Source organism: Flavobacterium sp. (assembly GCF_027483985.1).
Taxonomy (GTDB): domain Bacteria; phylum Bacteroidota; class Bacteroidia; order Flavobacteriales; family Flavobacteriaceae; genus Flavobacterium.
Genome location: NZ_JAIXTJ010000009.1, coordinates 1 through 57,671 on the forward strand (window position 1 = coordinate 1; position 57,671 = coordinate 57,671).

58 protein-coding genes and 1 tRNA gene (1 of these 59 running past the window's edge) are annotated in these 57,671 nt (G+C 32.8%); 30 read left to right on the plus strand and 29 right to left on the minus strand.

From position 1 onward, the window contains the following. Nucleotides 1-316: 316 nt before the first annotated feature. The 5 genes from thrS (at nt 317) to Q0050_RS01285 (ending at nt 4,588) form a co-directional block, all read left to right on the plus strand. A complete protein-coding gene (gene thrS / locus Q0050_RS01265; protein WP_298391874.1) occupies nt 317-2,263 on the plus strand; it encodes a threonine--tRNA ligase in 1,947 nt (648 codons plus the stop codon). 42 nt (nt 2,264-2,305) lie between these two features. Further along, nucleotides 2,306-2,854 (plus strand): translation initiation factor IF-3, encoded by a 549-nt coding sequence (gene infC / locus Q0050_RS01270; protein WP_298392075.1) that lies wholly within the window; start codon nt 2,306-2,308, stop codon nt 2,852-2,854. Nucleotides 2,855-2,997: 143 nt separating this feature from the next. Beyond that, the gene (gene rpmI, locus Q0050_RS01275) at nt 2,998-3,195 is read left to right on the plus strand and encodes a 50S ribosomal protein L35 (protein WP_298120276.1); all 198 of its coding nucleotides are present in this window, start codon (nt 2,998-3,000) and stop codon (nt 3,193-3,195) included. A 149-nt stretch (nt 3,196-3,344) separates the two neighbouring features. Continuing rightward, nucleotides 3,345-3,689: a 50S ribosomal protein L20 gene (gene rplT / locus Q0050_RS01280; protein ID WP_298120274.1), complete on the plus strand. Its 345-nt coding sequence runs from the start codon at nt 3,345-3,347 to the stop codon at nt 3,687-3,689. 146 nt (nt 3,690-3,835) lie between these two features. After that, nucleotides 3,836-4,588 (plus strand): hypothetical protein, encoded by a 753-nt coding sequence (locus tag Q0050_RS01285; protein WP_298391876.1) that lies wholly within the window; start codon nt 3,836-3,838, stop codon nt 4,586-4,588. 3 nt (nt 4,589-4,591) lie between these two features. Here Q0050_RS01285 and Q0050_RS01290 read toward each other — a convergent pair whose 3' ends face one another. Together Q0050_RS01290 and Q0050_RS01295 are read right to left on the minus strand one after the other, a co-directional pair. Further along, the gene (locus Q0050_RS01290) at nt 4,592-5,434 is read right to left on the minus strand and encodes an isoaspartyl peptidase/L-asparaginase (RefSeq protein ID WP_298391878.1); all 843 of its coding nucleotides are present in this window, start codon (nt 5,432-5,434) and stop codon (nt 4,592-4,594) included. Nucleotides 5,435-5,512: 78 nt separating this feature from the next. Continuing rightward, a complete protein-coding gene (locus Q0050_RS01295) occupies nt 5,513-6,385 on the minus strand; it encodes a cyanophycinase (RefSeq protein ID WP_298391880.1) in 873 nt (290 codons plus the stop codon). A 349-nt stretch (nt 6,386-6,734) separates the two neighbouring features. Between Q0050_RS01295 and cphA the strand changes: the two genes are divergently transcribed. The 5 genes from cphA (at nt 6,735) to Q0050_RS01320 (ending at nt 14,542) form a co-directional block, all read left to right on the plus strand. Further along, nucleotides 6,735-9,356, plus strand: coding sequence for a cyanophycin synthetase (cphA, locus tag Q0050_RS01300; protein WP_298391882.1), 2,622 nt, complete (start codon nt 6,735-6,737; stop codon nt 9,354-9,356). A 67-nt stretch (nt 9,357-9,423) separates the two neighbouring features. Continuing rightward, nucleotides 9,424-9,882, plus strand: coding sequence for a DUF1569 domain-containing protein (locus Q0050_RS01305; protein ID WP_298391884.1), 459 nt, complete (start codon nt 9,424-9,426; stop codon nt 9,880-9,882). A gap of 93 nt (nt 9,883-9,975) precedes the next feature. After that, nucleotides 9,976-11,838: a U32 family peptidase gene (locus Q0050_RS01310; protein ID WP_298391885.1), complete on the plus strand. Its 1,863-nt coding sequence runs from the start codon at nt 9,976-9,978 to the stop codon at nt 11,836-11,838. A gap of 131 nt (nt 11,839-11,969) precedes the next feature. Then, a complete protein-coding gene (locus tag Q0050_RS01315) occupies nt 11,970-12,320 on the plus strand; it encodes a cation transporter (RefSeq protein WP_298391887.1) in 351 nt (116 codons plus the stop codon). An 89-nt stretch (nt 12,321-12,409) separates the two neighbouring features. Further along, nucleotides 12,410-14,542 carry a DPP IV N-terminal domain-containing protein gene (locus Q0050_RS01320; RefSeq protein WP_298391889.1) on the plus strand — a complete coding sequence of 711 codons (2,133 nt, stop codon included), beginning with the start codon at nt 12,410-12,412 and terminating at the stop codon, nt 14,540-14,542. A 713-nt stretch (nt 14,543-15,255) separates the two neighbouring features. Here Q0050_RS01320 and Q0050_RS01325 read toward each other — a convergent pair. Next, entirely contained in the window at nt 15,256-16,521 is a 1,266-nt protein-coding gene (locus Q0050_RS01325) for an asparagine synthetase B (RefSeq protein ID WP_298391891.1), read from the minus strand. Between the two features lie 308 nt (nt 16,522-16,829). On the opposite strand from Q0050_RS01325, the gene Q0050_RS01330 reads away from it, so the two are divergent. After that, nucleotides 16,830-17,411 (plus strand): ribosome-inactivating family protein, encoded by a 582-nt coding sequence (locus Q0050_RS01330; RefSeq protein ID WP_298391893.1) that lies wholly within the window; start codon nt 16,830-16,832, stop codon nt 17,409-17,411. On the opposite strand, the gene Q0050_RS01335 is transcribed toward Q0050_RS01330, so the two are convergent. The 10 genes from Q0050_RS01335 to Q0050_RS01380 all read right to left on the minus strand — a co-directional run bounded on the left by Q0050_RS01335 (nt 17,408) and on the right by Q0050_RS01380 (nt 26,467). Then, nucleotides 17,408-18,079 (minus strand): response regulator transcription factor, encoded by a 672-nt coding sequence (locus tag Q0050_RS01335; RefSeq protein ID WP_298391894.1) that lies wholly within the window; start codon nt 18,077-18,079, stop codon nt 17,408-17,410. The two genes, Q0050_RS01330 and Q0050_RS01335, sit on opposite strands and share 4 nt — an antisense overlap. Nucleotides 18,080-18,081: 2 nt before the next feature. Beyond that, complete coding sequence (locus Q0050_RS01340; protein WP_298391897.1) at nt 18,082-18,879, minus strand: histidine kinase; 798 nt, start codon at nt 18,877-18,879, stop codon at nt 18,082-18,084. Next, on the minus strand, nt 18,863-19,390 hold the full coding sequence (locus tag Q0050_RS01345) for a hypothetical protein (protein ID WP_298391899.1): 528 nt from the start codon (nt 19,388-19,390) through the stop codon (nt 18,863-18,865). The genes Q0050_RS01340 and Q0050_RS01345 overlap by 17 nt, the downstream gene beginning before the upstream one ends. Before the next feature lie 113 nt (nt 19,391-19,503). Continuing rightward, nucleotides 19,504-19,815 (minus strand): hypothetical protein, encoded by a 312-nt coding sequence (locus Q0050_RS01350; protein ID WP_298391901.1) that lies wholly within the window; start codon nt 19,813-19,815, stop codon nt 19,504-19,506. Between the two features lie 256 nt (nt 19,816-20,071). Beyond that, nucleotides 20,072-21,622, minus strand: a complete 1,551-nt coding sequence (gene dnaB / locus Q0050_RS01355) for a replicative DNA helicase (protein ID WP_298391903.1) — start codon at nt 21,620-21,622, stop codon at nt 20,072-20,074. Between the two features lie 151 nt (nt 21,623-21,773). Beyond that, nucleotides 21,774-22,727 carry an acetyl-CoA carboxylase carboxyltransferase subunit alpha gene (locus tag Q0050_RS01360; protein ID WP_298391905.1) on the minus strand — a complete coding sequence of 318 codons (954 nt, stop codon included), beginning with the start codon at nt 22,725-22,727 and terminating at the stop codon, nt 21,774-21,776. A 94-nt stretch (nt 22,728-22,821) separates the two neighbouring features. Further along, a complete protein-coding gene (locus Q0050_RS01365; protein ID WP_298391907.1) occupies nt 22,822-23,703 on the minus strand; it encodes a DMT family transporter in 882 nt (293 codons plus the stop codon). Continuing rightward, nucleotides 23,690-24,775, minus strand: coding sequence for an LptF/LptG family permease (locus Q0050_RS01370; RefSeq protein WP_298391909.1), 1,086 nt, complete (start codon nt 24,773-24,775; stop codon nt 23,690-23,692). Before Q0050_RS01370 ends, Q0050_RS01365 begins: the two co-directional genes overlap by 14 nt. Nucleotides 24,776-24,802: 27 nt before the next feature. After that, nucleotides 24,803-25,933 carry a tRNA guanosine(34) transglycosylase Tgt gene (gene tgt, locus Q0050_RS01375; protein ID WP_298391911.1) on the minus strand — a complete coding sequence of 377 codons (1,131 nt, stop codon included), beginning with the start codon at nt 25,931-25,933 and terminating at the stop codon, nt 24,803-24,805. A 147-nt stretch (nt 25,934-26,080) separates the two neighbouring features. Then, a complete protein-coding gene (locus Q0050_RS01380) occupies nt 26,081-26,467 on the minus strand; it encodes a PleD family two-component system response regulator (RefSeq protein ID WP_298391913.1) in 387 nt (128 codons plus the stop codon). 168 nt (nt 26,468-26,635) lie between these two features. On the opposite strand from Q0050_RS01380, the gene Q0050_RS01385 reads away from it, so the two are divergent. The 3 genes from Q0050_RS01385 to Q0050_RS01395 all read left to right on the plus strand — a co-directional run bounded on the left by Q0050_RS01385 (nt 26,636) and on the right by Q0050_RS01395 (nt 29,160). Continuing rightward, the gene (locus Q0050_RS01385) at nt 26,636-27,484 is read left to right on the plus strand and encodes a transketolase (protein WP_298392077.1); all 849 of its coding nucleotides are present in this window, start codon (nt 26,636-26,638) and stop codon (nt 27,482-27,484) included. 66 nt (nt 27,485-27,550) lie between these two features. Beyond that, on the plus strand, nt 27,551-28,210 hold the full coding sequence (locus Q0050_RS01390; RefSeq protein WP_298391915.1) for a hypothetical protein: 660 nt from the start codon (nt 27,551-27,553) through the stop codon (nt 28,208-28,210). Continuing rightward, nucleotides 28,207-29,160, plus strand: a complete 954-nt coding sequence (locus Q0050_RS01395; protein WP_298391917.1) for a transketolase C-terminal domain-containing protein — start codon at nt 28,207-28,209, stop codon at nt 29,158-29,160. Before Q0050_RS01390 ends, Q0050_RS01395 begins: the two co-directional genes overlap by 4 nt. A 105-nt stretch (nt 29,161-29,265) precedes the next feature. On the opposite strand, the gene Q0050_RS01400 is transcribed toward Q0050_RS01395, so the two are convergent. The 6 genes from Q0050_RS01400 to idi all read right to left on the minus strand — a co-directional run bounded on the left by Q0050_RS01400 (nt 29,266) and on the right by idi (nt 32,241). Next, a tRNA-Thr gene (locus tag Q0050_RS01400) sits at nt 29,266-29,339 on the minus strand. Nucleotides 29,340-29,418: 79 nt separating this feature from the next. Further along, the gene (locus Q0050_RS01405; protein ID WP_298391919.1) at nt 29,419-29,685 is read right to left on the minus strand and encodes a hypothetical protein; all 267 of its coding nucleotides are present in this window, start codon (nt 29,683-29,685) and stop codon (nt 29,419-29,421) included. A 55-nt stretch (nt 29,686-29,740) separates the two neighbouring features. Next, entirely contained in the window at nt 29,741-30,709 is a 969-nt protein-coding gene (locus Q0050_RS01410) for a type I phosphomannose isomerase catalytic subunit (RefSeq protein WP_298392079.1), read from the minus strand. A gap of 36 nt (nt 30,710-30,745) precedes the next feature. Continuing rightward, nucleotides 30,746-31,201 carry a peroxiredoxin gene (locus tag Q0050_RS01415; protein ID WP_298391921.1) on the minus strand — a complete coding sequence of 152 codons (456 nt, stop codon included), beginning with the start codon at nt 31,199-31,201 and terminating at the stop codon, nt 30,746-30,748. Between the two features lies 1 nt (nt 31,202). Beyond that, nucleotides 31,203-31,613 (minus strand): 6-carboxytetrahydropterin synthase, encoded by a 411-nt coding sequence (locus Q0050_RS01420; protein ID WP_298391923.1) that lies wholly within the window; start codon nt 31,611-31,613, stop codon nt 31,203-31,205. Nucleotides 31,614-31,713: 100 nt separating this feature from the next. After that, nucleotides 31,714-32,241, minus strand: a complete 528-nt coding sequence (idi, locus tag Q0050_RS01425) for an isopentenyl-diphosphate Delta-isomerase (protein WP_298391925.1) — start codon at nt 32,239-32,241, stop codon at nt 31,714-31,716. 162 nt (nt 32,242-32,403) lie between these two features. Here idi and Q0050_RS01430 point away from each other — a divergent pair, with 162 nt between their 5' ends. After that, nucleotides 32,404-33,498, plus strand: coding sequence for a bifunctional methionine sulfoxide reductase B/A protein (locus tag Q0050_RS01430; RefSeq protein ID WP_298391927.1), 1,095 nt, complete (start codon nt 32,404-32,406; stop codon nt 33,496-33,498). A 41-nt stretch (nt 33,499-33,539) separates the two neighbouring features. Here Q0050_RS01430 and Q0050_RS01435 read toward each other — a convergent pair whose 3' ends face one another. Next, on the minus strand, nt 33,540-35,384 hold the full coding sequence (locus Q0050_RS01435; protein WP_298391929.1) for a hypothetical protein: 1,845 nt from the start codon (nt 35,382-35,384) through the stop codon (nt 33,540-33,542). Between the two features lie 332 nt (nt 35,385-35,716). On the opposite strand from Q0050_RS01435, the gene Q0050_RS01440 reads away from it, so the two are divergent. Next, on the plus strand, nt 35,717-36,595 hold the full coding sequence (locus Q0050_RS01440; protein WP_298391930.1) for a hypothetical protein: 879 nt from the start codon (nt 35,717-35,719) through the stop codon (nt 36,593-36,595). A gap of 8 nt (nt 36,596-36,603) precedes the next feature. On the opposite strand, the gene Q0050_RS01445 is transcribed toward Q0050_RS01440, so the two are convergent. After that, entirely contained in the window at nt 36,604-38,172 is a 1,569-nt protein-coding gene (locus Q0050_RS01445; protein WP_298391932.1) for an NAD(P)/FAD-dependent oxidoreductase, read from the minus strand. Nucleotides 38,173-38,330: 158 nt separating this feature from the next. Between Q0050_RS01445 and Q0050_RS01450 the strand changes: the two genes are divergently transcribed. Next, nucleotides 38,331-38,570: a hypothetical protein gene (locus Q0050_RS01450; RefSeq protein ID WP_298391934.1), complete on the plus strand. Its 240-nt coding sequence runs from the start codon at nt 38,331-38,333 to the stop codon at nt 38,568-38,570. Between the two features lie 5 nt (nt 38,571-38,575). Here Q0050_RS01450 and Q0050_RS01455 read toward each other — a convergent pair whose 3' ends face one another. Then, nucleotides 38,576-39,394 (minus strand): purine-nucleoside phosphorylase, encoded by an 819-nt coding sequence (locus tag Q0050_RS01455; protein WP_298391936.1) that lies wholly within the window; start codon nt 39,392-39,394, stop codon nt 38,576-38,578. 149 nt (nt 39,395-39,543) lie between these two features. On the opposite strand from Q0050_RS01455, the gene Q0050_RS01460 reads away from it, so the two are divergent. The 6 genes from Q0050_RS01460 (at nt 39,544) to Q0050_RS01485 (ending at nt 44,330) form a co-directional block, all read left to right on the plus strand. Beyond that, nucleotides 39,544-40,293 (plus strand): DUF547 domain-containing protein, encoded by a 750-nt coding sequence (locus tag Q0050_RS01460; protein WP_298391938.1) that lies wholly within the window; start codon nt 39,544-39,546, stop codon nt 40,291-40,293. A 5-nt stretch (nt 40,294-40,298) separates the two neighbouring features. Beyond that, nucleotides 40,299-40,634 (plus strand): arsenosugar biosynthesis-associated peroxidase-like protein, encoded by a 336-nt coding sequence (locus Q0050_RS01465; protein WP_298391940.1) that lies wholly within the window; start codon nt 40,299-40,301, stop codon nt 40,632-40,634. Beyond that, complete coding sequence (gene arsS, locus Q0050_RS01470; RefSeq protein WP_298391942.1) at nt 40,631-41,698, plus strand: arsenosugar biosynthesis radical SAM (seleno)protein ArsS; 1,068 nt, start codon at nt 40,631-40,633, stop codon at nt 41,696-41,698. Before Q0050_RS01465 ends, arsS begins: the two co-directional genes overlap by 4 nt. A gap of 74 nt (nt 41,699-41,772) precedes the next feature. Next, on the plus strand, nt 41,773-42,744 hold the full coding sequence (arsM, locus tag Q0050_RS01475) for an arsenosugar biosynthesis arsenite methyltransferase ArsM (RefSeq protein ID WP_298391943.1): 972 nt from the start codon (nt 41,773-41,775) through the stop codon (nt 42,742-42,744). Nucleotides 42,745-42,800: 56 nt separating this feature from the next. Continuing rightward, nucleotides 42,801-43,394, plus strand: coding sequence for a TIGR04282 family arsenosugar biosynthesis glycosyltransferase (locus tag Q0050_RS01480; protein WP_298391945.1), 594 nt, complete (start codon nt 42,801-42,803; stop codon nt 43,392-43,394). A 3-nt stretch (nt 43,395-43,397) separates the two neighbouring features. Beyond that, the gene (locus Q0050_RS01485) at nt 43,398-44,330 is read left to right on the plus strand and encodes a 1-acyl-sn-glycerol-3-phosphate acyltransferase (protein WP_298391947.1); all 933 of its coding nucleotides are present in this window, start codon (nt 43,398-43,400) and stop codon (nt 44,328-44,330) included. 2 nt (nt 44,331-44,332) lie between these two features. Here Q0050_RS01485 and Q0050_RS01490 read toward each other — a convergent pair whose 3' ends face one another. Genes Q0050_RS01490 through recQ form a run of 4 tightly spaced genes read right to left on the minus strand, consistent with a single transcriptional unit; the run spans nt 44,333 to nt 49,054 of the window. Further along, on the minus strand, nt 44,333-45,358 hold the full coding sequence (locus tag Q0050_RS01490) for a VOC family protein (protein WP_298391950.1): 1,026 nt from the start codon (nt 45,356-45,358) through the stop codon (nt 44,333-44,335). Nucleotides 45,359-45,372: 14 nt separating this feature from the next. Beyond that, nucleotides 45,373-46,158, minus strand: coding sequence for an SDR family oxidoreductase (locus Q0050_RS01495; protein ID WP_298391952.1), 786 nt, complete (start codon nt 46,156-46,158; stop codon nt 45,373-45,375). Continuing rightward, entirely contained in the window at nt 46,148-46,852 is a 705-nt protein-coding gene (locus tag Q0050_RS01500; protein WP_298391954.1) for a TIGR04283 family arsenosugar biosynthesis glycosyltransferase, read from the minus strand. Before Q0050_RS01500 ends, Q0050_RS01495 begins: the two co-directional genes overlap by 11 nt. Before the next feature lie 6 nt (nt 46,853-46,858). After that, a complete protein-coding gene (gene recQ, locus Q0050_RS01505) occupies nt 46,859-49,054 on the minus strand; it encodes a DNA helicase RecQ (protein WP_298391955.1) in 2,196 nt (731 codons plus the stop codon). 86 nt (nt 49,055-49,140) lie between these two features. Here recQ and Q0050_RS01510 point away from each other — a divergent pair, with 86 nt between their 5' ends. The 5 genes from Q0050_RS01510 (at nt 49,141) to Q0050_RS01530 (ending at nt 52,441) form a co-directional block, all read left to right on the plus strand. Further along, nucleotides 49,141-50,106, plus strand: coding sequence for an SIS domain-containing protein (locus Q0050_RS01510; protein WP_298391957.1), 966 nt, complete (start codon nt 49,141-49,143; stop codon nt 50,104-50,106). Further along, nucleotides 50,106-50,930, plus strand: a complete 825-nt coding sequence (gene tatC / locus Q0050_RS01515) for a twin-arginine translocase subunit TatC (RefSeq protein WP_298391959.1) — start codon at nt 50,106-50,108, stop codon at nt 50,928-50,930. Before Q0050_RS01510 ends, tatC begins: the two co-directional genes overlap by 1 nt. After that, nucleotides 50,914-51,264 carry a carboxymuconolactone decarboxylase family protein gene (locus Q0050_RS01520; protein ID WP_298391961.1) on the plus strand — a complete coding sequence of 117 codons (351 nt, stop codon included), beginning with the start codon at nt 50,914-50,916 and terminating at the stop codon, nt 51,262-51,264. Before tatC ends, Q0050_RS01520 begins: the two co-directional genes overlap by 17 nt. A gap of 178 nt (nt 51,265-51,442) precedes the next feature. After that, nucleotides 51,443-52,210, plus strand: coding sequence for an LPS export ABC transporter ATP-binding protein (lptB, locus tag Q0050_RS01525; protein WP_298391963.1), 768 nt, complete (start codon nt 51,443-51,445; stop codon nt 52,208-52,210). A 3-nt stretch (nt 52,211-52,213) separates the two neighbouring features. Then, a complete protein-coding gene (locus tag Q0050_RS01530; RefSeq protein ID WP_298391965.1) occupies nt 52,214-52,441 on the plus strand; it encodes a DUF5808 domain-containing protein in 228 nt (75 codons plus the stop codon). On the opposite strand, the gene Q0050_RS01535 is transcribed toward Q0050_RS01530, so the two are convergent. Together Q0050_RS01535 and Q0050_RS01540 are read right to left on the minus strand one after the other, a co-directional pair. Then, nucleotides 52,434-53,276 (minus strand): GH25 family lysozyme, encoded by an 843-nt coding sequence (locus Q0050_RS01535; RefSeq protein ID WP_298391967.1) that lies wholly within the window; start codon nt 53,274-53,276, stop codon nt 52,434-52,436. The genes Q0050_RS01530 and Q0050_RS01535 overlap by 8 nt on opposite strands. A gap of 51 nt (nt 53,277-53,327) precedes the next feature. Beyond that, on the minus strand, nt 53,328-54,053 hold the full coding sequence (locus Q0050_RS01540) for a CDP-alcohol phosphatidyltransferase family protein (protein WP_298391969.1): 726 nt from the start codon (nt 54,051-54,053) through the stop codon (nt 53,328-53,330). Between the two features lie 228 nt (nt 54,054-54,281). On the opposite strand from Q0050_RS01540, the gene Q0050_RS01545 reads away from it, so the two are divergent. After that, complete coding sequence (locus Q0050_RS01545; RefSeq protein WP_298392081.1) at nt 54,282-55,265, plus strand: PorV/PorQ family protein; 984 nt, start codon at nt 54,282-54,284, stop codon at nt 55,263-55,265. Between the two features lie 6 nt (nt 55,266-55,271). Continuing rightward, a complete protein-coding gene (locus tag Q0050_RS01550) occupies nt 55,272-56,393 on the plus strand; it encodes a DUF4105 domain-containing protein (RefSeq protein ID WP_298391971.1) in 1,122 nt (373 codons plus the stop codon). Here Q0050_RS01550 and Q0050_RS01555 read toward each other — a convergent pair whose 3' ends face one another. Next, nucleotides 56,394-57,671 carry the 3' portion of an exopolysaccharide biosynthesis polyprenyl glycosylphosphotransferase gene (locus Q0050_RS01555; RefSeq protein ID WP_298391973.1) on the minus strand. Its footprint extends 117 nt past the window's final position, so 1,278 of the gene's 1,395 nt are visible here — the last part of the coding sequence; the start codon falls outside the window, past its right edge — the gene reads right to left on this strand; its stop codon occupies nt 56,394-56,396. It abuts the gene before it with no gap.

Genomic DNA, 57,671 nt, shown 5'->3' on the forward strand with positions numbered 1-57,671 from the left:
AAGAGTTGTTTATTAATCTACTCTCTTTTTATATTCTAACTCTTTTATACAATACAAAGGTACCACAACCATACATCATCTATGAAGTATCTATGGAGTATCCATACACTATCCATACAATATCCATACACTATACCAGTACTAATATAACTAAAAAGATTTATAAACTAATCAAATCTAATTGTTTTAGCAGGTGAAAGGATTACATAAAAACAGCCACACCATTCGCTTCTAAAAAAAATACCTACTAATATACCTTTATATATTGTATGTGTTTTGTTATTCTATTATATTTGCCATTCATAAAATTTAAGGAATGATAAAGATTACACTACCTGACGGTTCAGTTAAGGAGTTTGCAAAAGGTACAACTCCAATGGATGTTGCAAAAAGCATCAGTGAAGGATTAGCGCGAAATGTGATTTCAGCAGCTTTTAATGGTTCAACTGTAGAAACTTCAACGGAATTAACGACCGATGGTTCACTCATATTATATACATGGAATGACAAAGAAGGTAAAAAAGCTTTCTGGCATTCAACCTCTCATGTTATGGCTCAAGTTTTGGAGGAAAAATATAACGGTATTAAATTGACTCTTGGACCAGCTATTGATAATGGATTTTATTATGATGTTGATTTTGGTAGCAACAAAATAACTGACGCTGACTTTAAATCTATTGAGGACCGCATATTAGAAATATCTAAAGAGAAGCATGAATTTAAAATGCGTGCCGTTTCAAAAGCGGAAGCATTAGCAACCTATAAAGATAATGAATATAAAACGGAATTGATTTCAAACTTAGAAGACGGAACAATTACTTTTTGTGATCATGCCAACTTTTTTGACTTGTGTCGTGGTGGACATATTCCAAATACAGGAATTATTAAAGCCATGAAAATTATGAGTGTTGCCGGTGCCTATTGGCGTGGTGATGAAAAAAATAAACAGTTAACTCGTGTCTATGGAATTTCATTTCCGAAGCAAAAAGATTTAACTGAGTATTTAGAACTTTTAGAAGAAGCTAAAAGGCGAGACCACAGAAAACTGGGGAAGGAATTAGAATTATTTGCTTTTTCACAAAAAGTAGGTCAAGGTTTACCTTTGTGGCTTCCGAAAGGAGCCGCTTTGAGAGATAGATTAGAGCAATTCTTAAAGAAAGCACAGAAAAAAGCAGGTTACGAACAGGTGGTTACTCCACATATTGGACAAAAAGAACTTTATGTTACTTCAGGACATTATGCTAAATATGGTGCTGATAGTTTTCAACCAATAACAACTCCTGCTGAAGGCGAAGAGTTTTTATTGAAACCAATGAACTGTCCACATCACTGTGAGATTTATAACACAAAACCATGGTCATATAAAGATTTACCAAAACGCTATGCTGAATTTGGAACTGTATATCGATATGAGCAAAGTGGCGAATTGCACGGACTAACACGCGTAAGAGGTTTTACTCAAGATGATGCACATATATTTTGTACCCCAGACCAATTAGACAGTGAGTTTAAAAAAGTAATTGACCTTGTATTATATGTATTCGGTTCTTTAGGATTTGAAAACTTTACTGCACAGGTTTCTGTTCGTGATTTAAATAATCCCGAAAAATATATTGGTAGTGTTGAAAACTGGGAAAAAGCAGAAAATGCAATTATCAGCGCTGCAAAAGATAAAGGATTAAATTATGTAATTGAAAGTGGTGAAGCTGCATTTTATGGACCAAAATTAGATTTTATGGTTAAAGATGCTTTAGGAAGAAGTTGGCAACTTGGCACGATTCAAGTTGATTACAACCTACCTGAGCGTTTTGAATTGACTTATAAAGGCGCAGATGACAAATTACATCGACCAGTTATGATTCACCGCGCACCTTTTGGATCAATGGAACGTTTTATCGCAATATTACTTGAGCATACTGCAGGAAATTTCCCACTTTGGTTGATGCCTGAACAAGCTATCATCCTCTCTTTAAGCGAGAAATATGAAAATTATGCTAAAAAAGTTTTAGAATTGCTAGAAAATCACGAAATTCGCGCCCTAATTGACAATCGCAACGAGACCATAGGCAAGAAAATTAGAGAAGCTGAAGTCCAAAAAATGCCGTATATGTTAATCGTTGGAGAAGAAGAAGAGAAAAATGGAACTATCTCCGTGCGTAAACATGGTCAAGAAGGTAAAGGTAACATCACTGTAACAATTGAAGAATTTGCGAAAATTGTAAACGAAGAGATTGCCAAAACATTAAAAACATTTGAAGTTTAATCTACCTGTCAGAAGACAGGCTAAAATAATAAAGCCATAGCAATTAGAAACAACAGAGGTTATCAACCTCGAGTAGAAAAAAAAGATGAACACAGAATAAATAATTTTATTCGTGTACCGGAAGTGCGTCTTGTTGGCGAAAATATCGAACCAGGTATTTTTAAAACAGCAGATGCTATGCGTCTTGCAGATGAATTAGAACTGGATTTAGTAGAAATTTCTCCCAATGCAGAACCTCCTGTATGTAAAATTATGGACTATAAAAAGTTCGTATACATGCAGAAAAAGCGTGACAAAGAACTAAAAGCTAAATCAACTCAAATTGTAGTCAAAGAAATTCGCTTCGGACCACAAACAGATGAACACGATTATGAATTCAAAAGAAAAAATGCCGAAAAATTCCTTAAGGAAGGATCGAAATTAAAAGCTTTTGTGTTCTTTAAAGGTCGTTCAATTATTTATAAAGAGCAAGGCCAAATCTTATTATTACGTTTAGCTCAAGATCTAGAAGACCACGGAAAAGTGGAAGCTCTTCCGGTTCTTGAAGGAAAGCGAATGATTATGTATATTGCTCCGAAAAAGAAAAAGTAAGCAGTGTTCAGTCTCTATAAGCAGATTGGAAATTAAAAATAAGTACTGAATAAACTTCAGTAATAATACTTGAATTAGGTTGAGAAACTGAAACAAGTTTAGTTTTAAGTAAGTAAGTTAAATATAAATAAATTAGGGAAATTATGCCTAAAATGAAAACAAAATCTAGTGCTAAGAAACGTTTTAAAGTTACTGGTTCTGGAAAGATTAAAAGAAAACACGCTTTCAAAAGCCACATCTTGACTAAAAAGTCTAAGAAGCGTAAATTAGCTTTAACTCACTCTGCATTAGTTGCTAAAGTAGATGAAAAAAGCATCAAACAACAATTAAGAATTATATAATTAGTATTAAGATTTTAGTATTAAGTATTAAGACTTAAATCTTAAAAAAATAATTCTTTAGGTTAAAACAATTTTAATAACCTTGGAGTATGGCTATAAAGTTCCTTTGATTAAATTCAGGACGCCTGCTACAAAAACACAAGAAAATTATGCCAAGATCAGTAAATTCAGTTGCTAAAAGAGCAAGAAGAAAAAAGATAATGAAGCAAGCCAAAGGTTTCTTTGGTCGTCGTAAAAACGTTTGGACTGTTGCTAAAAACGCAGTTGAAAAAGCGATGGTTTATGCTTATCGCGATAGAAAACAAAACAAGAGAAACTTCCGTTCATTATGGATTCAACGTATCAACGCTGGAGCTCGTTTAGAAGGAATGTCTTACTCTCAATTCATGGGATTAGTTAAGAAAAATGGTATCGAATTGAACCGTAAAGTATTAGCAGATTTAGCAATGAATCACCCAGAAGCTTTCAAAGCTGTTGTGAAAAAAGTGAAATAAAAAACGTTTGTACAACCCGTTTAACTTACTTACCTATAGAAAATCCCAATCAAAAGATTGGGATTTTTTGTTTATTAATAATAAAATCATCTTAGCTTAATTATTAGTTAACTTCATTGTTATAAACTTTGTAATAATTAAACTATATGACAGAAAACGAAAAACTATTATGGGAAAAAATTTCTCAGTTTAAGTTCAATGATGAAGAAAACGATTTCAAATTTTCAGATCGTTTAGCAAGAGAAAACAATTGGTCTGTTGAATATTCTATGAAAGTAATAGAAGAGTATAAAAAGTTCCTATTCTTATGCTGTATTACTTCAACAGGAGTAACTCCTTCCGATCAAGTAGACCAAGTTTGGCACCTTCATTTAACCTACACTAAATCCTATTGGATTGACTTATGCAAAAACACGTTAGGAAAAGAAATTCATCACAATCCTACAAAAGGTGGTGCTACTGAAGCTATAAAATTTGATTCCTATTACTCAAAAACTAAAGAAGACTACAAAACAATTTTCAAAACAGAGCCACCAATAGAAATTTGGCCAAATAACGAAGTAAGATTCACAGATATTGATTTTAAAAGGATAAATATCAACCAAAATTGGATTTTAAGAAAACCTTCTATTCAACAAAAAAGAATTGCTTTAACTGCAGCAATATCGCTAATTTCCTTACCGCTTATACAAGCCTCTAACCAAGATGATTTCTTTATAATTGTATTCCTAATTATAGTAGTATTATTTTTCTTGTTTAACTACTCTAAAAATGGTAAAAACAATAGAAACGATGGTTCGGGTTGCACTTTAGGTTGTGCTACAGATTCAAGCGACAATGGCTGTTCTGGCGATAGCGGTTGCGCAAGTGGTTGTGGCGGTTGTGGTGGTGGAGATTAATTTCTATCCGAAAACTTCCTCGTTCACACCATCAAAACTGGCAAAAACCATACTTGGGTGTGAATCCTGATGAAACATATTACCGTCTTTATCAATAGAAATGGCACCAGCAAATCCATCGTAAGGTTTCAATTCTGAAAAAGTTTTCTCGAAGGCCTTATCTAACGAAAATCCATCTGTAACACGTGTGACAATTTTGGAAGCAGTGGCATTACTCACAATATCTTCACCTACTCCAGTCAAACTTACACCGCAAAATTCATTAACATAATTTCCGGCAACCGTTGCGCTATCAGATATTCGCCCTGGAATTTCGAAACCTTTTCCACCAGTTGACGTTGCTGCAGCAAGTTTACCATCAGCATCCAAAGCTACACAGCCCACAGTTCCTGTTCCGGTTGCAGCTAATTTTGCTTCATATTCGGCTCTTCGCTGCGGAATTTCAGTAGAAAATTGTCCAAATCCGTGTTGTCTAGCAAAATTGGTTGCTCCATTTCCACCCAAAACTCTATCATCCACTTTCATCAATTCTAAAGCCACTTGAATAGGGTTTTTCACTTCTTCAATATTGATAACACCACTGAATTTTTGAGAACTCCCATCCATTAATGATGCACTCATTCTAATCTTTCCATCACTTTGAATCTGCGAACCAATTCCGGCATTAAACAAGGCATCATCTTCTAACAAAGAAACCGCATAAACAACTGTTTCGACTGCCGAATGCGTTTTCAAGTAATCATAAGCATCTTTTACAATTCGAAGCAAAGCATTTTGTTTAGCAACTTTGGTCTCTAAACTTGTTGAAGATTCCGAAAAGAAACCACCGTGAATTATTATTTTCATTTGAAAAGGTTGTAGGTTGTAGGTTGTAGGTAGTATTGTTAAAATCCTAACAACTATTACCTACTACCTATTACCTCATTAAACGTATTGTGAACTACTAATTGTCATTTTAAAAGTATCCAAATCAAACGTATCGTGTTTGCTCATCACGTGCGTCACCAAGTGATTAATTGATATTGGTTTCCCTAAATCTACTTGCGTTAAATTAGTGTCTTTTACTTCTCTTCCATCTACTAAAATTACTAATCCTGATCCAATAGCTTCCATTTGTCGACCATTTAAAATCAACAAACCAGTATCTTCACCAAGACCAATACCTAACACTTTCGGATTTCCAACAACTGCCTGAAACAATCTTCCAATTCTTCCGCGTTGCACAAAATGGGTATCAATTACAACATCATCAATCAATCCTAATCCAGATGTAATCTTAACTTCACCCTTCAACAACGCTTCTTGACTACTTCCTTGATAAATCATACTATTACTTGCAGCTGCTGCTCCAGCACTAGTTCCTGCATAAATAAAATCGGTATTTCTATACTTATCAATTAAGATTTCGTCAAATGGAGTTCCTCCTAAAATAGAAGTCAATCGCAACTGATCGCCACCAGTAAACATTACCACGTCAGCCGCTCTTAATCGTTCTAAAACCTCAGGTTCACTGGCTTGTTCTCTGCGTTCGATATAAAGTACATCTACATTATTTGCACCCAAATAACTAAATGCTTTCACATATTCTGGTCCGATTTCTCTTGGTATTTTAGAAGCTGTAGTAATTACTTCAATCCTAGATAATTCTTTATTTACAGATTCTTTAATGATTCTTTTCAAAATTCCCTCTTCAAAGAAATTCAAATTTTTTGGAGCATCTTTATCCAAATTCGTCTCGGTAAAACTGCCTTTATCAACAGCGCCACCTATTATTATTAGTTTTCCTTGTATTTTCATTTCGTAAAAATAACTATTTCATAATATTTCACAAATGTTTTATGTCTTTTTGAAGCGAAACTTATCGACCACTTATTAACCATATTCCCGCTTTTCATTACAATCTCTTCGAGGATTTTCATTACAATCGGGGCTAAATAGTGTTTGTCGAGCACTTTTGTTACATTTTTAAAAGAAATTTCGTTATTTCTCCTTTCAAAAGACAAAGCAAATCCTTAAAAATCAATACAACCCCAACAAATCAATGAAAAAATAAACTTTTTCTCATAAAAAATGTTTCATAATAATAAATATTTTCTATTTTTAACAAATACATTACAATCATTACAAAACAAAACAACAATAGATTATGAAGATTGATAAAATTCAAGCGTTACGTGGACCAAACATTTGGAGTGTACAACGAAAAAAACTAATCCAAATGCGTTTGGATTTAGAAGATATGGAAGAACGTCCAACCAATAAAATTGAAGGTTTTCGCGAACGAATTGAAGCAATGTTTCCCACAATGATTGAACATCGCTGTTCTGAAGGTTGTCGTGGCGGTTTCTTCTCTCGCGTTGATAGAGGAACTTGGATGGGACACGTTATCGAACACATAGCACTAGAAATACAAACACTTGCCGGAATGGAAACTGGGTTTGGTAGAACACGTGAAACTAAAACTCCTGGAGTTTACAATGTAGTTTTCAGTTATACCGAAGAAAATGTAGGTTTATACGCAGCCGAAGCATCGGTAAGAATTGCCGAAGCATTAATTGCAGGTACAAATTATGATCCTGAAATTGACATCCAAAAAATGCGTGAAATTCGTGAACGAGTGCGTCTCGGACCATCAACAGGAAGTATTGTTGAAGAAGCAGTAGCACGAGATATTCCTTGGATTCGTCTTGGAACAAATTCTTTAGTACAATTAGGATATGGTGTAAATCAAATGCGTTTTCAAGCAACAATTACTTGTAAAACGAGTAGCATCGCAGTTGATATTGCTTGCAATAAAGAACAAACCAAAAAAATGTTAGATGCAGCATCAATTCCGGTTGCTAGTGGTGGCATTTGTGTTGACGAAGAAGATCTTGACGAAGTTATCCGCAAAATTGGATTTCCAATTGTGCTAAAACCTTTAGACGGAAACCACGGAAAAGGTGCTTCAATCAATGTAAAAAACAGAGAAGATGCTGTAGAAGGATTGGCTTATGCTAAAAAATACAGTCATCGAGTAATCGTAGAAAAATTCATCACAGGTTATGACTTTAGGGTTTTAATCATTGATAACAAACTAGTTGCAGCAGCCAAAAGAGAACCTGCTCACGTTAAAGGTGATGGCACACAAACCATTCAGCAACTTATAGATGAAACCAACCTTGATCCAAAACGTGGTTACGGTCACGAAAACGTGCTTACACAAATCGATGTTGATCGAGATACTGAAGATTTATTGATAAAATATGGTTACACACTTGAAACCGTTCCAAGAAAAGATGAAGTAGTTTATTTGAAATCAACGGCTAATTTAAGTACAGGTGGAACATCAATTGACGTTACTGATATGATGCATCCAGAAAACATTTTCCTTTGCGAACGAATTTCTCGTGTCATCGGATTAGATGTTTGTGGCGTAGATATTATGGCCGAAAACTTAACACAACCCTTAAAAGAAAATGGCGGTTGTATTCTAGAAGTTAACGCTGCTCCAGGTTTCAGAATGCACTTAGCTCCAAGTGAAGGATTACCAAGAAACGTTGCTGCTCCAGTAATTGATATGCTTTATCCTCCAGGAAAGCCAAGTCGTATTCCGATTATTGCCGTAACAGGAACTAATGGAAAAACTACTACTACTCGCTTAATAGCTCATATCGTTAAAAATAATGGTTTTCGAGTAGGATTTACAACTTCTGATGGTATTTATGTTCAAAATCATTTGATGGAAAAAGGCGATACTACTGGTCCAATTTCTGCCGAATACATTTTGAAAGATCCAACGGTTGAATTTGCTGTTCTAGAAACTGCTCGTGGCGGAATTCTTCGTGCAGGATTAGGTTTCAGCCGATGCGATATCGGAATTATAACCAATATTCAAGAAGACCATTTAGGATTATCAGATATTCATACGCTTGACGATTTAGCCCGCGTAAAAGCAACTGTTGTTCGCAGCATCAAGAAAGATGGTTGGGCCATTTTAAATGCTGAAGACGCCCAATGTTTAAAAATTGCTAATGAATTAAGTTGCAATATAGCTTATTTCGCTATGGACGAAAACAATCCAAAAGTAGTTCAATTTGCTAAAGAAGGTAAAATTGTAGCCGTTTATGAAAACGGATTCATCACTATCAAAAAAGGCGAATGGAAAATTCGTGTCGAAAGAGCCACTCACGTGCCTTTAACTTTGGGTGGAAAAGCTAAATTTATGATTGCAAATGTTTTAGCAGCCACTTTAGCAGCTTATTTGCAAGGATTTAAAACCGAAGATATTAGTTTGTCACTGCAAACCTTCATTCCAAGTGCAGCACAAACACCAGGAAGAATGAATATTTTCGAATTCAAAAAGTTCAAAGTATTAATTGACTTTGCTCACAATCCAGCAGGATATAAAGGTGTTGAAGAATATTTAAGTAGTGTTGAAGCTACCAAAAAAATAGGAATCATTGCCGGTGTTGGTGATAGACGTGATGAAGATATTAAAGAATGTGCTAAAATCGCTGCTCGAATGTTTGATCACATCATCATTCGTCAAGAAAAATACTTACGCGGAAGAACCGAAGAAGAAATCATAGGATTAATTATGGAAGGTATTGCTGCTTCAGGAAGAACTATAACTCACGAAATTATTTCTAAAGAGGTTGAAGCAATAAAACACGCAATGAACACCGCAGAAGATGGCACTTTTATAACTGCTTTAAGTGATGTAGTTACCAATGCAATTAATATTGTTCAAGAATATTTAGATAAAGAACAAGAAGAAACGGTGTAGAAACCAATTTCTAATTCCTGAATCCCAAATTCCAAAAGGTTTTTGGGATTTTTTAAAATTTTAAAGTATGCAAAAACTACAAAACCTCATTTCGCAACTCGAAGCTAAAATTCCTTTTCACGAAAAAACAAATCCTACGGTTTCAAAATCAACTGTCGGTTGGCAAATTGAGCACAGTTTGAAAACGATTTATCAAATTACAAAGATGGTTAAAAATTCAAATCCACAAGAATACCAACGTAAGTTTAATAAAAGTAAACTATTTATTTCGATTTTGGGTTTTATTCCAAGAGGCAAAGCCAAAGCTCCAAAAGTAGTGTTGCCCGATGATATTATATCGGAAGAATCGTTATTATTAAGTTTACAAAAGGTAAAATTAGCACTTCAAGAATGGGATTCGTTTGATAAAAATTGTTATTTTCCGCATCCTTATTTTGGAAATTTGAATAAAAAATCAACGGAGTGGTTTTTAAATTTGCATACCAACCACCATTTGAAAATTGTAAATGATATTTGTAAAGCATAATTGCAAATCATAAAATGATTAAAAAATCAATTTAATTTAGATTTCTCCAATAAATGTAAGACCTTTGCACACTTTTATTTAAGGACTTATTATATGAAGAAGAAAATAGAAATTCTTGCTCCTGCAAAAGATTTAATTCACGGAATGGCTGCAATCAATGCCGGTGCCGATGCTGTTTATATTGGCGCACCACAATTTGGAGCACGTTCAAACGCACACAACTCTATTGAAGATGTTGCGGAGTTAGTAAAATATGCACACCTTTTTAATGCACAAGTTTTTGTAGTTATCAATACCATATTGTATGATGATGAATTGGAAACTTGTCGTCAATTAATTTGGAAATTATATGACATCGGTGTTGATGCCTTGATTATTCAAGATATGGCGATAATGGAAATGGACTTGCCACCAATAGTTTTGCACGCAAGTACGCAGGCCAATAATCGTGATGCCGATAAAATAAAATTCCTAAAAGATGCCGGAATGAAGCGTGTAGTTTTAGCGCGTGAATTGAATTTGCATCAAATAAAAGAAATCAGCGAAGCTAGCGATGTTGAATTAGAATTCTTTGTAACCGGAGCTTTGTGTGTATCATTTAGCGGAAATTGTTATATGAGCGTTGCCAATGGCGAACGTTCTGCTAACCGAGGTTCGTGTGCACAAAATTGTCGATTACCTTATAATTTAATTGATGGAAATGGCGATACATTAATCAAAAACAGTCACCTACTTTCTATCAAAGATTTTGATGTTTCCGATCAAATTCCAAATTTAATTGAAGCCGGAATTTGTTCGTTTAAAATTGAAGGTCGTTTGAAAGATATCGTTTATGTCAAAAATAACGTTTCCTATTTACGTCAGAAATTAGATGCTTTTTTAGAACAAAATAGCGATAGATACATCAAAGCTTCATCCGGAAAATCAACTTATACTTTTGAATCTTCACTAGATAAGTCGTTTAATCGAGGTTATACTGATTATTTTGTAAACGAAAGACACCAAGCCATTGGTTCGTGGGAAAGTCCAAAATCTAAAGGTCAATATATAGGTAAACTTATTAGAACAGTTGGCAATTCTTATGAAATTGAAAACGGCGAACTATTAAATAATGGTGACGGACTTTGTTTTATCAACGAAAATAATGAAGCCGATGGAATCTATGTCAACAGAGCCGAAAATGGTTATGTTTTTCCAAATGTTTTAAAAGAAATAAAGGATGGAACTTTTATTTATAGAAACAACGATGCCGCTTTTATCAAAATTGTTGAACGCGAAGACAGTGCTGTTAGAAAAATCAGTACGTCGTTACTGCTAACAGAAAATGAAAATGGTTTTGAATTAAAAGCTACAGACGAAGACGGAAATGTTAGCGTTGTATCGTTAGTTCATCCGAAAGAGCAAACCAAAAACAACGAATCTATTGAAGAAAATTTCAAAATAAATTTGGCTAAAACTGGATTTACTCCTTATAACGCAGATGAAATTACCATTAAATTCTCTCAAAATTGGTTTCTTCCTATTTCTAAAATCAATGAAATGCGAAGAACAGTTTACGAGCAATTGTCTGAAATTCGTTTAGCAACCTACCATCGTGAAGAGCATCAGTTGGTAAAAACATCGCATCCATATCCTGAAACTTCACTTGATTTTATGTACAATGTTGCCAATAAATCAGCGCGAACTTTCTATGAAAGACACGGTGTAACTGAAATTGAAAAAGCTTTTGAATTGCAATGGGATCCAGGAAAATCTCGAGTGATGACTACTAAATATTGCATCAAATATGAATTAGAAAAATGTCCAAAATACCATAAAGATACTATGGAAGGTAAACTTAAAGAACCTTTAGTATTGAAACAAGGTGAGCTAGAATACAAACTTAAATTCAACTGCAAACCGTGCGAAATGGAAATTTGGGAAAAAGATGCCGAATTTGAAATTGAAGAAGATTAAATTTAGTTTCGAGTTTCGGATTTTATACTGAGTTTTACATATTATAAAACTTATATCAAAGGATAATGAATACGGTCTAACGCTTCATTATCCTTTTTTTATATCTTTATACCAACAAACAAAATTACATTATGAACAAAAAAATCTTATTATTATTTGCCTTATTTATAACATTCGCAACATTCGCACAAGAAGGAAAAAAGAATGAAAAAGCAGTAATTAAAACAACTATCAATTGTGATCATTGTGAACAATGTGAGACTTGTGGCTTAAATTTCAGAGATAATATGCTCAAAATTAATGGCGTAAAAATGTATGAGTTAAATACTAAAAAAATGACTATCACTGTCTATTACAATGGTAAGAAAACCAATTTACAAAAGATAAAAACAGCCATTTCAAAATTAGGATATGACGCTGATGAAATAAAAGCTGATGTAATATCTTATGAAAAATTAGATGGTTGCTGTAAAAAAGCTTAATTAAAAAAACATAATAAGGGATAATGAAATCGGTCTAACCTATCATTATCCTTTTTTTATATCTTTATACCAACAAACAAAATTACATTATGAACAAAAAAATTATTCTTTTCATTAGTTTATTTATTGCAACAACATCTCAAGCGCAATTAAAAAAAATAACTCTTGAAGACGGCGTTTTACAACAAGGTCGAAAATTTGGTGCCGATAAACTAACCGGTTTTCAGTGGATTCCAAACAGCAACAAATATGTTTACTACACCGATGCTTGGACCAAAATGGTAACTGCAACCACTACAGATGCCAAAACTTCCGAATTAGTAACTTTATCTGATATAAATTCTGCCTTAGGAACTAAATTAAAAAACTTCTTCGGAGTTCAATGGATGGATGCTTCAACCATTTTAGTTTTAGAAAATGGAAACTATTTTACTTATTCTTTGACTTCTAAAACCGGAAAAGAATTATTAAAAACTCCCGAAGCTGCAGAAAATTTAACTTTTGATAAATCAAATCAACTTTTAGCATTTACTGAAGCTAACAATTTATTTTTTATAAATAAAAACAAAGAAAAAGTTACGGTAACTAATAATGCTGATAAAAATATAGTTTCAGGACAATCAATTTCTAGAAACGAATTCGGAATTTCAGGTGGAATTTTTTGGTCACCAAAAGCTACTTTTTTAGCTTTCTACCAAAAAGATGAAACTGAAGTAGCTGATTATCCTCTTTTAGACATTAACGAAACTCCAGGAAAATTGGTATCAATAAAATATCCAATGATTGGTCAAAAATCAGAAAAACCTAAAGTTGGAATATACAATTTGTCTTCAGGAAAAACCGTTTTCATCAAACCGCGAAATAACGCTGACGATTATTTAACCAACCTATCTTGGACACCCGACGAAAAGTTCATCTTAATTGCTGAATTAAATCGTGGTCAAAATGATATGTGTTTGAATTTATACGATGCTAATTCAGGCGCTTTTATCAAAACTCTTTTGAACGAAACAAGCGATAAATGGGTTGAACCAGAACACGATGCGTTTTTTCCAAATGAAAAATCAAATAATTTTGTTTGGCACAGCGAAAAAGACGGCTTTCAAAACCTTTACTACTACTCTATTGATGGGAAATTGATTAAAAAATTAACTAATAATCAATTCGTAACAAGAGATATTATTGGAGCAAATCCTGCCGGAACAGAGATTTATTTTAAAGCTACAGGTCCAAATCCTACAAATATGTTAGTATATAAAGTAGATTTGAAAGGAAAACAAACCTTAATTACTAAAGACGAAGGTGTACATAATGTAGCTATTTCTTCAGATTATAATTGGTTTTTTGATGAGTATTCGAATCATTCCACTCCATCAAAATCGCTGTTGTATAATAAAAGTTTGAAAGCAACTACTTTATTAGAAAGTAAAAACAAATATGACGGCTACGAAATGGGTACAGCCGAAATCAAAACAATCAAAGCAGCCGATGGAACAACCGATTTATATACAAGATTAATCAAACCAAGCAACTTTGATGCTACAAAAAAATATCCAGTAATGGTTTATGTTTATGGTGGACCACACGCTCAAATGATTACCAATTCTTATTTAGATGGCGCCAATCTTTGGATGTATTGGATGGCAGAACAAGGTTATTTAGTATTTACAGTAGACAACCGCGGTTCTGATAATCGTGGATTTGCTTTTGAAAGTGTGATTCACGGCAAATGCGGAACCAATGAAATTGAAGATCAAATTAAAGGTGTAGACTACTTAAAATCATTACCTTATGTTGATGGTAATCGTTTAGCAATTCACGGTTGGAGTTATGGCGGATTTATGACTAATTCGTTGATGTTGAGAAAACCAGACGCTTTTAAAGTTGGTGTTGCTGGTGGACCAGTTGTGGATTGGAAATGGTATGAAGTGATGTATGGCGAACGCTACATGGACACGCCAACAGAAAATGCTAAAGGTTTTGAAGAAGCAAGTTTGCTCTCCTATGTGAAAAATTTGAAAGGAAAACTACTATTAATTCACGGAACCAATGATGACGTAGTTGTAGAACAGCACAATTTATCATTGGTAAAGAAATTTGTAGAAGCAGGAAAACAAGTAGATTATTTCCCTTATCCAATGCACAAACATAATGTTGGTGGTAAAGACCGAGTGCATTTGATGACCAAAGTTTTAAATTATATTATCGAAAACAACAAGTAATTTCGAATTCCAAAATTTTAAATCCCAAATTCCAATACTTATGGAGTTTGGGATTTTTTTTTATTCAAAGATTGCTTTATTGTTTAGTACTCGCCACTCTTTGTATATCATAAATTGAAACAAAATATAAAACAACGAATTAAAAACCCATATGTCCATATAAAAAGGTGATTCAAAAAACACTAATGTAGTATTGCCTGAAAGAAATATTAACATACTACTAATCAAATAAAAAGTGAGCCCAAAACAAAAAAAGAAGTAATTGTAGGTAGTTTTTAAATGTTTATAAAAATAAATAGCACAGTAAAGAATTAATATGCTAGAAGTCAAGGTTATCTCTAAAACATTGAATTGCCAATAAAAAGACGGATTGTTATAATATTGATATGCTAAAATAACTACTACTCCACAAAAACACAAATAAACTAATCTATTTAAAGCTTTATCATTAAAAAGCTGTGTGAAGAAAAAACTCAAAACTATAAACTGAATGTTAAAGTAATAATGAGACAAAAAGAAATTTGAATTAGGTTTCATGATGCCAATAACATGACATATTAGCTCAATACTAAATAAGATTCCTAAATAAAGTGTAAGAAATTTATAAGATTTGTCTTTTCCTTTTATAGTTTTAAGGAAAAGAATACTGTTTAGGAGTAAAAATAAAAGTCCTGCAATACTTATTAATATTGATACAATCATTTAATTACCTCTTAAGTTTTCTGTTTTTTCTTTTTCGCTGCTGGAAATAGAACATTATTTAATATCAATCTAAAACCAGGCGAATTGGGATGCAAGTCTAAAACGGTTGGCGCATCTCCTACTCTATGCTGATAATCCTCAGGATCGTGACCACCAAAAAAAGTAAAAAATCCTTTTCCTTTTTGACCGTGAATGTATCTTGCTTCTTCGTTAAGCTGATTTTCACCTAAAACTAAAACATTAGATTTTATTAATTCACGCTCAAATGAAGTCGTTTGTCCCATAAAACCTTTTACAAGTTGGGTATGATTTTGACATAACATACTCGGAATAACATCCCATTTAGCTGAATATTCCATCAATGTAAAATAGTCTTTTTCCATAGGAATTCTTCGTTTTTCGGTCATATCAATATCTGAAAACTCGTAGTGTTCTGGTTTTCTATCCAAAATAAAATTCTTGAAAGCAAAAGTTCTTGCATAATCTATTTTAGATTGATAATTGCCTTCGCTATCATCGCCATCAAACATTGGTTCACAAATATCAACACCTTCTGCGGCTAGAGCAATATCAAAACTATCTGTAGCAGAACACATGGCAAACATAAAACCTCCACCGATAACAAAATCTCTTATTTTTTTAGCAACCGCTAATTTTTCTTCAGATACTTTTGAATAACCTAGTTTTGCGGCTAAGGCTTCGGCATCTCTTTTTTGATCGATATACCAAGGTGCGTTTCTATAAGCTCCGAAAAATTTACCATACTGTCCGGTAAAATCTTCGTGATGCAAATGCAACCAATCATATAAAATCAACTGATCTGATAAAACTTCTTCATCATATATAGGTGTAAACGGAATTTCAGCATAGGTCAAAACCATAGTAACTGCATCATCCCAAGGTTGCTTTCCTTTGGGCGTATACACTGCAATTTTGGGTGCTTTTTCTAAAACAACTGTTTCCATATTTTGTGATGGTGATGAAATTTCATCTAAAATTTGATTGGCTTCACCATCAGAAAGAAGTTCAAAACTCACACCTCTAATTTGGCATTCTTTTCTAATTTCTGGTGCATCGGGTAATAAAAAAGAGCCACCACGATAATTTAACAGCCAACTTGCTTTGTATTGCTTGTCAAGACACCAATAGGTAATTCCGTATGCTTTAAGATGATTTTTTTGAGAAATATCATCCATTGGCAAAAGAATAAAATTGGCATGCACTTTAGATATGCCAACTAATAATAATAGTATACAAACTGACTTAATGATTTTCATATCAATGTAAATTGAACTCGAAGATACTTTTTTTGATTATACTATCAAAGCTAATGTTTTGTTAATTGTCAATTTATTTTATCAAAAAAAACTAAAATCACGTAAAACTACGTATATGACGGCAAAAATATAGTCCCTAATTTTGGAGTAATAAATAAAGCACTTTATTATGAACACTAACGAGGCAATGATTATGAACAATTCTTTTAAAAGCATGAATATTTTTAAAAAGTTAGGTCTAACAATATTACTAGTTATGTTGTTGGTTTACTTTGTATTATCGTTTAAATTTATATTAAACCTATAAAATGAACTATAAATTAAGGCTTGATGCAAACGGCATTTATGTTTCAGATTTACAAACTATCATTGATTCGATAAAAGTTAATGGTAATAAGGTTACTTGCGACTCTGTTCTAGTTTCTCACCCAAAAGGTGCCGAAGTGAAACTTCATATGAATTTTGGATTAGAAACAAATTCGAATAATCCACCTGCACTTGCCTCTTTAAATATTCTAGGGTTTAAATCAAAAGGTAATCAAAATTTTATTTTTGATATTGACTCAATAACCTGCGATGAAATAAAACTCAAGGCAAACAAATTAAATATTAATTTGTCTTACAAAAGTTTAGGGTATTCGATGACTCTTCCTTCCGTTACTGACGAAAACCTTTTTGAAAGTATTACTATTCTTAATTCTATTACAAGCGAATCTACTATCGGTCAAAAAGAATATGATGCTTTGGCTAGATTGATTGTAGTATCGAGTGAAGCCATTAGATTTACATCGGTAGCAAATGGTGTAAACAAAATATTAGGAAATGAAAATTCTTTCACTCCTAATTTATTCGAAATAATTGGTTGGGGCGGACATTCTGTGGCGAGCTAGAGTTCATCAGCAATCAATAATTTATTCTGAATGGCATAAACAACTAAGCCTGCAATGTTTTTAGATTCGGTTTTTATCAACAAATTTGTTCGATGACCTTCAACCGTTCGCGCACTGATAAAAAGTTTTTCTGCAATTTCGGCCGTACTCATTTGTTGGCAAATCATCGTTAAAACTTCTCGTTCTCTATTAGTTAAAAAATCCTCATCAAATGAAGTTTTATTAACTTTATTATCTGAAATTATATCATCTTCAATCACTTGCATAACGATACTATTGTAATAAAATCCTTTAATAGCGACTTCATTGATAGTCTCAATCATTTCTGCAGGAGTGGCATTTTTTACTAAATAAGATACCGCACCAACGTGAATCATATTGGCTATAAATGATTTAGTATTATAACTCGTTAAAGCAATAATCTTAATTTCTGGAAATTCTTTATGGATGATTTTAGTTGCTTCTACTCCATTTATTCCTGGCATTTTTAAATCCATTAAAATTATGTCTGGAATTTCAGAACAGTCTTTTAAATAGGCTATCAATTCAGCGCCATTTGAAGCTTCATACGTAACCTCAATATTTTTCTCTCTTTGTAACAAAAAATAAATTCCTTTACGAAACAGTTCTTCGTCGTCGGCTAGAACAATTTTTATTATATCACTCATTATTAAAAAGTAAAATTAATTTGAAACCCATTATTAACAGATGTTAGTATAGAAAATGAGCCATTTAAAAATGAAATTCTACTTTCAATATTTTTCATTCCTAAACCTTTACTAGACTCTACTGAATTATAATTAAAACCGATACCATTATCAGAGTAAACACATTCATTTTTACCATTAATAGATTTCATCAGTATATTAATTTGAGTAGCTTTTCCGTGTCTCACCGAATTATTGAGCAACTCTTGAAGAATTCTAAAAACGTGTAAATGTTTGTCAATTTCATTAATATCAAACGTTGTTTCACTTTTATAAACTACTTTAACCACTTTTGAGCTGTTGAATTCAACAACTAGTTCTTCAATACCAGCATGTAGTCCGAACTTTTCTAGAACTGGTGGTAATAAATCGTGAGCGATTCTTCTTGAATTTTCTAATGCTTTTTGGGTTAATTCTGTTATGTTTTTAGTGATTTCTTGTAATTCAGCTTCTGATAAATTTGGAGTTTTTAATAAATGTGTGTTTAACGAAACCACATTTAATTTGGAACTAATATCATCATGCAAATCTTGAGCAATCCGTTTTCGTTCGTCTTCTTGCGTTAAAATTACCGATCTTAAAAGTTCTTTTTGATGATTAATTTCCAGATTTTTCTTTTCAATTTCCTTTTGGATGATTTTCTTTCTTGAAAAATAAAAAAACAGAATTACTACACCTGCCATCATTAAAAAAATAATGAATAAAAAACCTACAACCTCATTAAGGTTGTTAGTGATCATAGTATCATTTATTTTTTTCATTTATATAATTTGATTTTATAGTATACCATTCGATGCAAATGAAAATATGATACACGAAATATAATAAAATATTTAACATCACTAATACATCTGAAAAATCACGACCATAAATGGTATGTAAATTTCGAGGTAAAAACACAACAATACTACCAAACAAGTAAATTAATATCCCTGCGTTTATATAATAAAATTCTCTTTTACTTGATAATAAATTATAAAAATGAAAAGTACTGTAGGCTATCAAAGACATTGCAGTAAGAATGATTTCAAGTAAAGAAAACTGATGAATATCGTCTGGGTTAATACTAAAATTAATAAGTAAAACCGCTGGTATAATCAACAAATTAGATTGAATTATTTTTCTCTGAAAGGGTACTTTTATCAATTCTAGATAAAATAAACTCAATAAAATAAACTGTCCTGAAAAATATAAATGAGAGAATATCAAATTTTGATAGCCAAACTTTATTACTACAATACTTATAACTTCAATAAAAACAAATAAACCCAAATAAATTGTATAAATTTTAAATGCTTTATTTTCTTTAAAAAACCTAAACAGAAAAAGCAAAAAATTTATTAGTAAGAAACTTAGAGTTATATATCTTATTATACTGAACATTATTAAAATTTAAATAACGGACTATCTACATCACAATTAGGTTGACAAGGTTGAGAAAAATCATATATGTATTGACCATTTTTATCATCAATTAAATCTTTGCCGTTTTTATCAACACCAACAATCATTAATTTAGTGATATTATTTTCATCAATTCCTAAATAAGTTCTAATATTTACAGTATTTTCTTCAGCAATTGCTTGCGTCAAATCGACCTCCGGAATTAAAAATGCAACAACATCTTGATTTGGTCTATTTCTCCAATTAGAAGCCCACTTTTGTGCTTGTTCTAAAGTAATTGTGTTTTCTGCCATTTTATTTTTTGGTTAGGGTTAAATATTTATTACGATAATGATGAAAAATAAAAATGATTAACAAAGCCATAAAAATAGCAACTGTAAATAAAACTTTTACAATTTCTAAAAACTGGTTTTCGCTAAAATTTAAGTTAATCATTGACAATTATAATAATTTTGTAAAACTACTATAATGTTTTCATTCAAAACCACGTAAAACTACGTGATTTTTATTTAAAAAAAAAGTTCTGATTTGTCAGAACTTAATTACTTTTTAAAACGGTACGTCGCTATCATCATCAAACGCATTGTTGGAACTACTTCCAAAAGCATCATTTGCTGATGGCAGATTTTTGGTGAAAAATGGATTATCATCACCCAAATTCATCTTCGAAGGCAAGTCATCAAAACCGCCACCATAATCTTCTAGATTATCAAATTTTCCTAAATTTCCAACAAATTTTAATCGGATATTTTCAAGTGAACCATTTCTATGTTTTGCTATGATAAATTCGGCTTGCCCTGCAGTTGGCGATTGTTCATCATCATCCCATTCTTCAATTTTGTAATATTCCGGACGGTAAATAAACGATACAATATCGGCATCTTGCTCAATCGCACCCGATTCACGAAGGTCAGAAAGCAAAGGTCGTTTACTAGAACCACGAGTTTCAACCGCACGCGATAATTGTGAAAGAGCAATTACCGGAACTTCAAGTTCTTTGGCTAATGCTTTTAAGTTTCGTGAAATTGTAGAAATTTCTTGTTCACGATTTCCGCCGCCTTTTCCGTTTCCACCAGCAGTCATTAATTGAAGATAATCTACAATAATCATTTTTATTCCGTGTTGAGATGCCAAACGTCTGGCCTTGGCACGCAAATCAAAGATGGAAAGTGATGGTGTATCGTCAATAAATAAAGGTGCTTTTTCTAAATCTTTTACTTTTACTGATAATTGTTCCCATTCATGTTTTTCAAGTTTACCTGTTCTCAATTTTTCAGAAGAAAGTCCTGTTTCAGAAGAAATCAAACGCGTAATCAATTGAACAGATGACATTTCAAGAGAAAATAAAGCCACCGGATGACCAAAATCTATAGCAATATTTCGAGCCATTGAAAGTACAAAAGCCGTCTTTCCCATACCTGGACGAGCTGCAATAATAATCAAATCGGATGGTTGCCAACCCGAAGTTACTTTATCTAGTTTTTCAAAACCTGTGGCAATTCCGGATAACCCTTCTTTTCCTGCAATTTCTTCAATTCGTTTTTTAGCTTGAATAACTAAACTTTGCGCGGTTTCAGAACTTTTTTTGATATTACCTTGAGTAACTTCATACAGTTTAGATTCGGCTTTGTCTAATAAGTCAAATACATCTGTGGTTTCATCATAAGAATCTTCAATAATTTCAGAAGAAATTCTGATTAAACTGCGCTGAATATATTTTTGTAAAATAATTCGTGAGTGAAATTCGATGTGCGCCGATGATGATATCTTTTGCGTAAGCTGAATAAGATAAAAATCGCCACCTGCTAAGTCTAGTTTTGCATTCTTTTTTAACTGCGATGAAACTGTTAACAAGTCAATTGGCTGTGAATCTGTGAATAACTGAAAAATAGCTTCAAAAATATGTTTGTGCGCTTCTTTATAAAACGCCTCCGACTGAAGAATATCGATAACCTCATCAACTCCTTTTTTATCAATCATCATTGCACCAAGAACAGCTTCCTCAAGGTCTAAAGCTTGTGGCGGAAGTTTTCCTTTTTCTAAATTGATAATCGTAGTTTTATCTACTTTAATTGGGTTTATATTTTTGATATTTTCCATATAGCGAAAGTAACCATTTCTTCAACTTTTGTGAAGTTAAGTTATTACTATTTATTGTTTATAACTAATCATTTATTGTTAACAACCACAAAAAAATCCGTCTCTTCCTAGTGTTTCAGGACGAGACGGATTTAGATATTTTTGTAAGATTTTACTCTTTATACTCGCCCATTTTGCTGTATTTGTCCATTCTTTGCGATACTAATTCAGTTGTTGATAAATCTTTCAATTCATTAAAAGCTTTCATAATATATTGCTCTACTGTTTTGAAAGTTGTTTCTTTATCATAATGTGCGCCACCAAGTGGTTCAGGTATAATATCGTCAACTAATTTTTGTTTTTTCATATCGGCAGAGGTCAGTTTTAAGGCATCGGCTGCTTGTTCTTTATATTCCCAACTTTTCCATAAAATTGACGAGCACGATTCAGGAGAAATTACAGAATACCAAGTGTTTTCCATCATTAAAACTCGATCTCCTACACCTATTCCTAAAGCTCCACCAGAAGCTCCTTCACCTACAATAACACAAATAATTGGCACTTTAAGACGGCACATTTCTAGAATATTTCTAGCAATAGCTTCACCTTGACCGCGTTCTTCGGCTTCTAAACCAGGATAAGCTCCAGGTGTGTCGATGAAAGTAACCACAGGAATTCCAAATTTTTCAGCCATTTTCATCAAACGAAGTGCTTTTCTATAGCCTTCAGGATTGGCCATTCCAAAATTTCTGTACTGACGCATTTTGGTATTGATTCCTTTTTGTTGACCAATAAGCATAAACGATTGTCCGTCAATTTGACCTAAACCACCAATCATGGCTTTGTCATCTTTGAAATTTCTATCTCCAAAAAGTTCTAAAAAAGTTCCTTTAGTAAGATTGGTAATATGTTCTAAAGTATAAGGTCTGTTAGGGTGACGAGAAAGTTGAACACGTTGCCAAGCTGTTAAATTCTTGTATATTTTACGTTTGGTTTCTTCAAGTTTTTTCTCGATTTGTTTGCAAGTATTGGTTACATCAACATCTGATTCTAGACCAATAATCTGACATTTGTCTAATTGGTCTTCCAACTCTTTAATAGGAAGCTCAAAATCTAAATATTCCATAGGATTTGTGCGTTTTAATTAAAATTCGAACTACAAAGATAAAATTTAAAATGTTTTGTAAAAGTAATTTTCTACGATAAGTTGCAAAGAAATGCTAAGTCGCTTTTAATCTGCTTTTTATAATTCCGTTTAAAATGACTGTGATTAAAATAATTAGCGCGCCAACATAAAACTGCGGACTCATTTGCTCTTTATCTTCAAAGATTAGAACAGCTAATATGATACCGTAAATAGGTTCAAGATTTATAGTCAACATTACCGTATATGGACTTAAAAATTTCATTACATCAGTCGAAGCTATAAAGGCATAAGCCGTACAAACTGAACTTAGTACTAATAAATATTTAAGGTCATTGAAAGACAACTGAAAAAACTCAAGGTTAAAACTACCAGAAAACAGCAGAAAAACCGAAAAAAACAAAACACCTCCAGATAGTTCATAAAAAGAGATGACTGTAGCATCATAAACCTTAACAAATTTACTATTGATAACGGCAAAGGATGCCGATAAAAAAGCAGAGGTTAAGGCTAATAGTATACCTTGAACATATTTTCCTTCGACATTAAATATAATAGTTAGACCAAAAACGACAATCAATCCGAAAAATATTTCGTACCAAACCATTTTCTTTTTGAAAAAAATGGGTTCGATTAGCGACGTAAAAAAAGCTCCTGTAGATAAACAGGCCAAAGTAATTGAGACATTTGAAACCTTGATTGCCTTGAAAAATGTAAACCAATGCAGCGCAATGATTAATCCGGCGAGGAGAAATTTGAGCACCATTTTTTTAGAAACATCAATAGGAATCTTTTTCCATTTGATATAAATCAGGATAAAGAAAACAGCGAACAACATTCTAAACCACACTAATGGCAGCGCTTCTAAAGTGATTAGCGCTCCAAGAATTGCAGTAAAACCCCAAATGAACACAATCAAATGAAGGTGTAAGTAACTTTTAGTGTTATCGTTTAGCATTACGAAGTAAATAGATGGCTAAAATACCGAAAAGGACATTAGGTATCCAAACGGCAACTATAGGTGATGTTGTAGATTTTTCGGCCAAAACACCAAATACTTTGTCTAAAAAAACAAAAGCAAACGCAAGCAAGATTCCGATAGCTAGATTAATTCCCATTCCACCTCTACGTTTCATAGAAGAAACCGCTACCGCAATAATCGTTAAAATAAAAGCAGAAACTGGTAGACTGTATTTTTTATATAAAACAACTAAGTACGTATTAATATTGGTTGAACCTCTAGTTTTTTCTTTTTCGATAAACTTCACTAAATCAAAATAAGAAAGCGTTTCTGCAATATAAACCACAGGAGTTAAATCTTCTAAATCAAATTTCAGAACGGTATCTTTTCTTTGAACTGCGGTAATCTCATCGTTTAAAGCGCCTATTTTTCTTTTCTTAAAATCAAATAAAGTATAAGAACTATCTCTTGGGTTCCATTTAATTCTACTGGCTGAAATTTTATATTTTAATTGATCGTTTTCAAATCGTTCCATCGAAAAATTAAACGCCATTTTAGAAGCGGAATTAAAACTACTTACATAAATGTATTCTTCTTTATTGATTTGGCGATAAACATCGGAGTTGTCTCGCATTTCGTTTTGACCATTTCCAATAAGATACATGTACCTAAAGTTCTTAAAACCTTCACTAGCCTTCGGCACCAAAAAGAAACCCATTAGCAGAGAAAATATCGAAACTATTGTAGCTCCGATAATGTAAGGTCTTAAAAATCGTGTGAAGGAAATTCCAGAACTTAAAATGGCAATAATCTCGGTGTTATTGGCTAATTTGGAGGTAAACCAAATAATAGATAAGAATAAAAAAATAGGAAACAGCAGATTAGCGAAGTAAACCGTAAAATCTACATAGTATTGCGCTATAGCTCCAAAAGGAACTTTATTTTCAATCATTTTGTTCACTTTTTCGGCAACGTCAATAGTTATTCCGATGGGAATAAACATTAACAACATTACTGAGAATGTGGCCAAATAGCGTTTTAATATGTATTTATCTATGATTGTAAGCATCACCTACTCTTTGTTTTAATTTAAACGTTATAGTCGTTGACTCATTTGTTTAACCATCATGTCTTTCCAAACTCTAAAATCGCCTGCAATAATATGTTTTCTAGCTTCTCGTACTAACCACATATAGAAACCTAAATTATGAATAGTAGCAATTTGCTTTCCAAGATATTCATTAGCGGCAAATAAATGACGAAGATAAGCTTTGGTATATTCGGTATCCACGAAAGTGATTCCCATTTCATCTATTGGAGAGAAATCATCTTCCCATTTTTTGTTCTTTATATTAATAGTTCCATTTGCAGTAAAGAGCATACCGTTTCTTGCATTACGAGTTGGCATAACACAATCAAACATATCTACACCAAGTGCAATGTTTTCTAATATATTGATTGGAGTACCAACGCCCATTAAATAACGTGGTTTATCTTCAGGTAAAATAGCACAAACTACATCGGTCATTGCATACATTTCTTCGGCTGGTTCACCTACCGAAAGTCCGCCAATAGCGTTTCCTACTTGATTAGAATTTGCAATGTATTCGGCACTTTGCATTCTTAAATCCTTATAAGTACTACCTTGAACTATTGGAAAAAAAGCTTGGTCGTAACCATATTTAACTGGAACTTTCTCCAAGTGATTGATGCATCGATCTAGCCAACGATGTGTCATTTTCATCGAACGCTGTGCATAGCGATAATCACACGGATATGGCGTGCATTCATCAAATGCCATAATGATATCAGCACCAATTGTACGCTGAATTTCCATAACATTTTCAGGAGTAAAAAAGTGGTAAGAACCGTCAATATGCGATTTAAATTTCACACCTTCTTCCTTAATTTTTCTATTGGCTGAAAGGGAATACACTTGATAACCGCCCGAATCGGTCAAGATATTTCTATCCCAATTCATAAATTTGTGCAAACCTCCTGCTTTTTCAAGAATCTCTGTTTGCGGACGTAAGTATAAATGATAAGTATTTCCTAAAATAATATCAGGATTTATTTCTTCTTTTAATTCGCGTTGGTGCACTCCTTTTACAGAAGCAACCGTTCCAACAGGCATAAAAATAGGAGTTTCAATAACTCCGTGATCTGTAGTAATAGATCCAGCTCTGGCTTTAGAATTGGCGTCTTTTTGTAATAAATCAAATTTCATATTGGCATTTTCAATTCGCAAAGATAGTAGAATTAAAAAATTTGAATTAAGAAATAACTTTTTTTAATAAGTATTTATGATTTAAAACAAAAAAACTAGTAATTAAAATTAACTACTAGTTTTTAAAACCCTTATATGATAATGATGTTATTGCAGTGACTCTTCAAGAATTTGCTGAACGGCTTCTTTAAATTCTTTGAAATTATTTCTTTTTAGTAAGTAACGAACTCCTTTTAAAGAAAACTCTTTAACCAATTTTTTGGGGTGCGCACCCGAAATCATAATAATCGGAATGTCTTTGAAATTGTCATTCTTACGAATTATTTCCAAAATTTCTTCGCCGTTAAATACGGGCATATGAATATCTAAAACTATTACTCCAGGCTTTTCCTCATCAGTTTCTAAAGTATTAAGCATTAATCGTCCATTCAAAAAAGGAATCACGTTGTATCCTAATTCCTCTCCAATATCTTTAAAGAATCCCAAATCATCTAGATCATCATCTAGATAATAAATCTTTTTTAAGTGTTCCATAACAAGTGATTTTTAATAATTGTAAATTTACTGAAGGAGCAAGAATTGTATTTTACAAAATATCTACTAAGAATTATATAATTTATAGTATTAATAACTTGTAATAAAATCTTTTGCCCTACCAAAAAAATAGATTTACTTTTGACAAATAATAATTTTAACTACACAATAATGTCTAACATTAAACAACTACAAGACTTTACAACACAAGTTCGAAGAGATATTCTTCGTATGGTACACGCAGTAAACTCAGGTCATCCTGGTGGTTCTCTAGGCTGTGCCGAATTTTTAGTAACACTTTATCAAGACACTATGCAACGCAAAGAAGGTTTTGATATGAACGGAAGAGAGGAAGATCTATTCTTCTTATCTAACGGCCATATTTCACCTGTTTTTTACAGTGTTTTGGCCAGAAGTGGTTATTTTGAAGTTTCAGAATTGGCAACTTTCAGAAAATTAAACACACGTTTGCAAGGACATCCAACAACACACGAAGGATTAGAAGGTATTCGAATGGCTTCAGGATCATTAGGACAAGGATTATCTGTTGCAATTGGCGCTGCTCAAGCCAAAAAATTAAACAACGACAACCATTTAGTTTATGTTTTAACTGGAGATGGCGAACTACAAGAAGGTCAAAACTGGGAAGCAATAATGTATGCATCAGCAAAAAATGTAGACAACTTAATTGCTACTGTTGATTTAAACGGACAACAAATTGATGGTTCTACCAAAGATGTTTTAAATATGGGCAACCTCAAAGCTAAATTTGAAGCTTTTGATTGGGATGTACTAGAAATTACTGAAGGAAACAATATTGAGTCAATCATTGCCGGAATGAATGAAGCAAAAGCAAGAACAGGTAAAGGAAAACCAGTTTGCGTTTTACTACATACCGAAATGGGTAATGGTGTAGATTTTATGATGCACACACATGCTTGGCACGGAAAAGCACCAAGTGATGAACAATTGGCCAACGCTTTGAGTCAAAATGCCGAAACTTTAGGAGATTATTAAATGAGAATAATTCTTTTACTACTATTTTTTTGTACAACTACTTTTCTTTTTTCTCAAAATAAAGAAATGAGCTACTATTTTGACAGCTGTATAGAATTCGATTTAAAAAATTATAGTACTAATCTATTTGCACGAATTAATTATTTTAGAAATACAAAAGACTCCACCTACTCTATGAGTTTATTTCAAAAAAAAGATACAATTTATGCAAGTTTATATGATCGTAAGAAAAATATTCTTGTAAATTTCAATGTAGATTCCAAATATAGTGGCGTTGAAGATTTAAAAAAATTCCACAACAGCAGATTATACAATTATGTGGGTTACACGAAAGGAAAAAAATATAAAAATCATGTTGAAAGTTTTGAATATGAGTACGACAGAATCAAAAATCAAACTCTAGTTCACATAATACATTATAAAAATAGTAAAAGAAAGAAAATCATTAATGAACACTACTATTATTTCTCGACTAAGGAAAACATTATAAGTCTAGATAAAAATGATGTAAAAAATTATATTATGAAAAAACATAATATTCCTGAAATTCAAAATCAGAATCTAGAAAAAACTATTTGCGTAGTCAATGGAAAAAAACAGTCAGAATCTGAAACAGTTAAGATCACAAAAATTGACTATACTTTTTCCTTCACGCCTGATCAAGTTTATCCACAACATAAAGTATACAATAACACAACAAGACCAAACATCTACTTAACACAATGAAAAAATATACAAACACAGGCAGTAAAGACACGCGTTCAGGATTTGGCGCAGGAATGACCGAATTAGGACAAAAAAATGAAAATGTGGTTGCACTTTGCGCCGATTTAATTGGTTCGTTAAAGTTTGACGATTTCAAAAAAAATCATCCAGAGCGTTTCTTCCAAATTGGAATCGCTGAAGCTAACATGATCGGTATTGCAGCTGGATTAACTATTGGTGGTAAAATTCCATTTACTGGAACCTTTGCTAACTTCTCTACAGGAAGAGTTTATGACCAAATTCGTCAATCCGTAGCTTATTCTGATAAAAACGTAAAAATTTGCGCTTCTCACGCAGGATTAACACTTGGTGAAGACGGCGCAACACACCAAATATTGGAAGATATTGGTTTAATGAAAATGCTTCCAGGTATGACAGTAATCAATACTTGTGATTATAATCAAACCAAAGCAGCAACTTTAGCTTTAGCAGATCATCACGGTCCAGCTTATTTACGTTTTGGTCGTCCTGTTGTGCCTAATTTTACTCCAGCAGACGAACCATTTGTTATTGGAAAAGCCATAATGCTTAACGAAGGAACTGATGTGACTATCGTTGCAACAGGTCATTTAGTTTGGGAAGCATTAATCGCTGCAGAAGCTCTTGAAGCAAAAGGAATTTCAGCTGAAGTAATCAATATCCACACTATTAAACCACTCGACGAAGAAGCCATCTTAAAATCGGTTGCAAAAACAGGTTGTATCGTTACTGCAGAAGAACATAACATCCTTGGAGGTTTAGGTGAAAGCGTTGCAAGAACATTGGCTTTGAACACGCCAACACCACAAGAATTTGTAGCCGTTCAAGATTCCTTTGGCGAAAGCGGAACTCCAGAACAATTAATGGACAAATACAAGCTAAATAATCAAGCTATTGTTGAAGCCGTAGAAAGAGTTATCAAAAGAAAATAATTCTTCTTCATACTAAAATTAAATCCGTTTTGTTTTCAGAACGGATTTTTTTTGAATTATATAGAAATAAAAAAACCACCACAAAAATGTGATGGTTTTTTGAAGAGCCGGCGGAGGGACTCGAACCCACGACCTGCTGATTACAAATCAGCTGCTCTAGCCGACTGAGCTACGCTGGCGTCATTATTATGGTGCAAATATAATAGCGATTTTTAAATCTCCAAAACTTTTTTGCACTTTTTTTTGATGTTTTTTTAATTAAAGTGCGTTGATTTTTTCAACCAATTGATTTGCAGTTTGTTCTAATTCTGCATTAATTTGTTTGAAATGCGCTTTCTTATTTTCAACATTTTTAGCATTTACTTTAACAATTAAAGCATCAAAAGATGTAATTGCCTCATCTATAACTGCATTAGTAGCTTCTGTTGGTTTTCCTTCACTAGTCATCTCGTGAATGTAAACTGCTTCAATAATATCTCCTAAAACGAAGTTGATGTCTTTTTTTAAATTTTTAACGCTTGGCATTTTCTTTTATTTTTAAAATTTGATGCAAAATTACGTATAATCTTTTGAATAAAGGTTAAGAAATGTATATTTCTAACACCGATGCTTTTCCAGAAACTTCAAAATCTTGCATTTGTGCTGGTATTAAAATCGTATCACCTGTTTTGTATTCAAAAGTTTCATCATTATAATACAATTCAAATGATCCTTCGACACACATATAAACTCTGAAAGTAGCTTCGTTTGCCTCAAAATTCATTGTTCCCTTAAGAGGAATAAAATTCGTGGTGAAATACTTACAGTCAACCACATTATTAGCACTATTTTCTTTTTGCAAATAATCTTTTTTGGAATCAACTACATCATAATTAATAGCATCAAGAGCTAAATCCACGTGTAGCTCACGCTCGTTGCCTTGAGCATCTTTTCGATTGAAATCATAAATTCTGTAGGTTATATCAGATGTTTGTTGAATCTCTGCAATAACAGTGCCTGCTCCAATCGCGTGTACCGTTCCGGTTTCTAGAAAGAACACATCGCCTTTTTGAACTTTAAAAGTATCTAAGATCTCTAAAATAGTATTGCTTTTCAAACTTTCCAAATAGGCTTCTTTGGAAGATTTGTTTCTGAAGCCTACAATTAAATTAGCATCCGTATCTGCTTGCATCACATACCACATTTCGGTTTTACCGAAGGAGTTATGACGAGATTTAGCCAATTCATCATTTGGATGAACTTGAATCGATAAATCCTCACGAGCATCTAAAAACTTGAATAATAATGGAAATTGGTTTCCGAACTGCGAATGTACTTTTGTACCAAGCACAGCAGCTGGATTTGAATCTATAAACTCATTTAATGATTGCCCTTTATAAATTCCGTTAGCTATAATACTGACGTCATTTTCAACGGTAGAGATTTCCCAACTTTCGCCAGTAATCTCACTAGTTATAGGTTTGTTTAAATAAGTTTTTAGTTTTGTTCCACCCCAAATTCTGTCTTTCAAAATGGGTTCGAATTGCAATGGATATAGTTTCATTTTAATAAGTATTGACTACAAAGATGCAAAAAAATAACGATACTATTTTGTCAATTTCTTTAATGATTTCAGTGCTTTATCGATATGAATGGTACCCGACATACTGTTAAAAATCATTTTGATAATTCCATCACTATCGGCAACAAAGGTTTGTCGTCCTGGAATAAACAAGAAGTCATTTTCAACACCAAATAATTTTCTCAACCTCTTATCAGTATCAGATAGTAAAATGAACGGTAAATCAAACTTAGATTTAAACTTTATATGGGATTGAATGGTGTCGGAACTTATACCGATAACCTCAGCACCTAAATCTTTAAAATCTTGATAACTATCTCTAAAACTGCAGGCTTGTTGGGTACAAACTTTGGTATCATCTTTTGGATAAAAATAAATTACAAGAGGTTGTTTACCTATATAATCTTTGCTATCAAACAGTATTCCGTTAGTGTCTTTGGCTTTAAAATCGGGCAGCTTATCACCTATTTTTAGTCCCATTTTAGTTTCCTTTATAGGTTACAAAGTTTCTTGGTGTTTCATAGAGAACCACTTCTAGCTCGCTATTACTATCAATATGATTTCGTAGTTTATTCCAGATTACTACTGCTATATTTTCGGCAGTTGGATTTAAATCCGCAAAATCAGGAACATCTAAATTCAAATTTTTATGATCAAAAGCATTTTCGATATGCTCTTTAATTAAATCTGAAAGTATTTTTACATCAATAACAAAACCTGTCTCTTGGTCGATTTCGCCGGTTACGGATACAATCAACTCATAATTATGACCGTGATAATTTGGGTTGTTGCACTTTCCAAAAACAGCATCGTTCTGTTCCATCGTCCAATCTTTTCTATACAATCTATGTGCTGAGTTGAAATGTGCTCTTCTTGAAACGGTAACTTTCATTTTGATTTAGGATTTGCGATTAAAGGATTTAGGATTTAAGAATTAGGATTTGGGATTAATGGATTTAGGATTTTAACTTAAAATTCTTTCCTCTTAAATATTATAGTTTGTGTTCTTCTAGGTAATGGTAAAACTCGTCAAAAATTATTTTGAACCAAACCGTATATATATCGGGATTTTGAATCATATCATCTTTGATGTCTTCAATGGTCATCCACTTCCAACTTTCAACTTCTTCGTCATTGATATTAGGTTCTTCGTTAGAATATCCAATCATAACGTGGTCTAGTTCGTGTTCGGTCAAACCGTTATCAAATGGTGCTTTATAAATAAAATGAAACAGCTCTTTTAACTCGGTTTGAAAACCCATTTCTTCATACAAGCGTCGTTTTCCTGCTTCGATATTGGTTTCACCTGCGCGTTGGTGACTGCAACAAGTGTTAGTCCATAACAAAGGCGAATGGTATTTGTGATGCGCACGTTGCTGCAACATTACTTCATTTTTATCGTTTAAAACAAATACCGAAAAGGCACGATGCAAAACTGCTTTTTCGTGTGCTTCGAGTTTATTCATCAAACCAATTGGTTCGTCTTTTTCGTTAACTAAAATTACTTGTTCTTCTTTCATAAATTACATAAGATGGTCAAAAATACGAAAAATTTAATCCTGACCGAATTTATGTTATAGAACAACAGTTAAACTTTCCTTAAATGAACTGCATTTGTAATCTGTAAGACATTTTGCAACGTAATTGTATTGTAAATTTGTACATCAATTAATACATTTGTTATGAAAAACATATTCACCTTTTTATTTATGTTGCCATTGCTGACTTTAACAGCGTGCGGACAATCGGATAAAAAACAATCAAAAAAAAATAATGCTACTATGGAAAACGTAATCAATAAACCAGGAAATCCTTATTATTCTAATACGGATACTAAAAAATTGAATGTATCAAATGAAGAGTGGAAAAAGGTACTATCACCTGATTTATATGCTGTAGCAAGAGAAGCAGATACCGAAAGAGCGTTTACTGGAACAATGTGGAATTCGGAAGCCAAAGGAACTTATTACTGTGCCGCTTGTGGTTATAAACTATTTAAATCGGAACAAAAATTTACTAGCAGTTGCGGTTGGCCAAGTTTTTTTGAACAAGAAAACAAAGAAAGTATCACTTTTAAAGACGATAATTCTTATGGAATGAAACGAATCGAAGCCAATTGCGGACGATGTGATGCTCATTTAGGACATTTATTTGATGATGGACCTGAGCCTACAGGCAAAAGATATTGTATGAATGCTATTTCGCTTGACTTTGTTCCTGATGGTGTGGCGACAAATGCTGCCAATTTAGAAACGGTAGTACTTGGTGGTGGTTGTTTTTGGTGTGTTGAAGCAGTTTATCAAAATTTAGATGGCGTAAAAAGTGTCTATTCAGGATATGCAGGCGGAATGGTCGAAGATCCAAGCTACGAACAAGTTTGTACCGGAAGAACTGGTGCGGCCGAAGTGGTTGAAATTACTTATGATAAAACTAAAACCAATTTAGATGAAATTCTTCAAGTATTTTTCACGGTTCACGATCCAACTACGCTAAACCGACAAGGTGCTGATACTGGCACACAATACCGCTCGGTTATTTTCTATAAAAATGAAAACGAGAAAAAAGCAGCTCAAAGTTTGATTGCCGAACTAAATGAAAAAGTGTTCTCTAATAAAATTGTTACTACTTTAGAACCACTGAAAAAATTCTATAAAGCCGAGGAATACCACCAAGGATATTATGAAAACAACAAAAACAAACCTTACTGTCAAATGGTAATTCAACCAAAAATTGAAAAGTTTGAAAAGGTTTTTAAAGATAGATTGAAAAAGAACTAATTGTTAATTCAAGAACCGCTCGTGAAAAGGAGCGGTTTTTTTTATTTATGATTCACTGAATTGAAAGTAAAATTCGAACTTATTGATCTATTTTGATCTTCATCCAGCGCACTATAATTTACAAAATAAATATCATCTTCTTCAGTGTTAAGAGTGACATTAAACTCGATTATTTTACAATTATCACATTTCTTATCAAACAAATCTTGAAACGAAATAATAGCTCCAGTTTTACTGTAAAAAATATAAATTTCGTCGGCACTATCTTCGTCATAATCATATAAAATATGTGCAAATTTTACGCCGTCGTTGTAAAAGAAGGTTTTTTCTTTAACTCCTTCATCATATTTTATAGACTTAAATAATTTACCGTTGTTGTAATAATAATTCCAGATTCCTATTTCCTGTCCTGAGTTGTAGCGTCCTTCAACTTTTGGTTTTCCGTTTTCATAATTTTGAACGTGCTTTCCCTGCTTTTGACTATCAAAATATTCGGTTAATTCCTTTATAATACCATTTTCAAAATAGACAATATCTTTTCCTATTTGATAACCATTACTGTCTTTTTCTTTAGACTTATAGAGTTTTCCGTTTTCAAAATACTCTTGCTCCAATCCAATTTTCATTCCATTGCGATAAGTGCATTTGTATTTAATTGAATTGCTTTCATCGTCAAAATAGTCAATAAATTCTCCGAACAATCGATTTTCATTATAATTGGCAATTTGACTTAATTTACCACTTTCATAAAACGTTTTCCATTGACCAGTTTTATAACTTCTTTCGTAAAAATCGTCCACCTTGTTACTTCCTCTGTGCAGTTTTGCTATGTAATAATTTTCTAATTTTTCAACTTGTCCTGAGTTGTAATAATAAGTATGTATACTGTCTTTATAACTATTTAAATCTCCATTTTTAGCATAATTTCCAATGAATTTTAGTGCTCCATCTTCGTAATAGGATTTCCACTTTCCAATTTTTGCGCTTTTAAGATAGGTCCCTTTTTCAGCTAATGTACCATTCAAATAAAAAGCCTCAAAATCGCCATCACGATAGCCATTTTTAGTTTTCGTATGTTCAATAATATCACCTTTATATTCTATCATTGTTTGTTCAGAAGACGATTGATAAATTGTTTCTCTATTTAAAACTCCATAGTCATCATAACTCTTAACATTTTTATAGGTTCGGTCATCGTTGTATTCTGTTATTTTTTTTCGTTTACCTTGCTCTGTAAATGTCTCCTCTTTATAGACTTTATGATTTTTTACATAATTTCTCGCCATTATCGTATCATTAGGATAGATAGAATAATTCACGCCGTTGCCGTTTTTATCAACATCAGAAAAATAGTTTTTCTTGCCGTTTTCATAATAAGATTCGGTTGTTTTTACATTTCCTTTTTTGTCTAAAACTACTCTTCTTCTAATTTGTCCTGAATCATAGTAGTAAACACTTTCACCTACAAGTTTGCCGTTATCCCATTCTTCTTTAGTTGTTAAAACTCCATCTTTATTATAGGCAACAAGCTTTCCGTCCTTAACTCCATTTTTGTTACGTGACGAGGCTTGTATTTTTCCGTCTATATAGTAGGTTCGACTTATTCCGTGGCAAACATCATTAACACATTCTAATTCGTTTCTCAATTGACCATTAGAAAAATAATCTTTCTGTATGCCTTGTCGTTTTCCGAAAATATAATTGGCATACGATCTAATGTTACCATTTTCATAATAAGTTATGTATTCGCCATTTTTCTTTCCGTCAACATAAGTGCCTACTTCTTTTGGCTTTCCGTTACTATACAACTGATTAACGTGCTCTACTTGCGCAAAAGCATTCTGAAAAAATAGGAATAGTAATAGGATCAAAAGAGTATGCTTCATAATATTTTAAGTAGTCTTAAAATTAGAATTGTTTGTAAAAAAATAGATCGCCATCGAAAATCTGCTTTAGATAAGAACTAATTTACAATTTAAAAATTGAATTTAGTAAACTTTCGATTTGTAAAAATACTTAAAAAGTAATTACCATCATACCTAAAAAACATCAACAAAGTGACTAAGATCAGTCTTACTAATGGTAATTTTTTAAATGATTTTAGCTATTTCAATTAAATTATGATTTGTTAAGTCATTCATTCACAATGTTATTTGTAGTTTTACCAGAAACGTTCAAAATAATTTGAATTTATTGTTCAAATAAAATCCGCAGCATAATGACTACATTGAAACTATATAATTATTTCTTATCTGAAAAAGTAAAAGAAAAAAGCGAGCAAGTCATTGTATATGTTGCTATAATCAGTTTTCTACTGCACTTACTACTTATTGGATTAGTCAATTTGAATATAATTGTAATTGAAGATCATTCAAGATTGTTAAGCAATCCGATAGCAGCAATTTACACTCCGTTCTCTTTCATTCTAATTTATGAGGTTTATTTGTTGTTATACTACTTGCCAAAATCAACATCGATTTATATCGGAAAACAATACGAAATCATTTCATTAATAGTGATTCGAAGGATTTTTAAAGATTTGTCACATTTAGAATTTTCATCCAACTGGTTTTCAATTAAAAATGACATTCTATTTACAGCCGATTTGATTGCTATACTAATTATGTTCTTTCTAATATTCATATTTTACAAATTAGTAAGAAAAAGTGCTCCAATTGCAGTAGAAAATGCAAATCCTGAACTAATAAAATTTATTCACTTAAAGAAAGTAGTAGCCACTTGTCTTGTTCCTATCTTTTTACTTTTATCATTTTACAGTCTTGGTCACTGGCTTTATGAAAGTTTCTTTTCTTTTGATAAAATAGTTACTGAATTAAAAGACATCAACAACATATTTTTTGACGACTTTTTCACAATATTGATTTTGATTGATGTATTGTTACTTCTATTTTCCTTTTTGCACTCCGATAAATTCAACAGAGTAATCCGCAATTCGGGATTTATCATATCAACTATATTGATCAAACTTTCCTTCAACACTGATGGAATTTTGAATATTGTGCTAATTGTAGTCGCGATTTTATTTGGAGTTATTCTTTTAAAAACACATAATTTATATGATACTTTAAAAGAATAAAAAAGTAATTATTGTTTTTTGAGTAAGGCTTCAGCTATTTTCAACGCACATTTTTCTCCATCGATAGCTGCCGAAATAATTCCGCCTGCATAACCTGCGCCTTCACCACAAGGATACAATCCTTTTATTTGAAGATGTTCAAGCGTTTCATTATCTCTTGGAATTCTAACTGGAGACGAGGTTCTACTTTCTGGCGCGTGCAAAATGGCATCGTTGGTTAGATAACCTCGCATTGTTTTTCCGAATTCCTTGAAACCTTCTCTCATAATTTGGGATAAAAATCCAGGGAAAACTTGTCCCATTTCAACAGATGTAGTTCCTGGCACATAAGATGTTTTAGGAATATCTGATGAAACTTTATTTTGAGTAAAATCTACCATTCGTTGCGCAGGAGCTTTTTGGGTTTGACCGGCTAGATACCACGCTTTTTGTTCGATTGCTTTTTGAAATTCCATTCCGGCAAGCGCTCCAAATTTGGCAAAAGGTTTAAAATCCTCCAATTTTAATTCCACCACAATTCCAGAATTTGCAGTAGCTTGATCACGTTTAGAAGGCGACCAACCATTAGTAACTACTTCACCTGGACTAGTGGCACAAGGCGCAATAACGCCACCAGGACACATACAAAACGAGTACATTCCTCGACCATTCACCTGTTTCACAATAGAATAAGGTGATGGCGGTAGAAATTCGCCACGGTAATCACACGAATACTGAATCTTGTCTATTAAAGTTTGAGGATGCTCTGCACGAACGCCCAAGGCAAAAGGTTTGGCTTCTATAAAAATTTTCTTTTTATCTAATAATTCAAAAATATCTCTAGCCGAATGTCCTGTGGCAAGTATTAACTTGTTTGCAGTAATAGTATCTCCTTTTTGAGTGATGATGCCTTGAATTTCGTTGTTTTTTACAAGAATATCAGTTACACGAGTTTCAAACAAAACTTGTCCGCCACATTCAATAATTTTTTCGCGGATGTCTTGAATAATTTGCGGCAATTTATTGGTTCCGATATGCGGATGTGCTTCTACCAAAATATCATCTGAAGCTCCAAAAGCCACCAATAATCGCAGAATTCTGTCCACGTCACCACGCTTTTTAGAACGTGTGTATAATTTTCCGTCAGAATAAGTTCCTGCGCCACCTTCACCAAAACAATAATTGGAATCTTCATTCACAACGTGATCAACATTTATGGCTTTTAAATCTCTACGTCTACCACGAACATCTTTTCCTCTTTCAATTACAATAGGTTTCAATCCAAGTTCCACTAACTGCAATGCTGCAAAAAGTCCTGCTGGACCAGCACCAACAACAATAACTTCTTGTTGATTAGCCACATTCTTATATTCAGGAAGTTCTATTTTTTGGGCAACAAATTCCTCGTCATTAAAAAAAACGGCGACCTTTAAATTAAATTTTATAGCTTTTTGTCGCGCATCAATTGATCGTTTCAATACAACAACCTTTTGAAGTTCCTTCACTGAAGCGTTTAATAATTTTGCTACGTGTTCCTTAATTAAAAATTCGTTGTGAGCAACTTCTGGTGAGACTTGAGTTTGAATTTCGCGAGGCATAAAAGTAATTTTTGACAAAAATAGTAATTTGAAAATTGTTATTGTAATTTTGCAGAGGAACAGTAATTAATTAAAACAATAGATAAGAATTTATACGAAATTATGTTGAGTGAAATTCGACCAATTTTTAAAAATTCAACTACATTAGAAAACTATAAATGTCAAGAAAAATAAAATTGATTTGGGATTTTCGTGGACCAGCATCTGAAAAAACGGCGCAACATCACGAAATTCATTTGAAGGAATACATCGCCATTGAAAAATTGCCCATCACAATTACGGGCTTTGAAATTTTAAATGAAATGCACGCCATTGCTTACATGGTAGTTACAGACGAAAATATGATTCAAGTTCGTGATGCTTTGAAACCACATCGTGGCGAACTATTTCAAGAATAATATTTTTATAAATTTAGAATAGTTTCAAAAAACAACTTACTTAACTTCTCATCTGATTTGCCAGCAATTTCAATGATTTCGGCAATGTTTACAGGTTGTAAATTATCAGGATCGCATTCATCTGTTATCACACTTACAGCGGCACAAGGCAATTGCAATTGATTGGCAACAATAACTTCTGGTGTAGTACTCATACCTACCATATCGGCGCCAATAATTCCTAAAAATCGATACTCAGCGCGGGTTTCCAATTGTGGTCCAAAAACAGAAACATACACACCTTCTTTTAAATCTACAGCCATAAGTTCGGCTTGTTCTTTTAATTTTTGATTCAATCCAGCATCATAGGGTTGACTCATATCTGGAAAAATACCACCATAATCAAAGCTGTTTAACCCCGATAATGGACTTCCACCTTGCAGATTAATATGATCATCTAATAAAATTAAATCACCTTTCTTGAAATTTTTATTAATTCCACCAGCTGCATTGCTAAGTAATAATTGTTGCACACCTAATCGTTGCAAAACGCGTATCGGAAAAGTTACTTGCTGCAAACTATAGCCTTCGTACAAATGAAAACGACCTTGCATAGCAACCACTTTTTTGTTACCAATCGTTCCAAACAACAATTTTCCTTTATGAAATTCAACAGTTGAAATCGGGAAATTCGGAATTTCTGCATAATCAACAGTTATTTCTACTTTCAAATAATCTATAAATTTTCCTAATCCAGTACCCAAAACCACGGCAACATCGGGATTAACTATACCTTTGGAAACTAAAAAATCGGCCGACTGTGAAATTTGTTCTAAATATGTCATACTTTAAAAACTATAATTTGTAAATTTCGTAAATAATAGTAGATTTACATTTGATGAATCACTAAAACGAAAATAATAATGTGTTCGATACAAACTTACACAATAATTATAAAGCAATGAAGAATTTATTCCATTCAACTATTAAATTTATGAAACCTATAATTATCATATTATTATTCTCACAGCTTGGTTTTTCTCAAAAAACAGACTACATCGAAATATCCCAAAAGTTTATTGAATCGGCTAAATTTGCAGAAACAGATACTGAGAAGTATATCGAACTTCTGGCTAATGCTAATGAAGAAGAACTTTTGGAGCAATTAAAAACCGATGATTTAAAAAAAGCGTTTTTTATCAATCTTTACAATGGTTTTACAAATTATGCCTTAAAAAAAGATCCAGATAAATACAAAAGTAGAAATGCGTTTTTCAAGTCCAAACAGTTTGTTGTTGCCGGAAATAAGCTAAGTTTAGACATTATCGAACACGGATTTTTAAGAAGATCAAGTATCAAATGGAGTTTAGGAAAATTCAACAAAATTTTTCCAAGTAAACTTGAAAAAAAGTACCGAGTTGAAAAAGTAGATTATAGAATTCATTTCAGTTTAAATTGTGGTGCAAGAAGTTGTCCACCTATCTTTTTTTATGATCCAGAAAAAATTAACGACCAGTTAGATCAAGCCACTAGAAGTTATTTAACTGGTGATGCCGAGTATAATAAAGATAAAAACGAACTAGCTTTGCCAATTTTAATGAGCTGGTTTCGAGGTGATTTTGGAAACCGAAAAGGAATTTTAAAGATCGTAAAAGACTTAGAAATTATTCCTAAAGATGCCAATCCAAAAATAAAATACAACAAATATGACTGGAGTTTATATTTAGAAAACTTTAAATACTAGGACAAATGGATAAAAATTATTACAATTCAGACGATTTAAAAAAATTTGGAAATATCGTTGAATTTCAAAAAGAAATGGGCGAAAAATTTTTTGGATACTATGGCGAAGTTTTTAAAGAAGGCGCACTAACAGCAAGAGAAAAATCACTTATTGCCTTAGCAGTGGCACACGCAGTACAATGTCCGTATTGTATTGACGCTTATAGCTCAGATGCCTACGAGAAAGGATATAGTGAAGCTCAAATGATGGAAGCAGTACACGTATCGGCAGCAATAAGAGGTGGTGCAAGTTTGGTACATGGAGTTCAAATGATGAATAAAGTAAAGAAAATAAGTTTATGAGCGAGTTTAAAAAAGTAAAATTAAAATCCTTAAAATCTACAGCTAACTCGTTATCGAAGGCAGCAAATCAACTTCAAATATTAGAACAAAAACCTGAGGAATTTAAACCTTTTAGAGACCAATTGTCGCTAATTAATTTAAATCCTTTGCAACCTACTAGTTTGGAAATTTTTCAAATTAATTTAGGAAAAATGTGCAACCAAGTTTGCACGCATTGCCACGTCGACGCTGGTCCAGATCGAAAAGAAATAATGACCCAAGGAACGATGGAGCAAATATTAGACATTCTAAAATTAAATCCGAATTACAAAGTGGTTGATATGACTGGTGGCGCACCCGAAATGAATCCGAATTTCAGATGGTTTGTTGAAGAAATCAGTAAACTTGGCATTCAAATGTATGTTAGATGTAATTTAACCATCATCACTGCCAATAAAAAATACAACGATTTACCAGAATTCTTCAAGAAACATAAGATTGAAGTAATATCTTCTTTACCGTTCTATTCTAAAGACCGAACCGATAAACAAAGAGGCGATGGCGTTTTTGAAAGCTCGATAAAAGCGTTGAAAATGTTAAACGAAGTGGGTTATGGAAAAGCAGACACTGGTTTAAAATTAAATTTGGTTTACAATCCCGCTGGTGCTTTTTTACCACCAGACCAAAATGCCTTAGAAAAAGAGTACAAAACAACCTTACTAAAAGATTTCGGAATTGAATTCAATAATCTTTTTGCTATCACCAATTTGCCAGTGAGCCGTTACCTTGATTATTTGGTTTCCTCCGGAAATTACGAAGACTATTTAACGAAATTAATTGATGCTTTTAATCCAACTGCAGCCTTAAACGTAATGTGTAGAAATACAATCTCAATAGGATGGGATGGTTATATTTATGATTGCGATTTCAATCAAATGCTTGAATTAAAAGTAGCGTGTCGTGATTCACAACACATTTCAACCTACAACGCTAATTCATTATTAAACAGAAATATAATAGTAAGTAATCATTGCTATGGTTGTACCGCAGGCTCAGGAAGTAGCTGTGGCGGTGCAGTTGCATAGCAAGAAATTACTATATTTGATAATTAAAACTCAAATAAAAATAAAAAAATAAATTCATTAAGAACTTCAATACATTGGAAAACTATTTAGACGCAACAGTCAACTTATATCGAGATGCAGCATTAACACCTGATGTAGGTTTGTGTTGCACCACTACCCCAATTTGGAAATTCCCAGGATTAGAAATTCCGAAAATAATGCAAGAAATGAATTATGGTTGCGGAAGTACGATCTCGGCTCAAGACCTAATTAACAATCCTAAAATACTTTATGTTGGCGTTGGCGGCGGAATGGAGTTGCTACAATTCTCGTATTTCTCACGTCAAAAAGGCGGCGTTATTGGTGTAGATGTTGTAGATGAAATGCTAGAAGCGTCTAAACAAAATTTCAAAATTGCCGAACAAGAAAATGATTGGTTTAAAAGCGAATTTGTAGAACTAAAAAAAGGTGATGCTTTAAACCTTCCTATAGAAGACGAAAGCGTTGATATTGCTGCACAAAACTGCTTGTTCAATATTTTTAAAACCGATGATTTGAAAAAAGCATTACAAGAAATGTATCGGGTTTTAAAACCGAATGGTAGATTGGTAATGAGTGATCCAACTTGTGAGCAAGAGATGAATGAAACCTTAAGAAATGACGATCATTTAAGGGCATTGTGTCTTAGTGGTAGTATTCCGATTAAAGAATATATTAAAATGCTTACCGATGTTGGCTTTGGAACTATTGAAATACGTGGAAGAAGACCATACAGAATTTTAGATACAGAAAATTATGCTACCGATGAATTAATATTTATTGAAAGTATTGAAGTATGCGCGATAAAAGATCCAATGCCAGACGATGGTCCGTGTGTATTTACAGGAAAAGCAGCGATTTATTATGGCAAAGAAGACTATTTTGATGATAAAAAAGGACACATTTTAATGAAAAATCAACCGCTTGCAATCTGCGACAAAACAGCTGGTGCTATTGCAGATTTAGGAAGAAACGATATCTTTATCAGTGAGTCAACTTTTCACTACAATGGTGGTGGATGTTGTTAACCTAACAAGCAGCAACTTTGATTTATAAACAAAGTTGCTGCTTAAATTTTTTTTCAATGCAACACAAAAAAGCAATTATTCTTTTTACTAAAAATCCGGAGTTAGGAAAAGTCAAAACTAGATTGGCCAAAACTATTGGAGATGAAAAAGCATTAGCTATTTACATCAAATTACTTCAGCACACTCGCGACATCGTTGCACCTTTGGCAGTTGATAAATTCGTTTTTTACTCTGAAAACAGTATTCAAGACGATGAATGGGATAATGCAATCTATAGTAAAAAAACTCAAAAAGGAGACGATTTAGGAATAAGGATGAAGAAGGCTTTTGAAGAAGTTTTCCACTTAAATTATGATTCAGTTTGCATCATTGGCAGTGATTGCTATGAATTGAACACTACTATTATTGAAGAGGCATTCAAGGAATTGCAAACAAAAGACGCTGTAATTGGTCCTACTTTTGATGGAGGCTATTACTTGTTAGGAATGAATACTTTGAAAAAAGAATTATTTGAAGATAAAGAATGGAGCACTGCTTCGATTTTTTCAGATACCGTTGCCGATTTCGAGAAACTTAACTTGAATTATTCTAGTTTGGTTAAATTAAATGATATCGATGAAGAGAAAGATGTACCAACCCATTGGATCTAAATAATGTTATATTCCATTTTTAAATTTGGTGCCTTTTTAGCCGTTAAAATTTATTGTAAAAAAACAATAGTAAATTTTGATAAAAACACTTCTTTTTCTAATCCGAAATTAATTGCTTGCAATCATCCCAATTCCTTTTTTGATGCCATACTAATTGCAGTTCACTATCCAAAACCTATTTATTTTCTGGCGCGTGGCGATGCTTTTAACAAACCGTTGGTAGCAAAATTATTAAATGCAATTAACCTCATCCCGATTTATAGATTGAGTGAAGGAAAAGAAAATTTGACCAAAAACGATGCAACATTTAAAAAATGTATCGAACTGTTATCTAAAAATAAGACCATCTTAATTTTTTCTGAAGGAATTTGTGTCAACGAATGGAACTTAAGACCGCTAAAAAAGGGTACAGCCAGACTTTCTTTAATGGCATTCGAAAATCAAATAGCAAATTTAAAGATACAACCAACCAATATCAATTATTCTTCTTTCAAAAAAAATCCTAAAGTTGCCGAAATCAATTTTAATGCGGAGTTTATACCAACTAAACCAAATTCTGGCGAAGAAGCAAAGTTTTACAACGAATTTAATCAAGAGTTAAAAGACGGAATGCTATCTAGAATGTTAGATAAAGAAGGAATACAAAAACTCAAAAAAAGCACTAGTCCAAGCAAAAAAGCCATCTTATTTCTGCCAGCGTGCATTGGATATCTTTTGAATTACGGAATCTATATCTTCTTCAAAAAAAAAGTTACAAAAAAAACCAAAAATACCGTCTTTTACGACTCGGTTCTTTTTGGTTTATTACTTATTTGCTATCCAATAATTGTGACGATAATTGCTATTATAGTCCTTTTACTATTTAATTTTCCAGCCGCACTAGTTACATTTTTATTATTTCCAATTACAGCTTGGTGCTATAAAGAATTAAAGTAGTTTTATTTTACTTTGCTCAAAGCTAGCATTTTAATCATCCAATTAGGTAAAGGTTTTTCTCTATTTCTTTTAGTTAAATCTAAGTACCATCCCAATTTTTTCATAATGGGAACCTTATGTGTTTCCACCAATTCAATTAAAGTGCCATCTGGATCTTCTATGTAGCAAAATCGCCCGGAGGCATTATCCATTGCGAAGGAATTGTTACTATCTACAGAAAAATGATAGTTATTCTTTTCGGCGTGCAGCTTTAGCGCATCCATATCTAAAACATCAAAACACAAATGAATAAAACCACAATCACCCCAAAATCGATTTGAAAAAATCTTTTTCGGAACCTCATTCAGGATTTGCACTAACTCAATTACTACATTTCCTAATAGTTTATTGAAAGCACCTTTTCCTGTGGCTGTTTTTTGTAGTCCTATTTTTCTAAATTCACGTCCGTTATCCGAAGTTTGAATATCATATAAAACAGTTTCAAATCCTAAAACTTGTTGATAAAAATGCAAGGAAGTTTCCATATTAGAAACGCCAATTACCGCGCCAATAATTCCACCTACATCATAAGTACTGCTTTGAAACCAATCATTTTGCGGTATAATTTTGAAATCATTTTGACCGTCGTTTACCCAGATATAAGAAGCACCACTTTCACAATTCACAATTTCCGAAACCGAAATATTTTCAATTTCACTAAGTCTTTTATGAGATTTTTCTAAAGAATCAGTTTTGATAATTGCAGCTGAAATGCCTAGATCGCCCAATTTAACTTCGGTAGTAACCTGTGGTGTTCGATTAAGAAATTGCCATAACTCCAAACCGCCACCGCCTTTTAAATTCATAGTTAAAATGGCTCGACGATTATAAACCTGATTTCCGGTGTATTGGGTCATTAAACTAGCTGGTGCGACATCATCAAAAATCAAAACATCCATACCAAAAAGATGTTTGTACGTATGCATCGCCTTTTCGACATCGGTAACACCAATTCCTATTTGTTGAACTCCTGATAAATACTGGTGCATAATGTTTATTTTAATTACTTGACGCCTTTAGAATTTGCAATTTTATAGTACAATGAAGGAACAAACCACCAAAGCCAAAAAAGAATTCTTTCCGCCTTAACAATAATGATATTTTTTTTTCTTTTCTCAATACCCGAAAGTATTTTTTCAGCACAAACGCTAACCTCCATACCTACTTCATTATTTTCATCGGAGGAACCGAATTGAAGTCCGTTACCTAATAATGCATTTTTAGATATTGGCGTATTAATTCTGCCAGGATATACGATACTAATATGTATATTGGTTTTATATAATTCACTTTGTAGTGTTTCTAAATAACCTTTTATTGCATGTTTTGAGGCACAATAACCACTGCGCAAAGGAAATCCAATTAATCCTGCGATGCTACTAATAACGGTAATGCTTCCGGAGTCTATTTTTTTGAAATAAGGCAAAATTGCTTGCGTCAGTGCTAAAGGTGCAAAATAGTTAATTGCCATTAGTTTCTTATAAACATCAAGATTAGTTTCATTGGCTAATGATCGTTGGCTGATTCCAGCACTTTGAATTACATAATCTATTTTTCCCTCAAGCTGCATAGCTTGTTGCACAAGATTTTCAATACCATCAATATTTAATAAATCGAAAGGCAAAACATAACTTTTAGTAGTTAAACTAGCTTGCAATTCATTTAGTAAAGTGAGATTGGTTGACGTTAAAATCAAAATAGCATTTTGCTTGGATAATTGAATAACTAATTCTTTTCCAATTCCAGAAGAAGCACCAGTAATCCAGACTACTTTATCTTTAAAATGCATTTTTTCTATAGGTAAGAAGTTCTTTATATTTTGTAACCATATCTATTTGAGAAGCTCCTTTTTTATACATTCTTACGATTTTAAGGTTAGCTAATTGCACAGTTAACCAAGAATTTTGCTCATACTTTCTAGCAGAAATTAAGGTCGCCATCGGGATCAGTTTAAAGTTTCCTGCATTCCATAATCTAGCTATATAATCATAATCTTCCATTATGAACATTTCTTCTTTATAGCTGCCTATCTTTTCCCACAGTGCTTTTGTAACAAAAATACCTTGATCGCCACCACGAAAAAACAAGTAATTGAATCTGGTAAAAAAGGCATTAATTTTTAACAAAAAACTTTGGCTATCAAATTGTGTTCTGAAACTTCCGCAATTAAAACCATCAAGTAACGCTTTTTCTACAGCGTCAAAAAATTTAGGATTAGGCAAACTGTCGGCGTGCACAAAAAAATAGACATCGCCAGTTGCATTTTTTACACCAAAATTCATTTGCCCTGCTCTACCTTTGACAGGAGAAAGCAATGCTTTAGCACCTAAACCAGCTGCAACTGCAACCGTCGCATCAGTACTACCAGCATCAGAAATTATGATTTCATAAGCTTTATTATGCAACACTTTTTGAAGGTGTTGAATAGTGGTTTTAATAGATAATTCTTCGTTGTAGGTCGGAATAATAATAGTTAAAAACATACTTATCTAATTAGCTACTTCACTAATGAATTTAATTCGCATCAAGCGTAATTCTTCAATGTCGTAATCGCCATCAAACTCTTTTAGGGCATCTTCAATCTTATCGGTTTCAGAATCCATAAAATAATCGTGAATTTCTTCCTGTTGGTCTTCATCTAGTATTTCGTCAATCCAATATTTGATGTTTAATTTGGTTCCTGCATAAACAATTTGCTCCATTTCTTTGAGTAAATCATCCATTTTCATTCCTTTTGCAGAAGCAATATCTTCAAGTGATAGTTTTCTATCGATGTTTTGAATGATGTATAATTTATTAGCAGAGTTGGCTCCAGTGGATTTTACAACCAAATCATCCGGACGAATAATATCGTTATCGGCAACATAGCGGTTGATTAATTCAACAAAATCTTTTCCATATTTTTTGGCCTTTCCTTCTCCAACTCCGTGAATATTGATCAATTCATCCATAGTAATTGGATATTTCAACGCCATATCCTCTAAGGACGGATCTTGAAAAACAACAAACGGTGGAACACCCAATTTCTTAGCCACTTTTTTACGTAAATCACGCAGCATGTTCATCAAAGCTTCGTCTGCCGTTCCTGAAGATTTTGCTGCTGTTACTATAGCATCGTCTTCAGCTTCGTTATATTCGTGGTCTTCTGACATCATAAACGAAACCGGATTCTTGATGTAATCGTGACCTTTATCAGATACTTTCAAAATTCCGTAGGTTTCAATATCTTTAGTAAGCATTCCGTCAACCAAAACTTGTCGGATTAATGCCATCCAATAGCGTTCTTCCTGATCTTTTCCACAACCAAAAAAAGATTGTGTATCTGTTCTATGCGCTTTTATCGTTGCATTAATTCTTCCAATTAAGGTGAAAACAACTTCTTTGGACTTGTATAAATATTTGGTATCGCGAACCACTTCCAACAATTTTTTAACATTGTCTTTGGCTTCCACTTTGGCTTTCGGATTTCTAACATTATCATCCATATCAGCACCTTCGCCATTTTCACCATCAAATTCTTCACCAAAATAATGTAAAAGAAATTTTCTTCGTGACATCGATGTTTCTGCATAAGCCACCACTTCTTGCAAAAGAGCAAAACCAATTTCTTGCTCAGCAACTGGTTTGCCCGACATAAACTTTTCTAATTTTTCTACGTCTTTATAAGAATAGTAAGCCAAACAATGACCTTCTCCTCCATCACGACCAGCACGACCCGTTTCTTGATAGTAACTTTCTAATGATTTTGGAATGTCGTGGTGAATAACAAAACGCACATCGGGTTTGTCGATTCCCATACCAAAAGCAATCGTTGCCACCACAACATCAACATCTTCCATAAGAAACATGTCTTGATGCTTAGCTCTTGTTTTAGCATCTAAACCTGCGTGATACGGAACAGCACTAATACCGTTTACCTGTAAAACTTCGGCTATAGCTTCTACTTTTTTACGGCTAAGGCAATAAATAATTCCGGATTTCCCTTTATTTTGTTTGATAAATCGAATAATATCCGATTCAATATTTTTAGTTTTTGTGCGTACTTCGTAAAATAAATTCGGACGATTAAACGAAGCTTTGTAAGTCGTTGCATCCGACATGTCAAGATTTTTAAGAATATCTTCTTGCACTTTTGGAGTTGCTGTAGCGGTTAATCCAATTACAGGAACATTGCCCAGTTGTTTGATAATAGTTCTTAAATTTCTATATTCTGGTCTAAAATCGTGACCCCATTCTGAGATACAATGTGCTTCATCAATCGCCACAAAAGAAATAGGCACCGATTGCAAAAACTCAACATATTCTTCCTTCGTCAACGATTCTGGAGCTACATACAATAATTTAGTAATACCTGAGGTAATATCTTTTTTTACTTGATTGATTTCGGTTTTGGTCAAAGAGGAATTTAAAACGTGTGCAATTCCATCATTGGTTGACACACTTCTAATTGCGTCAACTTGATTTTTCATTAATGCAATCAAAGGAGAAACCACAATAGCAGTTCCTTCTTGAACAAGCGAAGGCAGTTGATAGCACAATGATTTTCCGCCACCAGTAGGCATAATTACAAAGGTATTCTCTTTTGCTAAAATACTTTTGATCACCTTTTCTTGTAAACCTTTGAACTGGTTAAAACCAAAATATTTTTTTAATTCCTTATGGATGTCAATTTCGTTTGAATTCATTCTTACTTAATAGTATTTTTACATAAATTTGCAACCATAAATATACAACTTTCTTTTATTCATACAAATTTTATAACAAATCTATTTTGATAAGTAAAGAAAACATCATGCAATCGGCTAAAAAATCATTGATTTCGCAAAGCCAATCCATAGCAAAACTAACTGATTTTATTGACGATAACTTTGTTAATGCCACCGAATTAATTTTTAAGAGTAACGGAAGATTAATTGTAACCGGAATAGGAAAAAGCGCCATTATTGCACAAAAAATTGTGGCTACAATGAATTCCACAGGAACTCCTTCGATGTTTTTACACGCATCTGAAGCAATTCACGGCGATTTAGGTATGGTTCAAGACGGTGATGTTGTAATTTGTATTTCTAAAAGTGGCAACAGTCCTGAAATAAAAGTTTTGGTTCCGCTATTAAAAAGATTTGGAAACAAATTAATCGGAATTACCGGAAACACTACTTCTTTTTTAGGAAAAGAATCGGATATAACACTTAATACTTTTGTAGAAGCAGAAGCTTGTCCAAATAATTTAGCACCTACCAATAGTACAACCGCACAACTAGTTATGGGCGATGCATTGGCGATTTGTTTAATGGAAATGCGTGATTTTAAAGCAGAAGATTTTGCTAAATACCATCCAGGTGGCGCATTAGGAAAAAAATTGTTGCTGCGTGTTCAAGACATGTTAGACACAAGCAGAAAACCATTTGTAAATTCAGATTCAAGTATTAAAAACGTAATCGTTGAAATTTCAGAAAAAAGACTTGGAGTAACAGCAGTAATTGAAGACGATAAAGTGATTGGTATCATTACCGATGGCGATATAAGAAGAATGCTAAACAAAACCGAAACGATAGCTGGCTTAACCGCCAAAGACATTATGACGGTGAACCCTAAAACAATAAAACCAACTGATCGAGTTGAAGATGCTTTAAACTTATTAGAAGATTTTTCAATTACGCAATTGGTAGTTGTTGAAAATGGAGCATATAAAGGAGTAATTCATTTACATGATATTTTAAAAGAAGGAATTGTATAATGGCACAGAAAGAAATGAAGGAAATGTCCTTTATGCAACATCTTGAAGAATTAAGATGGCTATTAGTAAGAAGCACCATCGCCGTTTTAATTGGTGCAACAGCCACCTTTTTTATAAGCGATTTTATTTTTGACAGTATTATTTTCGGACCAACAAATCCGAATTTTATCACCTATAGATTATTCTGTGAATTGTCTAATTACGTTGGATTTCAAGAAAGTATTTGTGTTACAGAACTACCGTTTGTAATTCAAAACACGGATATGGAAGGTCAAGTAACAATCTTAATTTGGACATGTATCACCGCTGGCTTTATTTTTGCTTTTCCCTACATTCTTTGGTTATTATGGGGATTTATTAGTCCAGCATTGTATGAAAAAGAACGTAAAAATGCTAAATATTTTATTTTTATAGCTTCGTTTTTATTTTTCCTCGGAGTGCTTTTTGGGTACTATATTATTGTACCAATGTCAGTAAACTTTTTTGCAACTTTCACGGTTAGTTCCATAATAAAGAACGAGTTCAATGTGGATTCGTATATCAGCATGATTAAAACATCGGTAATAGCTTGCGGATTGTTTTTTGAGCTTCCAATTATTATTTATTTCCTATCCAAACTTGGTTTGGTAACGCCCGATTTTTTAAGAAAATACCGAAAATATAGTGTCGTAATCATACTTATTGTAGCAGCAATAGTTACGCCACCCGATGTCGTGAGTCAAATTATAGTATCAATTCCAATGCTACTGATCTATGAAGTTAGTATCTTAATTTCAGCAATTGTAGTAAAAAAACGTTTAAAAGCAGATGAGCAATCAAGTTAAAGAATTTAATGAGTACCGTTCTAAAATGAACGAAAAATTATTGGCAGACAATAATAAAGTAGTAAAACGTATTTTCAATTTAGATACCAATGCCTATGCAGAAGGCGCTTTGGATGTAAAGACTAAAGAACTTTTAGGATTAGTAGCATCGGCAGTTTTGCGTTGTGATGATTGTGTAAAATATCATTTAGAAACTTCATTCAAAGAAGGCATCACAAAAGAAGAAATGATGGAAGCTATGGGAATTGCAACATTAGTTGGTGGAACTATTGTAATTCCGCATTTAAGAAGAGCCTACGAATTTTGGGAAGCATTAGAAGAAAGTGCTCAGTAATCAGATTGCAGTTGGCAGATTGCAAAATTGAAGTTAAATAGTAAAATCAAGCCAATGATTTTTGTTAATTTGCATAAATAAATTCAGTACAACAGTATCTCATTAATAGGAATTACTGAACTAAATTCAAAAATAGAGTTTAGCATTGATGAGATGCTGAACTAAATTCAGCATAAAAATGAAACTAAGAGCCGAAAATTTAATCAAAACCTACAAAGGCAGAAGCGTTGTTAAAGGTATTTCTGTTGAAGTAAATCAAGGAGAAATCGTTGGACTTTTAGGGCCAAATGGTGCTGGAAAAACGACTTCTTTTTATATGATTGTGGGTTTGGTAAAACCGAATTCCGGAAATATCTATCTTGATGATATGAATATTACAGAATTCCCAATGTACAAACGTGCTCAAAACGGCATTGGTTATTTGGCTCAAGAAGCATCGGTTTTTAGAAAATTAAGTATTGAGGACAATATATTGAGTGTATTGCAACTTACCAAACTATCTAAAGAAGAGCAAATTGCAAAAATGGAAAGTTTGATTGAAGAGTTCAGCTTAGAACACATTAGAACCAATCGTGGCGATTTACTTTCTGGAGGTGAACGTCGTAGAACTGAAATTGCTAGAGCGCTTGCAACCGATCCAAAATTTATTTTACTTGATGAACCTTTTGCAGGAGTTGACCCTGTAGCGGTTGAAGACATTCAAAGAATTGTAGCGCAATTGAAAAATAAAAATATCGGAATCTTAATTACCGACCACAACGTTCAAGAAACCTTAGCTATTACGGATAAAACGTACCTAATGTTTGAAGGCGGAATTCTAAAAGCTGGAAAACCTGAAGAACTTGTGGAAGATGAAATGGTTAGAAGAGTGTACCTAGGTCAAAACTTCGAATTGCGTAAAACCAAAATCGACTTCAACGCACCTAAAATAGATGTAAATCTTTAAAAAGTGGAAAATCCATCAAAAGAAACGTTAGATAAATGGCATAAAGATCCAAACAATTGGAAGTTTGGTGGCATTTATTACAACAAAGAAGACCAAAGAATTTTTCCGCCCAAAAGAACTAAATGGATGGGTTGGACTGTTAATTTCGCTAACACTAAATCGGTTCTAGTATTTATTATAGTGCTAGTTGTTTTATGTGTGACTTTGTATTTTTCGGAAGTAACTAATTAATGGTCAAATATTCTAACATTTTAGGTGTTCCGTTATAGATATTTAAATCGACTTTTTCATTAATTCCGTTGATAACGGCTTTTTCTGTAAATTGCCAAAAAAGCCAATCATCTTTTATATTTTCTACAAAAAAATTATAGTTAGCTACCCAAAAAGTATAGCCACTGAATTCCTCTTTGAGAAAATCTTCATAATATTTTTCGCCAGTGTAAATGATGGGTTTTACCTTATAGTGCGAATCAATTTTTTGCAACCAACGCTTCAATCCTACTTTCAAACTATCAATAGATTGTTCTTTAGGCAACTGTTCTATATCTAAAACTGGTGGTAAGTCACCTTTTCGTAAAGTTACTGTTTTAATAAAATTTTCGGCTTGCTCAAGGGAGTTTTCGTTCGGTCGATAATAATGATAGGCGCCACGAATAAACTGATGTTTTCGTGCCGAGTTCCAATTGTCATCAAACTCCGAATCCTCTTTATCTTTTCCTGCTGTTGCACGAATCAATACAAAACGCAATGGGAATTTATTTTCAACCGAATCAATTTGTTCCCAATCAATTTCTCCTTGGTATTGAGACACGTCAAAGCCAAAAGTTAAATCTTTATGAGCTTTTAATATTTGAAATATTCTGGCTTGAGCCACCTTGTCTTCTTTTAAAACTTTATCGGTTTTAAAACTAAAATAATATAAAATAGCATTTCTGTAATGGTAAACACTAAATAAAAAAAGCACTATGAAAACCAGAAAAACAACTAACTTCGATGATAAAAAGGAAGACTTTTTCTTAACTGTCTTTTTACGAACCGCAGGTGTTCTAGTAACTCTTTTTGCCATAAATTATCAAAATTCTTACGTTTTAAAATTGTAAACTAATAAAGTAGATAACTATTTTTTTGCCAACCTAGTATTTAGGACAGATAATAAAACATACGACAGTATAATTAAAGGTATAGACAAGAATCTTAAAGTCAAAATCATAAGTACCGAAAGTGCTAAAAATCCTATTTGAAGTTTGTATTTTGAAAAACTAAAGTTTTTAATCTTTAAAGAAAACAGCGGGATTTCAGCATTCATTACATAAGCACTTAACAAAGTAATAGCTATCAAAACCCCATTAATACTTAAAGCTTCACTAATAGTAAGAAATTGACACTCCTGAATAACTAGAGGTAAACTCATAATAAACAAAGTGTTGGCTGGAGTTGGTAAACCTATAAAAGAATCAGATTGTCTCGTATCAATATTAAAATTAGCCAATCTATAACAAGCACCAAGGGTTATAATAAAACCTAAAAAAGCCACTTGAAAGAAAGAAGTATCGTTGACTACTTTCATAAAACTGCCATTAAAAGATAACAACTGATACATCACATAACCTGGTGCAACACCACTAGTAACCATATCGGCTAGAGAATCTAATTGTACACCCAATGGTCCAGCAACGCCAAATTTTCTTGCAAAAAAACCATCGAAAAAATCAAAGAAAATACCTAAGCAAACAAAGTAAAAGGCAACTTCAAATTGCAATTGTGCTATAAAAATTAAAGCTATACAACCACAAAATAAATTTAATAAGGTAAGGATATTAGGAAGGTGTTTCTTGAAATTCATTCTTTATTTTTTTGTGATACAAATGTAATACAATAAGTTTATACATAAGTACGTTTGTAATTAGAGTTTTATTTTCAGAATTTATTATGAATTGTAGAGGAAGTTAGCTCAATAAAAATTTATACTTTTGAAAAAAATTATGCTTTGAAGAAAATTAATTGTTTAATCTTGTTATTAGCCTGTACGCTAGTTCATAGTCAATCTATTAGAAAATATTCTAATGAGTTCATGAACATAGGTGTTGACGCAGCGGCATTAGGTATGTCTAACGCTGTAGTTGCGCATACTAATGATGTGAATTCAGGCTATTGGAATCCGGCAGGATTACTTGGTTTAGAAGACAATCAAGCTTCCTTGATGCACGCGAGCTATTTTGCTAATATCGCACAATATGATTACGCAGCTTTTGCAAAACCCATTGACGATGATAGTGCTTGGGGAATTTCTTTAATACGTTTCGGAGTTGACGATATATTAAACACTACTCAGCTTATCGATAGTGACGGAAACATTGATTACAACAGAATCAGTAAATTCTCAACTGCTGATTATGGACTTACTTTATCTTATGCAAGAAGACTTAAAATACCTGGTTTTCAATATGGTGTAAATGCCAAAGTTATTAGAAGAGTTATTGGTGAATTTGCAAATTCTTGGGGATTTGGTTTTGACGTAGGTTTGCAATTTGAAAGAGACGATTGGAAATTTGGTTTGATGTTAAGAGACATTACCACAACCTACAATGTTTGGGCCATCAATGAAGAAGAATATGAAAAAATTAAAAGTGCTATTCCAGGCGAAAATCAAGACTTACCTGAAAGTAGTGAAATCACTTTACCAAAAGCACAACTCGGAATGTCAAAAACATTTGACTTTCACAACGAAACTTATTTAAAAGCCTCTGGGAATTTAAACATGCAATTTGCAAGAACTAATGATCTAATTTCTACCAATTTTGTTAGTATAGATCCTGCGTTAGGTTTTGAGTATAATTACACCGATTTGGTATTCTTAAGAGCTGGCGTTGGAAATTTTCAAAACATCACCCAACTAGATGGTTCAAGAAAAGTTGGTTTCCAACCCAACATCGGATTAGGTTTTAAATACAAAGGCATCCAAGTAGACTATGCTCTTACGGATTTGGGTGACCAAAGTGCTGCTTTATATTCCAATATTTTTTCGGTAAAAGTTGATTTTAGTGTTTTTAGATAAACGATCATGATTAAAAAACTGCTTTTTTTTTGTTTCCTTTTAACCTACGCTTTTAGTTTTTCTCAAAATCCTGCGCTATCCGAAAATGCCTCGGTAAGTATTTTTACTTGTGGTCGAGGTAATGAACTTTATAGCACTTTCGGACATACGGCTATCCGAATTAAAGATCTTAATAATAATCTAGATGTGGTGTACAACTACGGCGCATTTGATTTTAGAACTGAAAATTTTTATTTAAAGTTTGTAAAAGGAGACCTGCAATATTTTATTAACGCAACTTCTTTTGAAGATTTTATCTTTGAATACCAAGCCGATAATCGTGAGGTTGTTGAACAAACTTTAGCGTTATCATTGGCTAAAAAGCAGGAATTATTCGAACTGCTAAATGCCTCGCTTTATTCTGAAGAACGCAATTATACCTACAAATTTATTGATCGCAATTGCACCACAATGGTTGTCGATAAAATCAATGCCATTCTTGGCAAAAAACTAATTGATAAAGTAGATGACAAAAGCATTTCCTATAGATCATTGCTTTATCCTTATTTTGACAATCATTTCTATTACAAATTAGGAATCAACATCATCTTCGGAGTCAAAACCGACAGTAAAGCTGAAAAATTATTTCTTCCTGTAGAGCTAATGCACAGTTTAGATCAAGCAAAAGTAAATCAAAAACCTATCGTAAGTAAAAAAGAAACTTTAGTAGAAGGTGCAACACTTTCAAATACATTTTCTTTTGTGAATAGTATTTATTTTATCGCATTAATTTTGCTTGTGATTGTGGTAATCAACAATAAATATGTTTCTCTTATCTACTTATTTATTTCGGGAATATTGGGAATATTTTTGTGTTTGGTAGGCTTATATTCTGACCACGAAGAGGTTTTGTGGAATTACAACGCCTTACTTTTCAATCCACTTTATTGCATTTTGGGACTTCTTTCGGTGGTTTGGTTTAGAAAAATGGCAACAATTTGTTTCTTAACAACACTTCTTTACATAGCCATAATGATAGGGAAACCTCATTTACCACTAATGATTCCTTTTATTTTAGCTAATAATTATATTTTATTAAGATTGGTAAAACAAGCTAAGAAAGCACAAGACAGTAGTAGTAAATCCTAATTACTGACCTCTATAAAAAAGTACTGTACTAAAGGTTTTAATGATAATATTGATATCCAAAAAAATACTTCGGTGTTTGATATAATATAAATCATATTGCAATTTTACTAAACTATCTTCTATCGAATCGCCATAAGCATAATTCACTTGTGCCCAACCAGTAAGCCCAGGTTTAACCACGTGGCGTGTTTCATAAAACGGCATAATATCTGCAATTTCATTCACAAAAATAGGACGCTCTGGCCTTGGACCAATAATAGCCATATCACCTTTTAGAATATTGATGAATTGTGGAAATTCATCAAGTCTAGTTTTTCGCATAAATTTACCAAAAGCGGTAATTCTACTATCGTTAGCAGTGGTAAATACAGCGCCATTAGCTTCTGCATTTTTCACCATTGTACGGTATTTGTAGATTTTAAAGACTTCACCGTTTTTGCCCACACGTTCTTGCGTGTAAAACAATCTTCCTCTATTACCTAATAAATTACCCAATAAAATTATCGGAAAAAAAACAGCTCCGATAGACAAACCTATTATTGAAAACAACACCTCAATCAATCGGGAAACCAATAAATAAAGGTGATTTTGATTGCTCCTACTAAAAGGAAAATAGCGGTAAAAATCTCTTGAAACATACTGAACTGGAATACGTTGCGTTATGGCTTCATAAACTTGCGTATATTCTCTAATGATAAATCCGTTTTCTAGCAGATGAATCAATTGATTGTATAAACTAACTGTTATTCCTTCGGTTTTTTGTGAAGCAATTACGATTTCTGAAATAGAATTTTTTCTAACAAAATTTTCTAAATCATCAGGATGAATATTCTTTATGGACTTAAATTTCAAATTAAACGAATCTTCACCATCCGAATTTACAAAAGCAATAATTCTGTAATGTGGATCGGCATTTTCAATACCTGTAACCAGTTCTTGAAGTTGCTCTTTGTCACAAATCAAAATGGCGTTTTTAACAAAGCGGTGCGAAGCTAAAAACTTTACGTAAAAAATCCTCCATAGTAATAACGACCCAAAAATTGCAATAAAAAATATGATAATCTGAAGTCTATTCGAGGGTAAAACAGGCGTATAAATTGGCGTTAAAAGATAAATTAGTACGGTAGTAGACGAAGTTAGAATGATACTTCTTATTACTTGAAATTGATTACTTGCTACTTGCAAATTGTACATTTCGAAAACAGAACCAAAAACATTTATATAAACTGCCAACAAAATCGCCCAGTAATAATTGGTAGCCGAAAAAGTAAAATATTT

Bases quoted from the DNA above. Each gene is read 5' to 3' on its own strand.
- Q0050_RS01405 (WP_298391919.1), bottom strand. From the start codon at position 29,685: ATGCCAAGCGTTAAAAATTTAAAAAAAGACATCAACTTCGTTTTAGGA.
- arsS (WP_298391942.1), top strand. From the start codon at position 40,631: ATGAGCGAGTTTAAAAAAGTAAAATTAAAATCCTTAAAATCTACAGCT.
- Q0050_RS01465 (WP_298391940.1), top strand. From the start codon at position 40,299: ATGGATAAAAATTATTACAATTCAGACGATTTAAAAAAATTTGGAAAT.
- Q0050_RS01455 (WP_298391936.1), bottom strand. From the start codon at position 39,394: ATGACATATTTAGAACAAATTTCACAGTCGGCCGATTTTTTAGTTTCC.
- Q0050_RS01435 (WP_298391929.1), bottom strand. From the start codon at position 35,384: ATGAAGCATACTCTTTTGATCCTATTACTATTCCTATTTTTTCAGAAT.
- Q0050_RS01440 (WP_298391930.1), top strand. From the start codon at position 35,717: ATGACTACATTGAAACTATATAATTATTTCTTATCTGAAAAAGTAAAA.
- Q0050_RS01450 (WP_298391934.1), top strand. From the start codon at position 38,331: ATGTCAAGAAAAATAAAATTGATTTGGGATTTTCGTGGACCAGCATCT.
- Q0050_RS01415 (WP_298391921.1), bottom strand. From the start codon at position 31,201: ATGGGACTAAAAATAGGTGATAAGCTGCCCGATTTTAAAGCCAAAGAC.
- Q0050_RS01495 (WP_298391952.1), bottom strand. From the start codon at position 46,158: ATGCATTTTAAAGATAAAGTAGTCTGGATTACTGGTGCTTCTTCTGGA.
- recQ (WP_298391955.1), bottom strand. From the start codon at position 49,054: ATGAATTCAAACGAAATTGACATCCATAAGGAATTAAAAAAATATTTT.
- dnaB (WP_298391903.1), bottom strand. From the start codon at position 21,622: ATGGAAAATATCAAAAATATAAACCCAATTAAAGTAGATAAAACTACG.
- thrS (WP_298391874.1), top strand. From the start codon at position 317: ATGATAAAGATTACACTACCTGACGGTTCAGTTAAGGAGTTTGCAAAA.
- Q0050_RS01290 (WP_298391878.1), bottom strand. From the start codon at position 5,434: ATGAAAATAATAATTCACGGTGGTTTCTTTTCGGAATCTTCAACAAGT.
- Q0050_RS01490 (WP_298391950.1), bottom strand. From the start codon at position 45,358: ATGCACCAGTATTTATCAGGAGTTCAACAAATAGGAATTGGTGTTACC.
- idi (WP_298391925.1), bottom strand. From the start codon at position 32,241: ATGAAAGAAGAACAAGTAATTTTAGTTAACGAAAAAGACGAACCAATT.
- Q0050_RS01485 (WP_298391947.1), top strand. From the start codon at position 43,398: ATGTTATATTCCATTTTTAAATTTGGTGCCTTTTTAGCCGTTAAAATT.
- tatC (WP_298391959.1), top strand. From the start codon at position 50,106: ATGGCACAGAAAGAAATGAAGGAAATGTCCTTTATGCAACATCTTGAA.
- Q0050_RS01305 (WP_298391884.1), top strand. From the start codon at position 9,424: ATGCAAAAACTACAAAACCTCATTTCGCAACTCGAAGCTAAAATTCCT.
- Q0050_RS01365 (WP_298391907.1), bottom strand. From the start codon at position 23,703: ATGCTAAACGATAACACTAAAAGTTACTTACACCTTCATTTGATTGTG.
- Q0050_RS01445 (WP_298391932.1), bottom strand. From the start codon at position 38,172: ATGCCTCGCGAAATTCAAACTCAAGTCTCACCAGAAGTTGCTCACAAC.
- rplT (WP_298120274.1), top strand. From the start codon at position 3,345: ATGCCAAGATCAGTAAATTCAGTTGCTAAAAGAGCAAGAAGAAAAAAG.
- tgt (WP_298391911.1), bottom strand. From the start codon at position 25,933: ATGAAATTTGATTTATTACAAAAAGACGCCAATTCTAAAGCCAGAGCT.
- Q0050_RS01295 (WP_298391880.1), bottom strand. From the start codon at position 6,385: ATGAAAATACAAGGAAAACTAATAATAATAGGTGGCGCTGTTGATAAA.
- Q0050_RS01500 (WP_298391954.1), bottom strand. From the start codon at position 46,852: ATGTTTTTAACTATTATTATTCCGACCTACAACGAAGAATTATCTATT.
- Q0050_RS01540 (WP_298391969.1), bottom strand. From the start codon at position 54,053: ATGAATTTCAAGAAACACCTTCCTAATATCCTTACCTTATTAAATTTA.
- Q0050_RS01535 (WP_298391967.1), bottom strand. From the start codon at position 53,276: ATGGCAAAAAGAGTTACTAGAACACCTGCGGTTCGTAAAAAGACAGTT.
- Q0050_RS01285 (WP_298391876.1), top strand. From the start codon at position 3,836: ATGACAGAAAACGAAAAACTATTATGGGAAAAAATTTCTCAGTTTAAG.
- Q0050_RS01520 (WP_298391961.1), top strand. From the start codon at position 50,914: ATGAGCAATCAAGTTAAAGAATTTAATGAGTACCGTTCTAAAATGAAC.
- lptB (WP_298391963.1), top strand. From the start codon at position 51,443: ATGAAACTAAGAGCCGAAAATTTAATCAAAACCTACAAAGGCAGAAGC.
- Q0050_RS01370 (WP_298391909.1), bottom strand. From the start codon at position 24,775: ATGCTTACAATCATAGATAAATACATATTAAAACGCTATTTGGCCACA.
- rpmI (WP_298120276.1), top strand. From the start codon at position 2,998: ATGCCTAAAATGAAAACAAAATCTAGTGCTAAGAAACGTTTTAAAGTT.
- Q0050_RS01430 (WP_298391927.1), top strand. From the start codon at position 32,404: ATGAAAAACATATTCACCTTTTTATTTATGTTGCCATTGCTGACTTTA.
- Q0050_RS01390 (WP_298391915.1), top strand. From the start codon at position 27,551: ATGAGCTACTATTTTGACAGCTGTATAGAATTCGATTTAAAAAATTAT.
- Q0050_RS01320 (WP_298391889.1), top strand. From the start codon at position 12,410: ATGAACAAAAAAATTATTCTTTTCATTAGTTTATTTATTGCAACAACA.
- Q0050_RS01395 (WP_298391917.1), top strand. From the start codon at position 28,207: ATGAAAAAATATACAAACACAGGCAGTAAAGACACGCGTTCAGGATTT.
- Q0050_RS01545 (WP_298392081.1), top strand. From the start codon at position 54,282: ATGAACATAGGTGTTGACGCAGCGGCATTAGGTATGTCTAACGCTGTA.
- Q0050_RS01315 (WP_298391887.1), top strand. From the start codon at position 11,970: ATGAACAAAAAAATCTTATTATTATTTGCCTTATTTATAACATTCGCA.
- Q0050_RS01480 (WP_298391945.1), top strand. From the start codon at position 42,801: ATGCAACACAAAAAAGCAATTATTCTTTTTACTAAAAATCCGGAGTTA.
- Q0050_RS01335 (WP_298391894.1), bottom strand. From the start codon at position 18,079: ATGAGTGATATAATAAAAATTGTTCTAGCCGACGACGAAGAACTGTTT.
- Q0050_RS01550 (WP_298391971.1), top strand. From the start codon at position 55,272: ATGATTAAAAAACTGCTTTTTTTTTGTTTCCTTTTAACCTACGCTTTT.
- Q0050_RS01325 (WP_298391891.1), bottom strand. From the start codon at position 16,521: ATGAAAATCATTAAGTCAGTTTGTATACTATTATTATTAGTTGGCATA.
- Q0050_RS01310 (WP_298391885.1), top strand. From the start codon at position 9,976: ATGAAGAAGAAAATAGAAATTCTTGCTCCTGCAAAAGATTTAATTCAC.
- Q0050_RS01380 (WP_298391913.1), bottom strand. From the start codon at position 26,467: ATGGAACACTTAAAAAAGATTTATTATCTAGATGATGATCTAGATGAT.
- cphA (WP_298391882.1), top strand. From the start codon at position 6,735: ATGAAGATTGATAAAATTCAAGCGTTACGTGGACCAAACATTTGGAGT.
- Q0050_RS01330 (WP_298391893.1), top strand. From the start codon at position 16,830: ATGAACTATAAATTAAGGCTTGATGCAAACGGCATTTATGTTTCAGAT.
- Q0050_RS01420 (WP_298391923.1), bottom strand. From the start codon at position 31,613: ATGAAAGTTACCGTTTCAAGAAGAGCACATTTCAACTCAGCACATAGA.
- Q0050_RS01350 (WP_298391901.1), bottom strand. From the start codon at position 19,815: ATGGCAGAAAACACAATTACTTTAGAACAAGCACAAAAGTGGGCTTCT.
- Q0050_RS01340 (WP_298391897.1), bottom strand. From the start codon at position 18,879: ATGAAAAAAATAAATGATACTATGATCACTAACAACCTTAATGAGGTT.
- Q0050_RS01460 (WP_298391938.1), top strand. From the start codon at position 39,544: ATGAAACCTATAATTATCATATTATTATTCTCACAGCTTGGTTTTTCT.
- Q0050_RS01360 (WP_298391905.1), bottom strand. From the start codon at position 22,727: ATGGAATATTTAGATTTTGAGCTTCCTATTAAAGAGTTGGAAGACCAA.